We start from the raw sequence: 56,747 nt of genomic DNA on the forward strand, positions 1-56,747 counted from the left end.
GCCAAGAATTCGTGTACGGTCGACGGCAGACCGTGGGCAAAGGGCGCCGGCGCGTGGGGGTCAACACCGTCAATGAACCACGAGCGCACCCGCAGGGAAACTGAATCGCTGAGCACACGGCCAGTCTAATGAGGGGCACTGACATCGGCGCTGACACGGTGCTTGTGCCGGCCCGATTAGCTCCCCGCGGGGCGGGGCTGAGATTATGAGACACATGAATCGCGCTCACCTGGATAAGAACAAGGCGGACGTCGCATCGATGTTCGACGCTGTTGCCGAACGCTACGACATCACCAACGACGCCATGACCTTCGGCATTTCGCGCTGGTGGCGCGTGGAGATCACCCGATCGGTCGACCCGAAGCCCGGTGAGCTCATCCTCGACCTGGCGGCTGGAACCGGCTCCAGCTCGGTGCCGTACGCCCAGCGCGGAGCCACCGTCATCGCCGGTGACATCAGTGAGGGAATGCTTGCTGTGGGCCGGCGCCGTCATCCCGAAATCCAGTTCCAGTACGCCGATGCGACTGATCTTGACTTCGACGACAACACCTTCGACGTTGTCACCATCACCTACGGCTTCCGGAACGTGCAGGAGCCGCAGAAGGCGCTGAAGGAAATGCTGCGCGTTCTCAAACCCGGCGGCCGGCTGGTCATCGCGGAGTTCTCCACCCCGACGTTCACGCCGTTTGCGCGCTTCTACAAGGAGTACATCATGCGGGCGCTGCCGGCAGTGGCAAAGGCCGTGAGCTCGAACCCGGAAGCCTATGTGTACCTCGCTGAGTCGATCCGCGCGTGGCCGGCCCAGCTGCCGCTTGCCCACATGATCCGCGACGCAGGCTTTGATCAGGTCAAGTACCGCAACCTCACCGGCGGTATCGTCGCCATCCACCACGCTCTCAAGCCCTCCGGTGATGCACTGTGAAAAACGTCGATGCCGATGTTGTCATCGTCGGCGCCGGGCCCGCTGGATCCGCGGCGGCCGCACACTTGGCTCACGCCGGGCTCGATGTGGCGCTGCTGGAGAAGACCGCGTTCCCGCGCGACAAAATCTGCGGTGATGCGCTGACACCCCGCGCGGTCAAAGAACTCGGTCACCTGGGTTTTTCGCTGCCCGATGAGGCGGGCTGGCACCGCAACCGCGGTCTGCGGCTGATCGGCGGGGGCCACCGAATGGAAATCCCGTGGCCGGACGTGACGGGCTTCCCGTCCTACGGTCTGACGCGCGCTCGCATGGACCTCGACGAACAGCTGGCCCGGCATGCCGAAAAGCAGGGTGCTGTCCTGTACCAGCAGATGTCAGCGGAAGAACCCGTTTTCGACAACGGGTGGATTGCCGGCATCCGCGCAGTTCCCGCTGACGCCAAGGGCAGGAAGCTGCGTGCTGACAAGGACGGTGAGGCAGCGGAGGAAGTCTTCTTTCGTGCTCCCATCGTGATTGCGGCAGACGGCGTGAGCGCCCGCACCGCAGTGCAGATGGGCCACCGCAAACGCGACGATCGACCCATGGGCGTGGCAGTGCGCACCTACTACGACTCACCGCGGCATGACGACCCTTTCATCGAATCGTGGCTTGAGCTGCGCAGCCCCGACGGGGAACCCATGCCCGGCTACGGGTGGCTCTTCCCCTTGGGAGACGGAACCGTCAACGTGGGGCTCGGCATCCTCAACACCAGCCCGCAGTTCGGCAAGGTCAACTACCAGAACGTGCTCAAGGACTGGATTGCCGCAATGGGCGGCGAATGGGGCATCGGCGGTGCGGACGGCACCGAGGGAATGCGCCAGCCCATCCGCTCCGCCGCGCTGCCGATGGCGTTCAACCGCACCCCGCACTTTGACCGCGGCGTCATGCTGCTGGGCGATGCCGCGGGCATGGTCAATCCGTTCAACGGCGAGGGCATCGACTATGCCTTCGAACAGGCCCGGATTGCCGCCGAGATCATCACCACCTACCGCGGTTTCCCGCAGGCGGCCTACAGGAACAAGCTCGCCGGGTTCAGCAAAGCCGTTAAGGACGAGTACGGCAGCTACTTCACCCTGGGGCGGGGCTTCGCCCACCTCATCGGCCAGCCGAAGGTCATGGAACTGGGACTCAAATACGGTATGGGTTCGCGCCACCTGATGAATTTTGCGGTCAAACTGTTGGCTAATCTTTACGAAGACGATCCGCGGGCACACCGCGACCTGCACGACCGCGCGGTTCAGGCACTCATCACCGCTGTGCCGGCCACCTCGAATCAATAGCGGAGTGAACGTAGACTGAGGGGTCGTAGACCCACGGCACAGCCGAAACGACTGACAACCTGAGGAAAGAGAAGACGACGATGGCACCTTCTGGCGAAGCCAGCGCGCCCTCCGCACAGCCGGGGACACAGCCCAAACCGGGTGCTTTCGCCGCTGTCGGCGCTGATCTCAGCGCCAACCTCGATCGTCAGCTCGAACAGGTTGAGACGCTCCTGAACGAAACCGTGCGCCAGACCAGCCGTCTGGCTGACGAATCGTCCCGTTATCTTCTGTCCGCCGGCGGCAAGCGCGTACGCCCGTCGCTGGTTCTTCTGGCCGCGCAGTGGGCAGCTCAGCTGACCCCCGGGGCTGACGCTGACAGCTTTGACGTTGTGAAAGCCGGTGCCGTTGTCGAACTGACGCACCTGGCCACGCTCTACCACGATGACGTCATGGACGAAGCTCCCGTTCGCCGCGGAGCCCCGGCAGCGCACCACGTGTGGAACAACTCGGTGGCCATCCTCACAGGCGATGTTCTTCTGGCCCGGGCCTCCAGCCTGTGCTCTGAACTGGGGCCGCGTGCCGTGCTGCTGCAGTCTGAAACCTTTGAGCGTTTGGTTCTCGGCCAGCTCAGTGAGTACACCGGCCCTGAAGACGAGGCCGACCCGATTGCGCACCACATCCGCGTCCTGTCGGACAAAACCGGCTCGCTCATTGCCGCGTGCGGTGAGTTTGCGGTTCTGGCTTCCGGCGGTTCGCCCGAACTTGTGGAGCCTTTGCGCGAGTACGGCGAAAACGTCGGCGTTGCCTTCCAGCTGGCTGACGACATCATCGATCTGGCCTCAGACGAAGCCGATTCCGGCAAGACTCCCGGCACTGACCTGCGCGAGGGCGTGCCCACAATGCCGACGCTGCTGCTGCGCCGCGAAGCCGCGGCGGGGGATTCCGAAGCGCAGCGGATTGTCGAGCTGCTGGATGCCGACCTGTCCTCGGACGAAGCTCTTGAGGCTGCGCGCACGGCACTTGTTGCCCACCCCGTGATGGAGGCTGCTCGCGCTGAGGCTCGCCGTTGGTCGGCCAAGGCCGTTGACGCTCTGCGCGACCTTCCTGACGGGCCCATCAAGTCGGCTTTCGAACTGTTCGCCGCCGGTGTGGTCAACCGGGTGGGCTGACCCACTCCCGTTCAGCGCTCGTGGCATAGCCGACTTCAGCCGGCAGTCGGTTCGCCCACGTTTGCAGCGGTGTGCAGCACCGCCCGCTTTGCCCGGCGTGCGCGATTGCCGGCGTGAATCGAATCCGCACCGATGAGTGCGACCGTCACCCAGATGATGATGAAGCCCCACCACTGTCCGCGCGACATGTGTTCACCGAAGATCAGCAGTGCGGTGAGGAACTGCAAGGTCGGGGTGATGTACTGCATCATGCCAACCCAGCTGAGCGGAATCCGGCGTGTGGCCGCAGAGAACAGCAGCAGGGGAATGGCGGTGATCGGTCCCATGAGTACAAGCAGGACGGTGTGCCAGGCGCCTTCCGTCGTGAAAGTGCCGAGCCCTTGTGATTCCACGACAGCGAGCATGGCGATGCTGGGGAGCGTGAGGATGAAGGACTCGATTGTCAGGCCCTCGAGTGCGCCGACGCGGGAACCGACCTTGGACTTCACAAGACCGTAGAGGCCGAAGCTGACGGCTACTGCCAGGCCCAGCCAGGGCACGATGCCCTCGGAGATTGTGATCACGAGAACCGAGACGAGCCCCAGTCCCATTGCGGCCCACTGCAGGGGCCGCAGGCGCTCACGCAGGAAGATGATGCCAAGCGCCACTGTGATCAGCGGGTTGATGTAGTAGCCGAGCGCGACTTCTGTCACGCGGCCGGCTTGTACGCCGAGGATGAACACCAGCCAGTTGATGCCTACAAAAAGAGATGCGGCTGCCAGAGTGCCGAAGATCTTCGGTTTGCTCGCAAGCTTCCACGTGCGTCCTAGACCGCGGGCAAAAACCAGCAGCAACGTGCAGAACACCAAGCACCAGATGATCCGGTGGGCCAGGATTTCGAAGGCACCTGCCGGGGCGGCTGCCGCGAATATGAGCGGCATGCTTCCCCAGAACAGGTATCCGCCGATGCCCAGAATGAGCCCATCGCGGCGGCGGCGCGCTTCGTCAAGGGGAAGCTCTGTGCTCGCGGTGGACGCGCTGCTGGCAGGCGTCGTTGCCGCAGTGGCCTGAATCGGTGAAGAAGCTGAGTCGTCGGTCACATTCGCGAGTGTAGACCCGCACGTGGATGGGAAAGCAAGTATTCCTTAATAGAGCACAGCTTCATTTCCTAAATCGCGGTGCGTACAATTGACGGTCGGATATAGGGAAAGGTGATACTTTGAGTCGTCCTCTGCGCTTGGCCATTGTCGGTGCTGGTCCGGCGGGTATCTACGCCGCTGATCTCATGACCAAAGAAGAACGTGACTTCGATGTCAGCATCGATCTTTTCGAGCGCCTGCCGGCGCCCTTCGGTCTTGTTCGCTACGGTGTCGCACCCGACCACCCCCGCATCAAAGGCATCACGAACGCGCTCATCCGCGTAATGGACCGCCACCAGCTGCGCCTGTTCGGCAATGTCGACTATGGCACGGACATCACGCTGGAGGAACTGCAGGAGCACTACGACGCGGTCATCTTCTCCACCGGCTGCTTCATCGACACGAAGCTGCCGATCCCCGGTGTGGACCTTCCACGGTCCTACGGTGCCGCAGAGTTCGTCAACTGGTACGACTCCCACCCGGACGTGTCACAGGAATGGCCGCTGGAAGCTGAAAAGGTCGCCGTCATCGGCAACGGAAACGTCGCTCTGGACGTTGCGCGCATCCTCGCCAAGCAGGCTGATGACCTCCTGTCGACAGAGATTCCCGACCACGTGTACGAAGGTCTGAAGAAGAGTGCTGTCACCGACGTGCACATCTTCGGCCGTCGCGGTCCGGCGCAGGCGAAGTTCACCCCGCTGGAAATCCGCGAACTCGGTCAGGCGGACGACGTCGACATTGTGGTGTACCCGGAGGACTTCGAATTCGACGAAGGCTCCATGGAGGCCATCCGCACATCCAACCAGGTCAAACAGGTCACCAAAACCCTCACCGACTTCACACTGCGCGAAGACACCGGCGCTAAGCGCCGCCTACACCTGCACTTCCTGGAAGCTCCGGTCGAAATCGTCGGCGACGAAGAAGACGGTGTGACAGCCCTGCGCACGGAGCGTCAGGAACTCGACGGATCCGGCGGTGTCAACGGCACCGGCAAGACCACCGACTGGCCGATGGACGCCGTGTACCGCGCGGTCGGGTACTTCGGCACCAAGCTGCCGGAGCTGCCGTTTGATGAGCGCCGGGGTGTCATCACGAACATCGAAGGCCGCGTCATCGACGGTGAATCAATGGCCACCGCCCAGGCGGAAGACCACATTCCCGGCCTGTACACCACCGGTTGGATCAAGCGCGGTCCGGTCGGCCTGATCGGCCACACGAAGGGTGATGCCCTGGAGACCATCGGCCACATCATCGAAGACTACGAAGCAGGCCGCCTGCCCCAGCCGGCGAAGCCGGAAGAAGACGCGATTGTCGACCTGCTGGCCGACAAGGGCATCGACTACATCGACTGGGAGGGCTACCACCGCATTGAGGCTGCCGAAAAGGCCGCCGGTGAACCTCACGGCCGTGAGCGCATCAAGCTGGCCACACGCCAGGCAATGGTCGACGCGGCCAAGAAGATGGCCTAGTTCAGACCAGATTTCCCGAACACAGAGGGCGAGGCGGAATTCCGCCTCGCCCTCAGTGTTCCGGCTGCCGGTGGCGCGGCTTGCGCTCACCTGGAACCGTCAGCGGTAGTTGACGAACTGCAGGTCGACGTCGAGGTCCTTGCCCTTGAGCAGAGCGATGACAGCCTGAAGATCGTCGCGCTTCTTTGAGGAGACGCGCAGTTCGTCGCCCTGGATCTGCGGCTTGACGCCCTTGGGGCCTTCCTCGCGGATGATCTTGGAGATCTCCTTCGCGGTCTTCTGTTCGATGCCCTCCTTAATGGCCGCTTCGATCCGGTACTCCTTGCCGGACGCAAAGGGATCGCCGGCATCGAGCGACGTCAGCGAAATGCCGCGGCGGACCAGTTTGGACTGGAAGACGTCGAGAACAGCCAAAACGCGCTCTTCCGAATTGGCCTTCATGAGGACCTTTTCGCCAGACCACTCGATTGAGGGGTCCACACCCTTGAAGTCGTAGCGGGAGTGGATTTCCTTCGCCGCCTGGTTGAGAGCGTTGTCCGCTTCCTGCTTGTCGACCTTGCTGACAATGTCAAAGCTTGAATCAGCCATCAGTGCCTCCTAGTTCGTCAACGAATCGACCACAGTCTAAGCGTTAGTCGCTGTCGAACACGGGCTTCTTGGCGCGCGGCGCCAGCGTTGTGGTGATCGTGATCGACACGATCGCCCCGGCAGTCATGATGCCGATGAGCACGAACATCTGGAACAGCCCCGCCTCGTACGGAGGAGACCCGCCGAAGAGCGCACCGACAAAAGCACCCGGCAGCGTGACCAGCCCCGTCGTGCGGGTCTTGTCGACGTTCGGAACAAGAGCCGAGTACACGGCCTCACGCCCCAGCTGAGCAGTCGCCTGCCGGGGAGTGGCGCCGAGAGCCAGCCACGCCTCTACCTCCGGCCAGCGGTCATGGAGAAGAGAGCGCAGACGCTGGACCGTGAGAGTTGAGAACGTCATGCAGTTGCCGATGACGATTCCGCCGAGTGCCAGCAGATACGACGGGGAGAACTCGAGGCCGCGCAGACCGAACACCGTCAGCAGAGTGACAGCGGTGCCTGTGAACATCCCGATTCCGATGACTGCGGCAGTGCGCCTAAGACCGACCGACTCACCAAGGGCGCGAGCGCGCTTAAACGCGGCCCTCCAGGCGACCGCGAACATGACGAAGAGGAAGACGACAACCCAGCCGATGGATGTGAGCGCACCGGTGAGCACGAACGCGAGCACGGCCAGCTGCACGGTTCCGCGGAGAACGGCGTAGGCAGATGACCACGGGGCGCGGATGCGGGCAGCCAGCAGCAGCCCGGTGAGCAGGGCAAGAAGAACGACTGCCGCGGGCAGAGCGGTCAGAAGATCAGGAACGACGGACACACCGCGAAGTGTAGTCGGAAGACGCACAGGCAGTGCTCGGTCTGCGATGAGGCGAGCGGTGGTGTTGGGCCGAGACAGGATTTCGCTTTTCACCTTCGAGCGTCTATAGTGTTACGAGTGCTCAGCCGAAAGCAGAGCATAATCCCGGCAGATTGCCCGAGCGGCCAAAGGGATCTGACTGTAAATCAGACGGCATTGCCTTCGAAGGTTCGAATCCTTCATCTGCCACAGCCAAAAGGCTCCGACCACGCGGTCGGGGCCTTTTCTGCATCTGTGAACACAACATCCGCGAATGAAGTGGTCCAAATCATGGTCGCATGCACATGGATCCAGGCGGAGGAATATTATTCGGTTGAGACCGCCACACGGTCCGGCCCATTCGGGGCCCGATGCGAGGGGAGATACCGCGTGCCATTGGAGACGATTGACGACCTGCAGGAAAAGGTCATTGCCCGCAACCCGGCAGAACCCGAGTTCCACCAGGCTGTCCGCGAAGTCCTCAGCTCGCTGCGCGCACTGGGCAACCGCCACCCGGAATACGCCGATGCGCGAATCGTTGCGCAGATGTGCGAACCGGAGCGCCAGCTGATCTTCCGCGTCCCATGGGTTGATGACAAGGGGCAGGTGCAGGTCAACCGCGGTTTCCGCGTTGAGTTCAACTCAGCACTCGGGCCCTACAAGGGCGGCTTGCGCTTCCACCCGTCGGTCAACCTCGGCATCATCAAGTTTTTGGGGTTTGAGCAGATCTTCAAGAACTCCCTGACCGGCCTGCCTATTGGCGGCGGCAAGGGTGGAGCTGACTTCGATCCGCACGGGAAGTCCGATGACGAAGTCATGCGCTTCTGTCAGTCGTTCATGACTGAGCTGTACCGCTATCTGGGTGAATACACCGACGTCCCGGCTGGTGACATTGGGGTTGGATCCCGTGAGATCGGCTATCTGTTCGGCCAGTACAAGCGGATCACCAACCGCTACGAATCCGGTGTGCTCACCGGCAAGGGACTGTCCTGGGGCGGTTCGCTGGTCCGCACCGAGGCCACCGGCTACGGCTGTGCGATTTTCGCCGGCGAAATGCTTGCCAGCATCGGCGGGTCTTTTGACGGTGCGCGGGTCGGTGTTTCCGGGTCTGGAAACGTGGCGATCTACGCAATCGAGAAGGTTCACCAGTTGGGCGGTCTGGCTGTTACCGCCAGCGACTCCGGTGGCTATGTCTACGACCCCGACGGCATCGACCTTGACCTGCTCAAGCAGATCAAACTGGAAGAGCGCGGTCGCATCAGCGAATACGCGCAGCGCCGCGGCGGGAACGCGAAGTACGTCAAGAACGGCTGCGTGTGGGAAGTCCCGATGGACATCGCGCTGCCGTGTGCCACGCAGAACGAGCTCGACGGCAAGTCGGCCGCGAAGCTGGTGAAGAACGGTCTGCGCGTTGTTGCGGAAGGCGCGAACATGCCGTGTACGCACGATGCGGTTGCCATCTTTGCCGATGCCGGGGTGCCGTACGGCCCGGGCAAGGCGGCCAACGCCGGTGGTGTTGCGACTTCTGCGCTGGAAATGCAGCAGAACGCTGAACGTGACTCGTGGACGTTTGAGTACACGGAGGCGCGACTGACGCAGATTATGAAGAACATCCACGAAACCTGCTTGGCTACGGCTGACAAGTACAACCACCCCGGCAACTACGCGATGGGGGCGAACATTGCCGGCTTCCGCAAGGTTGCCGATGCGATGCTCGCCTTTGGGGTGGTGTGATGTTCACGCAGTTCCTGCGGGACCGGGGCATTGACAGGGTGCCCGGCCGAGGCGGTAAGCCCTGGGCGATTGCGCACAGGGGCTATTCGGGGGCGGTTCCCGAGAACACGATGGCCGCAATCGATGCTGCGCGTGCTCTTGAAGCCGACTTCATTGAGATCGATGTGCACTTGAGTGCTGACGGCACCCCGCTGGTGCTGCACGACCCCACGCTGAACCGCACCACTGACGCGTCCGGTGCTGTTGCGAACCTGTCGGATGAGCAGATCTCTTTGGCCGATGCTGGATCGTGGCTTGGTCCGGGTTTTGCCGGGCAGCGGATTCCGCATTTGGATGCTGTTCTGTACAGCATGTCTTTCCGAGGCGGCTGGCTGCTGCTGGAATTGAAGGGCGACTGGGAGGCCGGGGGAGTAGCCGCTGTCGTCGACCTGATCACCCAGCACGGGATGGCAGACCGCGTGGTTCTGCAGAGCTTTTCGCAGCACACCCTGCACAACTGTCAGGCGATCGCCGGGCACATTCCGCGGATTCTTCTGCGGGTGGTGCCGAAAGAGGGCGATGTCGAGCTTGTGCAGCGCCTTGAGGGGATCGGCTACGCGCCGTCGTTCCGCGGCTTCAAATCGCGCCGTGAACTGGTTGAGGAGATCCGCGAACTTGACCTGTGCGTCAATGTGCACACGGTTGACGCTCCCGAAGGCTGGGATGCGCTTCTGTCGGCTGGTGTCAGCGGGATCATCACGAACCAGTTGGGACGCCTGCAGGGCTATCTGACCGCGAAGTTTGACGTGTGAGCCGCCGGGTCAGCGCCTGTGACGAAGGTCTCGGTCTAATCCCTCTGCGCGGATTTTGCATTCGCGATTCTGATGTGTAAAGTTAGTTCCCGTTGCCCCAATAGCTCAGTCGGCAGAGCGTTTCCATGGTAAGGAAAAGGTCAAGGGTTCGATTCCCTTTTGGGGCTCTGGTGTAGTCACCGCGCTGCACTGTGGCGGGGTAGCTCAGGTGGTTAGAGCGCACGACTCATAATCGTGAGGTCGCGGGATCGAGCCCCGCTCCCGCTACTTGTCTAAGGCTTCCAGCAGATTTCTGTTGGAAGCCTTTTTCTATGCCCGAACGCGGGATGACGCGTGTGCCGCACACGGGCCGGTGTGCTTTCTGTGCCACCAAGACCGCCTAGACTTGATCCCTGAACGAGGAGGAAACTATGGCAGTCAACACCGAGCTGCAGGGTGCCGAATACCGCCTTCCGCAGCCGTACGTGGTTTCACGCGAAGCCATCGCCGAATTCGCCCGCGCCACAGGCGCCGAACACCCGGCCCACACAGACATAGACGCGGCTCGGGCCGCCGGATACGCCGACCTTGTCGCCCCGCCGACCTTCGCGGTCATCCCAGCTCAGCGCTCAGAACAGCGCTACATCTCCGATGAAAACTCCGGCATCGACTTTTCGCGCGTAGTCCACGGCGGAGAGCAGTTCACCTACAGCCGGCCGATCGTCGCCGGCGACGAACTCGAATGCGTCACCCACGTCGACGGCCTGCGCGAAGCCGGCGGTCACGCCATGATCACCACCCGAACCGAGCTCACCGCAGCGGGCGACCACGTCGCCACCGTGACCTCGACCATTGTTGTACGAGGAGGCGACGATGACTGACACCTCGAAAGCTCCGGTCCTGACAGAACTCGAAGTCGGCCAGGAAGTGCTCAGCCGCACCATCCCGATTTCACGAGCAGACCTGGTCCGCTACGCGGGAGCCTCCGGCGACTACAACACCATCCACTGGAACGAACGCTTCGCAAAAGAAGTCGGCCTGCCCAACGTGATCGCACACGGCATGCTCACCATGGCGCTGGCTGTCGGACCCATCACCCAGTGGGCCGGCAGCCCGTGTGCCGTCATCGACTACCGCACGCGCTTCACCAAGCCCGTCGTAGTGCCTGACGCCGAAAACGGATCCCCGGAACAGCCCACAGTTGAACTCGCAGTCACAGCGACAGTAGGCGCAGTAGACGAAGACAACGGCACAGTCCGGCTCGACGTCAACGTCACAGCAGAAGACACCTCGGTCCTCGGTCGCACCCAGGTCAAGGTGCGCCTGGCATGAGCACACCCATCAACCTTGCCGAGTACACCACCCTGAGGATCGGCGGCCCCGCTGCCAATGCAGAAATCCTCACCACCGAAAACGAACTCGTAGCATTCGCAGACGACTACCGCCTGCAAGACGGGCCCGCACTGCTGGTCGGCGGTGGTTCCAACCTCGTGGTCTCCGATGACGGCTTTGCAGGTCCCGTGGGCATCATCCGCACGGAAGGCGTCCAACTGGAACGCGGCCGCGGCACCGCGCGCGCAACGGCCCACGCCGGTGAAGACTGGGACAGCTTCGTCGCCTGGACCATTGAACAGGGCCTCACCGGCCTGGAACCGCTGTCCGGGATACCCGGGTCCGTGGGCGCGACACCCGTGCAGAACGTAGGAGCCTACGGCGCCGAGGTGTCTTCCACGATCGAATCGGTATACCTTTTCGACCGCGAGTTCGGCCGCACCCTGATTGTGCGCAAAGCAGAGCTCGAATTCGGCTACCGCACGTCGGTCCTCAAGCGCACAGCGCACCACCACGGACAGCCGCGCTACGTGGTGCTCTCCGTGACCTTCAACCTGCCGAAAGCCAGCGGAACCGGGGGAGTGCCCATCAAGTACGCCCAGCTGGCCAACACTCTCGGCGTAGAAGTCGGCGACACCGCAAGCCCCACCGCGGTGCGCGAAGCCGTGCTTGAACTGCGCAGCTCAAAGGGCATGGTGCTCGACGCCGAAGACCACGACACGTGGTCGGCTGGATCGTTCTTCACCAATCCGATCCTCGACGTCGAACAGGTGGCACTGCCGGAAGGAGCCCCACGCTATCCGGTCGTGGACCCCAGCACGGGCAAAGACGACCCCTCGGTGGTCAAAACCTCGGCGGCGTGGCTCATTGAGCAGGCGGGTTTTGCCAAAGGCTTCCGACTCGACGGCTCCAAGGCTGCACTGTCGAGCAAGCACACCCTGGCGCTGACCAACACGGGAGGTGCCCAGGCACAGGAAATCATCGAACTGGCGCGGCACATCCGCGATGGCGTGCAGGGCCGATTCGGGATCACACTGGTACCCGAACCGAACCTCGTGGGCCTGGAACTGTAGGCGAAAGCCGGTTCAGTTCGACGCGAGCACACCGAACGGCTAATATGTTGTGTCGGTGACGCCCCGTTTCCATCAGCTGCAGCAATGCGGCTATGATGAACCGGTGCTCGCTTAGGGGTGTGGCGCAATTGGTAGCGCAACGGTCTCCAAAACCGTAGGTTGCAGGTTCGAGTCCTGTCACCCCTGCTCTTACCCGGCGCGGCCGGGAAAGCCCGAAGGTCGGGAACGCAGACGGAAGAATGAGGACGAGTGGCTGAATCTCAGGCAAACTCCGAAACAGCGCAGAAGAAGCAGGGCTTCTTCGGCGCCATCATTCAGTTCATTCGCGAAGTCTTCGACCAGCTGAAAAAGGTTGTCACTCCCAGCCGCAAGGAGCTGCTCAACTACACGCTCGTCGTTCTGGGCTTCGTGGCTCTCATGATGGTGCTTGTGACCATCCTCGACTTCGTGTTCGGCAAACTTGCCGGATTCATCTTCGCGGGCTCGCCGCTGTGGCCGCTCTGGTAACACCCAAGTACAGCTGAACCACTGAACACGACCCGCGCCGCCGACCGCGAAAACAAAGGAGAATCGGTGTCTGAAAACACTCCGGAAAACGTCGAAGCCGAACAGGCAGAGAACTTCGACCCCGCAACGGGCGAAATTGCCGACGGCGTGGACGCTGCAGACCAGCAGTCTGCACCGGAAGTCGACCCGTTCGAAGAGTTCAAATCCGACCTTCGCATGAAGGACGGCGACTGGTACGTCATCCACTCCTACGCGGGCTACGAAAACCGCGTCAAGGTCAACCTGGAAAACCGTGCGGTATCGCTCAACGCAGAAGACGAAATCTTCGAAATCCAGGTGCCGATGGAAGAAGTCGTCGAAATCAAGAACGGTCAGCGCAAGACCGTTCGCCGCGTGCGTGTGCCCGGCTACGTGCTCGTTCGCATGGAACTCACTGACGAATCGTGGGGCGTTGTCCGCCACACCCCCGGCGTCACCGGCTTCGTGGGCAACGCGTACGACCCGATCCCACTGAGCATCGACGAGGTCGCCGGCATGCTCGCCCCGATCTTCGAAGAACAGCAGGCAGAGGCTGCCAAGGCCGCCGGCGAACAGGCCGCAGCAGACGGCACGCCCATCGAAACCGAATTCGAAATCGGCGAATCCGTCATGGTCAAGGAAGGCTCCTTCGAAGGCCAGCCTGCAACCATTCAGGAAATCCGCCCCGAACAGCAGAAGCTCACGGTTCTTCTGTCGATCTTCGAACGCGACGTTCCCGTGGAGCTCGGCTTCAACCAGGTCTCCAAGCTCTGATCTTGTTTTTACGCTGAAAGCGGGTGCACGGCTTAACGCCGGGCGCCCGCTTTTGCTTCTGTTGGAAATGGCTGCCCAGCTGAGGCCTATGTGGTGCAGGGCACCCGCATTTAACAAAATCGGGCGGGCGTGGAATAATGTTGTGGTTTGGACTCCGTCCGCCCTCATCGGAGCGGACAACCGCGTCCAAAGCCCACGGCCCTTCTGACCGTGGGAACAACTACCAGATTAAGGACCAACATGGCACCCAAGAAAAAGGCTGTCGGTCTGATCAAGCTGCAGATCCAGGCGGGCGCTGCTAACCCGGCACCCCCGGTCGGTCCTGCCCTTGGTCAGCACGGCGTGAACATCATGGAATTCTGCAAGGCCTACAACGCGGCCACAGAATCCATGCGCGGCAACATCGTTCCGGTTGAAATCACCGTTTACGAAGACCGCTCGTTCGACTTCATCACCAAGACCCCGCCGGCTGCTCAGCTGATCAAGAAGGCAGCTGGACTGAAGTCGGGTTCGGCAACCCCGCACACCGTCAAGGTCGGTCACCTGACCGCTGACCAGGTGCGCGAAATCGCCGAAACCAAGATGCCTGACCTCAACGCGAACGACATCGACGCCGCATCCAAGATCGTGGCCGGCACCGCTCGTTCCATGGGCATCACCACCGACATCAAGGCCTGATCAGGCATACCCAAACGTGGTAGGGCCGGCGCGGCCCGCACCACAACTGCAAGGAGATAGCAGATGGCAAAGCGCTCAAAGGCCTACAGGGCCGCAGCCGAAAAGATCGCGGCTGACACTAACTACACCCCGGACCAGGCAGTAGCCCTGGCCAAGGAAACCGCCGTTTCGAAGTTCGACTCGACCGTCGAAGTTGCATTCCGTCTGGGCGTCGACCCCCGCAAGGCCGACCAGATGGTGCGCGGCACCGTGAACCTCCCGCACGGCACCGGTAAGACCGCTACGGTCCTGGTGTTCGCAGCCGGAGACCGTGCTGAAGCTGCCCGTGAAGCAGGTGCTGACTACGTCGGCTCCGATGACCTGCTGGAAAAGGTGGCCGGAGGCTTCACTGACTTCGACGCTGCTGTTGCAACCCCGGACATGATGGGCAAGGTCGGCCGTCTGGGTAAGGTTCTGGGTCCCCGCGGACTCATGCCGAACCCCAAGACCGGCACCGTCACCATGGACGTCGCAAAGGCTGTCCAGGACATCAAGGGCGGCAAGATTGAGTTCCGTGTTGACAAGCACGCGAACCTGCACTTCATCATCGGCAAGGCTTCGTTCTCGGAAGACCAGCTGCGCGACAACTTCGCAGCCGCTGTCGAAGAGATCGCACGTCTGAAGCCATCGTCCTCCAAGGGTCGCTACGTCACCAAGGCGACGCTCACCACGACCAACGGTCCGGCCATCCCGCTGGACGTTGCCTCCCTGCGCTGATCCAGCGCCCAGGTGAGTAAGAGCGGAGCTCGTCTTCCCAGCGGGAAGGCGAGCTCCGCCTCGTAAGGGGCAGGATTTGCGTCTAAGCACCGTCCTGCTCTACTATTGAATCTGCCCAAGACCGTCGGTCTCGGAAAATGTTGCGCAAGCAGCAGGATCCGGCGAAGACTCACAAGAGTGACCCACGCAGGTGAGAACAAAGCTGAAAGCACACAACCTGTGCTGTCAGTCGAACGCCAAGCGTTCCGCACCTGTATGCGGAGCGCTTTTTGTTTTGGGCAAACCAACAGATGTATTGAAAGGAATACCATGGCGAGGCTTGACAAGGCAGCCGCGGTAAAGGAGATCAAAAACCGTTTTGACAACTCCTCCGCTGCAGTGCTGACCGAGTACCGTGGTCTCACAGTGGGCGACATGCAGGAACTGCGTCGTTCGCTGGGTGAGAACACCACCTACGCCGTGGTAAAGAACACGCTGACGGCCATCGCGGCTAAGGAAGCTGGAATTGACGCGTTCGACGGTCTGCTCAACGGCCCGACCGCCATCGCGTTCATCGAAGGCGAACCTGTTGACGCTGCGAAGGCCCTGCGGGACTTTGCCAAGGCGAATCCCAAGCTGGTCATCAAGGGCGGTTACTTCGACGGTGCTGCTCTTACAGCTGAGGATGTTTCGAAGCTGGCGGAACTCGAATCCCGCGAGGTGCTGCTTGCCAAGGCAGCCGGCGCTATGAAGGGCAGCCTCTACAAGGCCGCCTACACGTTCACCGCACCTGCCATCAAGGCAGTTCGCACCGTGGACGCTCTGCGCGCCAAGCAGGAATCGGAAGCCGCCTGAGCTTCATAACCACAACCCGGTTTTCCTACAGCCCAAAAGCTGTAGACCCATTAATGGAAGGACTTTGCCACAATGGCTAAGCTCACCCCCGAAGAGCTCATCGAAGCTTTCAAGGAACTGACCCTCATCGAACTCAACGACTTCGTCAAGAAGTTCGAAGAAGAATTCGAAGTTGAAGCAGCTGCTCCGGTTGCTGCTGCAGCTGCTCCGGCTGCTGGCGGCGGCGACGCCGGTGCTGCCGCTGAAGAGAAGAGCGAATTCGACGTTGTCCTCGAATCCGCCGGCGACAAGAAGGTTCCGGTTATTAAGGAAGTCCGCGCTCTGACTTCGCTGGGCCTCAAGGAAGCCAAGGACCTCGTTGACTCGGCTCCGAAGCCGATCCTCGAAGGCGCTTCGAAGGAAGACGCTGAAAAGGCTAAGGAACAGCTCGAAGCTGCAGGCGCAACCGTCTCGCTGAAGTGATCATCGGTCACTGACTGTTCTACAGCGAACCCCCGGGATTTTTCCCGGGGGTTTTGCTGTTTCTGGACTCCCTCTTACGAGGCGCCGCTCACCTGATCCGCTTTGCCTCGCCGATGCTGGGCAGGTACGTGAACGGCTGGGCTTGACGGAGGCTCACCTCTGCATCACCAGCGTCAGGGTCAGCCAGCTGTGCTGCGACAGCCGCAACGTCGTCGGCCTGTGCTTGGACGAAGGCTCTGTCGACAGGTTCGCCGTGGCCGGGGCAGTAGACGCTGATCCCGTCGATGGCGAGGATGTCCCGAAGGGTCTGTGCCCACGCGCTGGGCTGAGCGTCATCGCCGAACTGTGGGGGAGCACCTTCTTCAATGAGGTCGCCGACGATGAGCACATCTGACAACTGCAGGACGATGTCGCTTTCTGTGTGCCCGGAGTATTCGCGCACTGTGACCACTGTGCCGCCGAGGTCGATTGTGTCGCCGTGGGCAACGACTTGCGTGGGCTCGACGATGAGTTCGGTGGGATCGGTCGGGAGGTCCGGTTCGTCTGTCGCCGGCACTTCTGCCAGCTGAAGCCATGCGCTTGCGGCTTGATCGTGGGCGAAGCGCTCACTGGCCAAGAACTCGTCTACACCTTCGGCCTTCATGTGCGCATTGCCGAAGAAATGATCCCAGTGGTCGTGCGTGTTGAGCACGGCAATCGGCAGGCCTGTGACGGTGCGTGCGGCTTCGAGGATGCGCGCTGCCTGCCACGGCCCCGATCCGGTGTCGACCAGCAGCGCCCGGCTGGTGCCGACGATCAGGTAGCTGTTCAGTGTCGCCGGATCGGTCGTGATGGCGTAGATGCCGGCCTGTTCTTCAGAACTGTCTGCCACTGACCCTTCTTGTGTGTCGCTGAAGTCTACTGACCGGGGCCCCGGGGATCGCCTGTGTGCCCGAAGCCCGGCCCCGGTGGGGGAGCAGTGTCTGGTTTGCCGCGACCAGAAGGCCGAGGTGGCTGCTGCTGAGGCGGCTGTCCGGGCTGACGAGGTGGCTGCTGCTGGGGCGGCTGTCCGGGCTGACGAGCCGGCTGCCAGGGCGGCATCGGTCCTCGCGGGGGTGCTGTCGAGGGCTGCTGTCCCTGCGGGTGGGGCGTTTGCTGCGGCATGGGTGGCCCGGAGTGGCCCTGCTGCCACTGTGGCTGAACCTGTCCCTGCGGTTGAGGCTGCTGTGCCGGCCTGTGAGTCCGCTGTGGGGCAGAACCGGGATGTGCCTGGCCTCCCGGGTGGGGCTGGGGTGGCGCGCCCGGCTGAGGGGGTCCAGCAAATGCGGCCGGTGCGGGTTTTTCCTTTTTCGGCCGCAGCAGCATCCACACGACAACGCCGATGAGCATGAGCGCCAGAAGCACGAGAGCCAGCCAGACCAGATTGCGCAGGCCCCAGAACACCGCTGCGCCGCAGGCAGCAAGTCCCCACCACAGAGCCCATTGGCGGGATGTGAGCGCGCCGAGTACCAACAGTGCAACGTGGTCGGCCAGGAACAGCACAGTCAGCCAACCGGGGCCGGTCGTCGCCGCGGCTATTCCCGCCACCGTCAAGACCAGCCACGCAAGGAGGATCCGCAGGTCGAAGAGGTTGAAGAACTCATCTGTCGCAGGGAACTGGGCCTGTTGTTGCCTGCCGCGGCGGGCCAGATACAGAGCCCATGTGAGGGCGACGATGACGGGTACGTGCCACAGGACAACAAAGCGCGTGTCGATAAAACCGTCGATCACCAGCATGAGCGCGATAGCGCCAAGATAGGAGGCGCCTTCCTGGCATCCCAGCCGGTGCCTCGGATTCTTGAAGAAACGCGCGGCGCCAAACACCATGAGCGCAAGAATCGCGATCGTCGCTCCCGTTGCGGCGCGCTTGGGATCGTGCAGCCACGTTTCCTTGAATGTGACCAAAGGCAGTGTGAACAGTGCCATTACAAGCGCAAGCGCGGCGGTGATGAGAGAAGCCAACACTTTGCGGTGCAACAGGGCCAGAATCCAGTGACCGGCATAGGCAACGGCCCACGTGCCCCAGGCTGCAAGCAGCACGGTGAGTGAAAAGCTGGTTGTCAGTTCGCTGGATGCGAAGAGCAGACTGACAAACAGCGTCGCTCCCGCGGGCAGCTGCAGCCATTGAATGGACAGGCTCAGACTCATCCAGGCGATCGCAAGTGCGGTCAGGGCGAAGGCGATGGAAACCACTGCAAGCGGAAGACCCAAGAACCGGGTGATGAGAACGGCCCAGAGCGCGCCGGTGAAGATCAGCACCGGAACCGTGAGCAGATAGCGCCGGTTGGGCACCGCGGGGCACGTGCGGCGGAGGTAGGCGACGGCTGCCTGTGCTCCCGCGGCGGCGCAGGCAGCTGCAATGCCCGCCGTGATCATGACGACGGAGGCGCTGAACACCCGGCCGTCTTCGTTGAAGAAGGTGTGCCGAAGGAGTCCGGAGGCGGCAGAGGCCGCCCACACGATCGACAGGGCGTATGCCATCCACGACCGTCGGGTCCGGCCTCGCAGCCACAGGCGGTGCGACACGAGCCACAGGACAGCTGATCCGATGCCGGCCACCGGGATGAACAGCGCCGCGCTGTAGTTGGCTCCGGCAGAGAGGCTGATGATGAAGCTCAGCGCACCGGTCCCACCGAAGGCTGCGCACAGTGCTGTAAATGAAATGACAGCAGAGCGGAAGAAGAACGCCGCCCCAATGAAGATCGCAGTCGCCACCACGGAAGCCGCGAACAGCGCCCAGATCATCGGAGTCGAACTGTCCGACCACACAAGAAGCGTGAAGGGCAGGCCCCCTGCAATGCTGATGACGGTGGCAGAGATCATGGACACTGAGCGAAGCTGACGGCGCTGCCTGCCCGCTTTTGTGCGCGCAGCAAAAGTCAGCGCACCGTGGCCGACCACCATGACGGTGTTCAGCGTGAGTATTACTGCGCTGAAAGTCCAATCGGGCCCAAGCCTCGAAAAGCCCGTGCCCAGCAGGGGAGCGGCTGCAAGCGACACTGCGGATGTTGCCTGCAGGAAGGCAGAGTCTGCCCGCCAGGCCGCCCACGCGCAGATAATCCCTGCCAGCACCAAGAAGACTGCGATCAGCAGCAGCGGCAGCTGTACAGCATCGACTGCCGCGCCGAAATCATCAGGACGACCAGTGTCCTCATAGAACCTGATGATGGAGAAGGTCCTCCGCATGGCCGCCAGCGTCGACACCGTGAGGATCGTCGCGGAAATGTACAGCGAGATGAGCACGGTGAGCTTCCGGCCCTGCCGCACAAACATCGCAAAGGCGGCGGTTATGACGAGGATCTGCACGACTGAAGCGGCGATTCCTGCGGTCGAGACTGCCACCTCGCACACGGGCATGTATCGGCCGCCTTCGCCGAACGCTGGACTGCCGGAGGTACGGCACAGTGATCCCGTCAGTGTCGTGATGCCGATCGTGCTGGTCAGCAGTGCGGCACCGAGTGCGTAAGTCCAGCTGCGGCAGATGCCCAACACGATGTAGAACACCGTCAGCACCAGCCAGAAAACACCCTTCGCCCACGGTGAATCGTCAGGCAGAGTGATGAGCGCGCAGATTCCCGATGCCGGTGCGATGATCTGTCCCAACAGGACAAAGGGTCGCGCCCAGCGGACCTTCTGACCCCGCTCAGCCGAGAGGAAAGAGCGGAAGCCGGCGGCACCTCGTGAGTGAGCAGTCCTGCGGCCCGTATACGGGCCCTCGAGAACGCGGCCGATGATGATGAACGCCATCGACACGATCACCAGGCCGACGCCGTAGTAGGCAAACGACGGTCCGCCGAAGTTGATCACCGACAGCACGGTCGAGCCGATGAACAGCAGACCAAACCACATGACGAGCTCAGACCGCAGCAGCGCTGCCGCAAGTGCGCAGCTGATCAGCCCAAGCACTGAAGCCACAAGCCACGCGGTTTTTGCCCCCGTGATGTCGAGGCCGCCCAGTGCGGCACCTGAAATCGGAAGCAGGACGAGGCCGACCGCCGTCAGGGCAATGCCGACGGGTTTCAGACGCGAAGACAGCAGAGCAATGCCGAGGCCGGCGCCGTAGGTGATGACGGCAACGCCGATGACCGTGATGGCCCGCAGCAGCGCACGCTGGGCGATGCCCACGAAGATGAACGCCGCGATCACGAGGAACGCAGCCGCAACCCCCAGCAGCAGGTTCGCGTAGAGGGCAACGTCATTGTTCGGCTGTGCCTGAGGTGCAGCAGCCGGGTAGGGCGGCCTGGCTGCTGGGTGCTGTGGCTGTGCTGTTGGGGTTGGGTCGTGCGGACGTGCAGGCCGGTGCTGTGGTTGGGGTGGGGCGCTCGGCTGACGAGGTGGAACTGGGGGCTGGGTCGGAACTCCGGGCCGGGTTGGCGGCAGGGGAGCGGCGGCTCGGGCTTGGGCGCCGGCCGGCATTCTCCGACTGTGCAGATAGGGCAGGACCAACTGAACAGCGCTGTATATGAGCGCGGCGAGCGCCGCCAAGAGCAGCAATGGCATCGAACCGAGCGATGCGGGTATAAGCGGCAGGTTGTGCATCCGGGCCTCCCAATAGATAGGCCCAGGTTAACGTGAAGCCCCTCACGTCTGCCGAACGAAACTGCCGCCGATTCCAATATTTTGGACGGTGACTATAGGTCACAAGTGCTGGTGGGCGAGGCGGGAGCAGGGTGGGAGGACGTGCTGCCCAGCAGTGCAGTTGGGAACGAAAAAGCGCCCTGCTCGTCACGGTTTTCGTCGGACAGTGCAGAGCGCAAAAAGTGCGGAGAAGATCGACCCTACCACAGGGGGTCTTGCTACAGCAGGTTCAATCAGCTATTCTGATTGTTTGTGTTGCAGTGGGTTTGCTGTGCCTTCATATAGCGGTGGGCATCAAACTAGCACACCTTGACCGGATCCGCCGTGACGTCAGCGTAAGCGAGTGTCGCAAAGCGACCCGGCCGGACCTCGGGTGATTCAACGCTGCAGCGCACGAGTGATGACCACAACGTGGAAGGAACCCATTGGCCGCCGCCAACGAAAACATCAGGACCGCTAACCCGCCTCAGCGCATTTCCTTCGCGAAGATCCACGAACCTCTCGAAGTTCCCAACCTCCTGGGACTGCAGACCGACAGCTTCGACTGGCTGATCGGCTCGGAAGCCTGGCAGGAGCGAGTTGCGGAAGCAATCGAGAACGGCGACACCTCCGTTCCGGAAACCTCGGGGCTCGAAGACATCTTCGAAGAGATCTCCCCGATTGAAGACTTCTCCGGATCCATGTCGCTGTCGTTCCGCGACCACCGCTTTGAGCCGCCCAAGTACTCAATCGACGAGTGCAAGGAGCGCGACATCACCTATTCGGCGCCGCTGTTCGTGACCGCCGAATTCATGAACACCTCCACCATGGAGATCAAGAGCCAGACGGTGTTCATGGGCGACTTCCCGCTCATGACCCCCAAGGGCACCTTCATCATCAACGGGACCGAGCGCGTCGTCGTTTCGCAGCTCGTCCGCTCGCCCGGCGCCTACTTCGAATCGACCCCGGACAAGACCTCCGACAAGGACATCTTCACCGCGAAGATCATCCCGTCGCGCGGTGCATGGCTGGAGTTTGAAGTCGACAAGCGCGACCAGGTCGGCGTTCGCCTCGACCGCAAGCGCAAGCAGTCGGTCACGGTGCTGCTCAAGGCACTTGGCTGGACCTCCTCGGAAATCCTCGAACGCTACGGCGAATTCGAGTCGATCCGCGAAACCCTTGCCAAGGACACCGTCGAAACGCGCGAAGAAGCGCTCATCGACATCTACCGCAAGCTGCGTCCGTCCGAACCGGCCACTGTTGAAGCTGCAGAAAACCTTCTGCAGAACCTCTACTTCAACCCCAAGCGCTACGACCTCGCCAAGGTCGGCCGCTACAAGGTCAACCGCAAGCTCGGGGTCGAAGAAGACGTCACGCAGGGTGTGCTCACCACCGACGACATCGCCGCTGCCATCCACTACATCGTTGCGCTGCACGCCGGCCACGAAACCCTCAAGGGCGTCCGCGACGGCGAAAGCGTCGACATCCCGGTCGCCCTGGACGACATCGACCACTTCGGCAACCGTCGCATCCGCACGGTCGGCGAACTGATCGAAGGTCAGGTCCGCACCGGTCTTTCGCGCATGGAGCGCGTGGTCCGCGAGCGCATGACCACCCAGGACGTCGAAGCGATCACCCCGCAGACGCTCATCAACATCCGTCCCGTCGTGGCAGCCATCAAGGAGTTCTTCGGAACTTCGCAGCTGTCGCAGTTCATGGACCAGAACAACCCGCTGGCCGGCCTTACCCACAAGCGCCGCCTGTCGGCTCTGGGTCCCGGCGGTCTGTCGCGTGACCGTGCGGGCATGGAAGTCCGCGACGTCCACCCGTCGCACTACGGACGCATGTGCCCCATCGAAACGCCGGAAGGCCCCAACATCGGTCTGATCGGTTCGCTCGCCTCCTATGCGCGCATCAACCCGTTCGGCTTCATCGAAACCCCGTACCGCATCGTTGAGAACGGCGTCGTCACCGACAAGACGCGCTACCTCACGGCTGACGATGAACTCCCGTACAACATCGCACAGGCAAACGCACCGCTGACCGACGACCAGCGCTTCGCAGAAGACTTCGTCCTGTCTCGCCCCAAGGGCGGTTCCGGCGAAGCCGAACTGCTGCCCAAGGAAGACATCGACTTCATGGACGTGTCTGCACGTCAGATGGTGTCGGTCGGCACGGCCCTTATCCCGTTCCTCGAACACGACGACGCCAACCGCGCCCTCATGGGTGCGAACATGCAGCGTCAGGCCGTTCCGCTGGTCCGCGCAGAAGCACCGCTGGTCGGCACCGGCATGGAATACCGCTCGGCCATCGACGCCGGCGATGTCATCACCGCCGACAAGGCCGGTGTGGTCACCGAAGTCTCCGCTGACTACGTCACCGTCATGAACGACGACGACACCCAGACCACCTACCGAGCCGAGAAGTTCCGCCGCTCCAACCACGGCACCTCGTACAACCAGAAGATCATCGTGTCCGAAGGCGACCGAGTCGAAGTCGGTGCGGTGCTGGCTGACGGTCCGTCCACCCAGAACGGTGAAATGGCCCTCGGCAAGAACCTCCTCGTGGCTTTCATGTCGTGGGAAGGCTACAACTTCGAAGACGCCATCATCCTGTCCCAGCGCATGGTGCAGGACGACGTCCTGTCCTCGATCCACATCGAGGAATACGAAGTCGACGCTCGAGACACCAAGCTCGGTGCCGAAGAGATCACCCGCGACATCCCGAACATCGCGCAGGAAGCCCTGGCTGACCTCGACGACCGCGGCATCATCCGCATCGGCGCCGAAGTCACCGACGGCGACATCCTGGTCGGCAAGGTGACCCCCAAGGGTGAAACCGAACTGACCCCCGAAGAGCGCCTGCTGCGCGCTATCTTCGGCGAAAAGTCGCGCGAAGTCCGCGACACCTCGCTCAAGGTGCCCCACGGCGAAACCGGAACCGTGATCGCCGTCAAGGTCTTCGACCGCGAAGAAGACGACGAACTCACCCCCGGTGTCAACCAGCTGGTGCGCGTCTACGTGGCCCAGCGCCGCAAGATCACCGTCGGCGACAAGATGGCCGGACGCCACGGAAACAAGGGCGTCATCTCGACCATCCTGCCGGTTGAAGACATGCCGTTCATGGAAGACGGAACCCCCGTCGACATCATCCTCAACCCGCACGGTGTTCCGCGCCGAATGAACATCGGCCAGGTCTTCGAAACCCACCTTGGCTGGGCAGCCAAGCAGGGCTGGAAGATCGAAGGCAACCCCGAATGGGCACAGGACCTCAAGGACGCCGGCTTCGACCTCGAAGCCGAACCCGGCACCAACGTCGCAACCCCGGTGTTCGACGGTGCGCACGAACCCGAACTGCGCGGCCTGCTCGACAACACCCGCCTCAACCGCGACGGTGAGCGCCTGATCGACGGCTCCGGAAAGGCCCGCCTGTTCGACGGCCGCTCCGGCGAACCGTTCCCGTACCCGGTCTCGGTGGGCTACATGTACATGCTCAAGCTCCACCACCTGGTCGACGATAAAATCCACGCTCGTTCCACCGGCCCGTACTCGATGATCACCCAGCAGCCGCTGGGCGGTAAGGCACAGTTCGGCGGCCAGCGCTTCGGCGAAATGGAAGTGTGGGCGCTCGAAGCCTACGGTGCGGCCTACACGCTGCAGGAACTCCTGACCACCAAGTCGGACGACGTTCCCGGCCGCGTCAAGGTCTACGAAGCAATCGTCAAGGGCGAGAACCTTCCCGACCCGGGCATCCCCGAGTCGTTCAAGGTCCTCATCAAGGAAATGCAGTCGCTGTGCCTTGACATCGAAGTTCTGTCGGCAGACGGCCACGCCGTCGAAATGCGCGAAGACGACGAAATGTACCGAGCAGCTGAAGAGCTCGGCATCAACCTTTCGCGTGACGAAGCCCAGACAGTCGACGAAGTCTGACAGCCAGCCAGCCCGAATTTTTACTGACCTTCTGAAGGTCACCAAGGAAGAGGATTTACGTGCCTGACGTTAATTTCTTTGATGAACTGCGCATCGGCCTGGCTACGGCTGATGAGGTTCGCCAGTGGTCGCACGGCGAAGTCAAGAAGCCCGAGACCATCAACTACCGCACGCTCAAGCCGGAGAAGGACGGCCTGTTCTGTGAGCGCATCTTCGGTCCCACCCGCGACTGGGAATGCGCCTGCGGCAAGTACAAGCGCGTGCGCTTCAAGGGCATCATCTGTGAGCGCTGCGGTGTTGAAGTCACCCGCGCCAAGGTGCGCCGTGAGCGCATGGGCCACATCGAGCTCGCCGCTCCCGTCACCCACATCTGGTACTTCAAGGGCGTGCCCAGCCGCCTGGGCTACCTGCTCGACCTGGCTCCGAAGGACCTCGAAAAGGTCATCTACTTCGCGGCCTACATGATCACGTCGGTCGACGAAGATTCGCGCCACCGCGACATGCCCACCCTGCAGAACCAGGTGGACGTCGAAAAGAAGCAGATCGAAGACCGCATGAACGCGGACCTCGACCGTCGATCCAAGAAGCTGGAAGACGACCTCAAGGAACTCGAAGCCGACGGTGCAACCGCAGCGGCCAAGAGCAAGGTCGAAAAGCAGGCAAACAAGGAACTCGGCAACATCCGCCGCAACTCCGAACGCCAGTTGGACCGTCTGGAACAGGTGTGGGACCGCTTCAAGAACCTCAAGGTCGCAGACCTCGAAGGTGACGAAAGCCTGTACCGCGACATGGTCGCCCGCTTCGGCATCTACTTCGAGGGCTCCATGGGTGCCGCTGCCATCCAGCAGCGCCTCAAGGACTTCGACCTCGAATCCGAAGCCGAAATGCTGCGCGAACTCATTCGCACCGGCAAGGGCCAGCGCAAGACCCGCGCGCTCAAGCGCCTCAAGGTCGTCAACGCATTCATGACCACGGACAACAAGCCCGAAGGCATGGTGCTCGACGCGATCCCGGTCATCCCGCCGGAACTGCGCCCCATGGTGCAGCTCGACGGTGGCCGCTTCGCAACCAGCGACCTCAACGACCTCTACCGTCGTGTCATCAACCGCAACAACCGCCTCAAGCGCCTGCTTGACCTCGGTGCACCCGAAATCATCGTCAACAACGAAAAGCGGATGCTCCAGGAAGCAGTCGACTCGCTGTTCGACAACGGCCGTCGCGGTCGCCCCGTCACCGGACCGGGCAACCGTCCGCTCAAGTCGCTGTCCGACATGCTCAAGGGCAAGCAGGGTCGCTTCCGTCAGAACCTGCTCGGTAAGCGCGTCGACTACTCCGGCCGTTCGGTCATCGTGGTCGGCCCGACCCTGAAGTTGCACGAATGCGGTCTGCCCAAGACCATGGCACTCGAACTGTTCAAGCCGTTCGTGATGAAGCGCCTGGTTGACCTCAACCACGCCCAGAACATCAAGTCGGCTAAGCGCATGGTCGAACGTCAGCACCCGCAGGTGTGGGACGTGCTCGAAGAAGTCATTCAGGAGCACCCGGTTCTGCTCAACCGTGCACCCACCCTGCACCGTCTGGGCATTCAGGCCTTCGAACCGCAGCTGGTTGAAGGCAAGGCAATTCAGATCCACCCGCTGGTCTGCACCGCCTTCAACGCTGACTTCGACGGTGACCAGATGGCAGTCCACCTGCCGCTGTCCGCAGAGGCACAGGCTGAAGCACGCCTGCTGATGCTGTCGGCGAACAACATCCTCAAGCCTTCGGACGGCAAGCCCGTGACCATGCCCACGCAGGACATGATCATCGGCATCTTCCACCTGACCTCCGAACGCGAAGACGTGCCCGGCATCGGCCGCGACTTCGGTTCGGTTTCGGAGGCCATCATGGCCTACGACCGTGGCGAACTCGACCTCGGCGCCAAGGTGAAGATCCGCCTGAGCAACATCGTTCCGCATCGGAAGATGGAACTGCCGGAAGGCTGGGAACAGGGCGACACCCTCGTCCTCGAGACCACCCTGGGCCGTGCCCTGTTCAACCGGACCCTGCCGGAGGACTACCCGTACGTCAACGAGACCATCGGCAAGAAGCAGCTGTCGAAGATCGTCAACCGCCTCGCAGACAACTACCCGCGCGTGGAAGTCGCACAGGCACTCGACAACTTCAAGGAAACCGGCTTCTACCAGGCAACCCGCTCCGGTCTGACCGTTGCAATGAGCGACATCGTGTCTCCGGAATCCAAGGAACAGTCGCTCAACGAAGCCGAAGAGCTCGTCGACAAGGTCGAAGAACAGTACGCCTTCGGTGCGCTCACCGACGAGGAGCGCCGTACCGAACTCGTCAAGATCTGGTCGGACACCACCGACAAGATCGCCGAGGCAATGCAGAAGAACTTCACTTCGGAGAACTCGATTCTGCGCCTTGTCGAGTCCGGTGCTTCCGGTAACTGGACGCAGGTCCGTCAGCTGGCCGCAATGCGCGGTCTTGTGACGAACCCGAAGGGTGAAATCATCCCGCGTCCGATTAAGTCGAACTACCGCGAAGGCCTGTCGGTCCTCGAGTACTTCATCGCGTCGCACGGTGCTCGTAAGGGTCTGGCAGACACCGCTCTGCGTACCGCAGACTCCGGTTACCTCACGCGCCGTCTGGTTGATGTTTCGCAGGATGTCATCATCCGCACCGAATCCACCGATTCGAAGCGCGGCATCACGCTGCCCGTCGCTCAGGAAGACGCAAAGGGCAACCTCGTTGTGCACGAATGGGCCGAAACCTCGGTTCTGGGTCGCCTCACGGCAGTCGACGTCACCGACGCCGACGGCAACGTCGTGGTGCCCGCAAAGACCGACATTTCGGTCGATGTGCTCGACCAGCTGGTTGCCGCCGGCGTTCGCGAAGTCAAGGTGCTGTCGGTTCTCACCGCAGACTCCGACGCGCAGATCTCGGCTGAGCACTACGGTCGCTCGATGGCAACCGGCAAGCTCGTCGACATCGGCGAAGCAGTCGGCACCGTCGCAGCACAGTCGATTGGTGAACCCGGTACGCAGCTGACCATGCGTACGTTCCACACCGGTGGTGTTGCCGCCGGCGGTGGCGGTGACATTACGCAGGGTCTGCCGCGTGTCACCGAGCTCTTCGAAGCACGCACGCCCAAGGGCTACGCGCCGATTTCGGAAGCAGCCGGCAAGGTCAAGATCGACGACAGCCGCAAGACGCGCTACGTCATCGTGATCCCGTCTGACGGTTCTGACGAAATCGAGCACGCAGTCGGTCGTCGCGCACAGCTTCTGGTTGAAGACGGCCAGAACATCGAAGCCGGCACCCAGCTGGTTGAAGGTGCCATCGACCCCAAGCAGGTGCTGCGCATCCGCGGTCGTCGCGACGCCGAGAAGTTCCTTGTTGACGAAGTCCAGAAGGTCTACCGTTCGCAGGGTGTCGGCATTCACGACAAGCACATCGAAGTCATTGTGCGTCAGATGCTGCGCCGTGTGACGGTCATCGAGTCCGGCGACACCAACCTGCTGCCGGGTGAACTCGTTGACCGCGGCCGCTACCAGGACGAAAACAAGCGCGTCGTTGCAGAAGGCGGCCAGCCGGCTTCCGCACGTGACGAGCTCATGGGCATCACGAAGGCATCGCTGGCCACCGAATCGTGGCTGTCGGCTGCATCGTTCCAGGAGACCACGCGCGTGCTGACCGAAGCAGCTATGGAAGGCAAGTCCGACCCGCTGCTCGGCCTGAAGGAGAACGTCATCCTCGGTAAGCTCATCCCGGCCGGTACCGGTATGCACCGCTACCGCAACTTGATTGTCGAACCGACCGACGAAGCCAAGCAGGAAATGTTCTCGAACACCTACGGCGACTTCTACCCGGCATTCGCCGGCGAAGGCTCGACCATTCCGCTCGAGGACTACGACTTCGGCGGCTTCGGCGACATCTGATTCGCTTAAGCGCGAAGCGCTGGTGCGTCTGATTCGGCCGCGGGTTCAAGTGCTTGCAAGGTTGAAACAGCCGCACGAATAGGCGGGGGAGAGCCCGGTGGTTCTCACCCGTGGCAGGCGGCCCGGAGGGATTTTCCCTCCGGGCTGTTTGCGTTGTGTGAGGACCGGTGCTGGGTTGGGCTGGGCACAATGGCAGGCAATTCACGAGGTGCCGCCCGGTCGAGCTCACGAGGTGGCGGATCAGCTGGTACTGGACCTCCACCTCGTGAGTTACTCAGTTCCCGGGTGTCCCACCCACTGCAGCGTCCGAAAATCTGCTGCCCACGCTTTAGCAACAAAAACTCCCGTTAGCAGTTGTTGCTAAGCCGCAGATCCCGGCTAAGGGGTGTTTTTGTGCGGCTAAGGCGCAGATTCCGGTTAACGGGTGTTTTTGTGGCTAAGTGGTGTCTTGTTTCCGCCGGCCCCTGTGACTTAAACCATGATTGTCCACAAGTCCACAGAGTTATCCACAGATATGGATAGTGGGGTTGTGGAGCGATGCGTTTACGGAAGACAGTTGCATATGTTCAACGTGTTTTCGCTCCAAGAAGCAAAGGCTTTCGGCGCTGAAAAGTGGGAGGTCGAAGGTGCCGTCGGCTGCTGCCTCGAGCGGCTGTATCGGGCCTGCTATTTCGTCAATCGAACCTGCGCCAAACACACTCAGTTCAACCGTTTCGCGGAACCGGAGATTCTGCAGCTGATGGGGGAGGCCTCCTCAGCAGGGAAGGGCCGCGCATGGTTTGGCCTGCAGGAGAAGAAGCACCTCGGCAAGGCTGAGTTCATCGGCAGGCGGCTGAGCGACGGCGATGTTCTCAGCCACACAACGGCCACCTTGATTCATGGTCTGCCCGTGCTGTCCATTCCGCATAAGGTGCAGATCATCAACCCGTCACGATCACGGTCCGGTGAAAGATTCACCAGGCGCCAAAGGCAGATCCGCCTAGCCGAGGAAACAGCACTGTGGCATGGAATTCCAGTCACAAATCCAGTGCGCACCGTGGTGGATATTGCGACTGACATTTCGCTTGAGCAGGCAGTTGCCGCGTTTGATGCTCTTCTGCGCTCGGAACCGGAGAAGGCCCAGGCCCACAAGTATGCAGCTCGCGAAATCATCGCTGCGAATGCGAAGTTCTCTGCTTCGATGCGGGTGGTCAAGCTCATGGAGTATTCGACCGGGCTCGCTGAATCCTTCGGTGAAAGCGTCTGCATGGTGATTATCCGCAACCTCGGCGTCAAAGGGCTGGTCCAGCAGGCCGACATAGTCGACGAAAACGGCGAGTTCGCAGCTCGGGTCGACGGCCTGATTCCAGACAAGCGCATCATCATCGAGTTCGACGGGTCCGTAAAGTATCGCGACACTGCCACCGGTGGAATCAATGAACGCGGCGATCAGTTCCTGCTCGAAAAGCAGCGCGAACACAGGCTTCACGTGCTCGGCTACACGGTGGTGCGGATCATGTGGAACGACCTGCAGAACCCGCTTCAGCTGAGGGCGCGCCTGGCTGCAGTGGGCGCACTCGGCTGAAGGAGCGCACGCCCGGCAACAAGCACACTGAAGTGCATGCCCCGGGGGAGGACCCCACATCCTCCTGAGGTCCAACGCAATCCTGGTCCTCCACCTCGGGAGTCCCACCCGTAACTGTGGCCCGCGCTTTAGCAACAAAAACTCCCGTTAGCAGTGGTTGCTGAGCCGCAGATTCCGGCTTAAGGGAGTTTCCTCGCGGCTAAAGCGCAGATTCCGGCTAACGGGTGTTTTTATGGGCAAACCGCCGAGGTGAAAGGGCAAACCGCCTAAGTGGTAAGGGCTGAACCGCCGAGGCGGAGCTCCAGTACCGCCGAGCCCCCAACTGAGCCCCACCTCGCCAGACCGCCCCTACCCCAGCAGCGCTTCGAGTTCGTCCCAGCGTTCCTTCGGCACGGCCTTCAGAGATTCAACGGCGTCGGCCATGGGTACGCGGATGATGTCGGTGCCGGAGAGGCTGGTCATGTAGCCCCAGCTGGCGTCGTGGATGAGGTCGACTGCGGCCAGGCCCAGCCGTGTGGCGAGTACGCGGTCGTAGGCGGTGGGAACGCCGCCGCGCTGCAGGTGGCCGAGGATTGTCGCGCGGGTTTCGATGCCCGTCATGCGTTCGACCTCAGCTGCAACGTAGTCGCCGATTCCGCCGAACCTCGGCCTACCATCAGCAGCGATCGCCGCCACGCCTTCTTCTGCGTCAACGCCGACCGGCACGAACCCTTCTGCGACGACGACAATCGGTGCGCGGCCGCGATCGCGGGCGCTTTCAACCCATTCGACGACCCGTTCCATCGTCACGGGGAATTCGGGCAACAGGATGGCCTGTGCGCCGGCGGCCATACCGGCGTGCAGCGCAATCCAGCCGACGTGCCGGCCCATAACCTCAACGACCATGCACCGGTGGTGCGATTCTGCTGTGGTGCGCAGGGCATCGATGGACCGCGTGGCAATAGCCGCCGCTGTGTCGAAGCCGAACGTGTAGTCAGTGCTGCCGAGGTCGTTGTCAATGGTTTTGGGAACACCAACCACGGGCAGTCCCTCATCGTCAGCGAGCCGCGCGGCACCAGCGAGGGTGCCCTCGCCGCCGATGGCAATCACCCCGTCGATCCCGTTGTCCTTCATGACCTGGCGCATCGCATCCGGCCCACCCCCGGAGTACGGGTGGGTGCGAGACGTGCCGAGAATAGTTCCGCCTCGGCCGCTGATGCCGCGCACATCGTGCGTGGTCAGGGGGTGCAGGTCGCCCTCCAGCAGGCCACGCCATCCGTCCCGGATGCCCACGAATTCGTCACCGAAGAGCCGTACGCCCTTGCGGACGGCGCCTCGGATGACTGCGTTGAGTCCGGGGCAGTCGCCGCCGGAGGTCAGAATTCCGATCTTCACTGTGGTCCTTTCGTCCGTGTGTGCGGAGGGGCTGGTGGGCGGTGGGCTGGTGCGGGGGTCTGCTGCTGGGTTTGGCCTACCAGGGTTGTTCTTACGAGGCGCCGCTCACCTTGGTCTGCTTCTCAAGAAGGTTTACCTGCCGTCGGGCCGGCTGCGCGGGTCCAACTGAACGTCGTTTCCGCCCATGAGGTTGAAGCCTTTGATGATCAGCGTTCCGTTTGAACCGTCGCCTAGAGCGTTGGGCTTGATGTCGTTGCCGCCGAGAATATTCACTGAGTGGTCGATGATGCGCACGCCTGCGGGCACGTAGATGTCTGCACCGCCCATTGTGTTCACGCTGATGATGGTGATTTCTGCGCCCGGCCTGCAGACTTCAGACAGATAGAGGTCGCTGCCGCCCATGAGCGCGAAGCACGTCACCTCCGGGGTGTTCGCGGCGATCGTCTTGGTGGATCCGCCGAGAACCGCGATGTCTGTAACCGACGGCCCGTCTCCGGGCCGCGCGGGAACAGTGCTCTTCTTCGGCTGCACAGCTGACGAGGTGCCGCCCGGCTTGGGGACGTCTGTTTCCTCGCGGATGCGGGACTCGACTTCGCGGCCTTCGGGAAGGTCGTCGATGATCGGCGGCAGTTCGTGAAGGTAGACGCTGGCCAATACGGTGCTTTGGCGTTCATCAAGCTCTTCGGGTGACAGCCGGCCCGCGGCGTGCGCAGCAGAGAGAACGCGGAGGACATCGTCGCGGTCGTGGTCTGACGCGCGGATCAGCTTCCGGTCTGGGCTGTTGTCGTCGGCGGGCCGGTGATCAGTCATTCTTCAACCATAATGCGCGAGCCGGATGCGCGACATGGAATAAATGCGGAGAATGAGCGAATCCTAGGCAAATTCGGTGCAAAACACCTCTCCAGACGCGTTACAGTTGGAACGCCTGAAACCGCCAGGTCAAGCACCGAACGACCGTGTTTTGACCGAGTGGCTCGCCGAGGGTTACTCTAGGTGTATCTGCGATTTTTCGGCAGACGGTGCTGTTGTCTGTTGACGGTGGAGTTTTCATCATCACACGGTTATCACCGGCACCGGCGGTTGTTCGCCATAAACCGACAATCAGCGCAGCTGCGCTGATGACGGCGGCGAAGAACTGCATCTGCAGTCGGGCACGCAGCTTCACCCGGCCGCAGAAGGATATGCTCCTGAACCCTCAGGAGATTAGGAACAACGAGAAGCATCGGAGAACCTGATAAGTGCCTACAATTCAGCAGCTCGTCCGTAAGGGACGACACGACAAGCCGGCGAAGAACGCTACGCCTGCTCTTAAGGGCAGCCCGCAGCGTCGCGGCGTGTGCACCCGTGTGTACACGACCACGCCGAAGAAGCCCAACTCGGCACTGCGCAAGGTCGCACGTGTCAAGCTCTCTTCGCAGATCGAAGTGACCGCCTACATCCCGGGTGAAGGCCACAACCTCCAGGAGCACTCGATTGTGCTCGTTCGCGGAGGCCGTGTGAAGGACCTCCCCGGTGTCCGCTACAAGATTGTTCGCGGTGCACTCGACACTCAGCCCGTTAAGGGCCGTCAGCAGGCTCGCAGCCGCTACGGAGCGAAGAAGGAGAAGAAGTAATGCCGCGTAAGGGTCCCGCACCTAAGCGCCCGGTCGCCATCGACCCGGTCTACAACTCACCGCTGGTCACCCAGCTCATCAACAAGGTTCTTCTCGACGGCAAGCGCTCCACCGCTGAGCGCATCGTCTACGGAGCACTCGAAAGCGCTTCGGAGAAGGCCAACGTCGAGGCTCTGACCCTTCTGAAGAAGGCGCTCGACAACATTCGTCCGTCGCTGGAGGTCCGCTCCCGCCGCGTCGGCGGTGCCACCTACCAGGTGCCGGTTGACGTCCGCCCCGCCCGTTCCACCACGCTGGCTCTGCGCTGGCTGGTTCAGTTCGCTCGTCAGCGTCGTGAAAAGACGATGACCGAGCGTCTGATGAACGAAATCCTCGACGCATCCAATGGCCTTGGTGCTGCTGTGAAGCGCCGCGAGGACATGCACAAGATGGCTGAGTCCAACAAGGCCTTCGCTCACTACCGCTGGTAATAATCAAACGGTGCCCGTTTCGGCGGGTACTGCTTGTCCAGGTACTTCTTACGAGAGAGGGACACCGTGGCACTTGAAGTGCTGACTGACCTTAACAAGGTCCGCAACATCGGCATCATGGCTCACATTGATGCTGGTAAGACAACAACCACCGAACGAATCCTGTTCTACACCGGCGTCAACTACAAGCTGGGCGAAACCCACGACGGCGCTTCGACGATGGACTGGATGGAGCAGGAACAGGAGCGCGGCATCACGATTACGTCGGCCGCCACGACCTGCTACTGGGAAGACAACCAGATCAACATCATCGACACCCCCGGGCACGTCGACTTCACCGTGGAAGTGGAGCGTTCGCTCCGCGTTCTTGACGGCGCAGTTGCTGTGTTCGACGGTAAGGAAGGTGTTGAGCCGCAGTCCGAAACCGTTTGGCGTCAGGCTGACAAGTACGACGTTCCGCGCGTCTGCTTCGTTAACAAGATGGACAAGCTCGGTGCTGACTTCTACTACACCGTCGGCACCATCAAGGACCGCCTCGGCGCTAAGCCGCTGGTCATCCAGCTGCCCATCGGCGCTGAAAGCGACTTCGAGGGCGTTGTCGACCTCCTCGAAATGAAGGCCTACGTCTGGCCGGACGAAACCAAGATGGGCCAGGACATGCAGGAAATTGAAATCCCTGCTGACCTGCAGGAGCGTGCGGAAGAATACCGCGCAGCTCTCGTCGAAGACGTTGCCGAAGCCAACGAAGAGCTCATGGAGAAGTACCTCGAAGAGGGCGAACTCTCCATCGACGAAATCAAAGCCGGCATCCGCCAGCTCACCATTGCCTCGGAGGCCTTCCCCGTCATGTGCGGTTCGGCTTTCAAGAACAAGGGTGTGCAGAAGGTCCTCGACGCGGTCATCGACTACCTGCCCTCGCCGCTCGACGTTCCGCCGGTCACCGGCCTCGTCTACGGCAAGGAAAACGAAGAGGTCGTGCGCAAGCCCTCGAAGGACGAACCGTTCTCGGCTCTGGCCTTCAAGGTTGCCACCCACCCGTTCTTCGGCTCGCTCACCTACATTCGCGTGTACTCCGGTCACGTGAAGTCCGGTGACACGCTGCTGAACACCACCACCGGCAAGCGCGAACGCGTCGGCAAGCTCTTCCAGATGCACTCCAACAAGGAAAACCCTGTTGAAGAGGCATTCGCAGGTCACATCTACGCTTTCATCGGTCTGAAGGACACCACCACCGGTGACACCCTGTCCGACCCGGCCAACCCGGTTGTTCTTGAGTCGATGGCATTCCCCGAGCCCGTTATCTTCGTTTCGATCGAACCTAAGACGAAGGGCGACCAGGAGAAGCTGTCCTCGGCTATTCAGAAGCTCGTGAAGGAAGACCCGACGTTCACGGTCAACCTGAACGAAGAAACCGGCCAGACCGAAATCGGCGGTATGGGTGAACTTCACCTCGACGTCTTCGTCGACCGCATGAAGCGTGAATTCAAGGTCGAAGCCAACATCGGCAAGCCTCAGGTTGCGTACCGCGAAACCATTCGCAAGACAGTCGAAAAGTACGACTACACGCACAAGAAGCAGACCGGTGGTTCGGGTCAGTTCGCCAAGGTTCAGATCACCATCGAACCGATGGAGGTCGAAGGCGACAAGATCTACGAATTCGACAACGCGATCACCGGTGGCCGTGTGCCCCGCGAATACATCCCGTCGGTTGACGCGGGCATCCAGGATGCCATGCAGGTCGGTGTTCTCGCCGGCTACCCGATGGTCGGCATCAAGGCCACGCTGGTCGACGGTGCTTACCACGACGTCGACTCGTCGGAAATGGCGTTCAAGCTCGCAGGTTCGATGGCATTCAAGGAGGCCGCTCCCAAGGCGCGCCCCGTGCTGCTCGAGCCGCTCATGGATGTCGAAGTCCGTACTCCTGAGGAGTACATGGGCGACGTCATCGGTGACTTGAACTCGCGTCGCGGACAGGTCCAGTCGATGGAAGACGCTACCGGCATTAAGGTTGTCCGTGCACTCGTCCCGCTGTCGGAAATGTTCGGCTACATCGGCGACCTGCGTTCCAAGACGCAGGGACGTGCCGTCTACGGCATGCAGTTCCACTCGTACGCCGAAGTTCCGCAGAACGTTTCGGACGAAATCATCCAAAAGACCCGCGGCGGAGAATAATCTCCCCGTTGCTCGGTGGGGAAGCTGAACGCTGCCCCGCCGGGCGCAACAAGTAAAAAGGCGCGGCGCTCACAAGCTTGCGCCGCACCAATCACTAGGAGGAACCCAGTGGCAAAGGCTAGCTTCGAAAGGACTAAGCCGCACGTCAACATCGGTACCATTGGTCACGTTGACCACGGTAAGACGACTCTGACCGCGGCAATCACGAAGGTCCTTGCAGACCAGTACCCCGACCTCAACGAAGCACGTGCTTTCGACCAGGTCGACAACGCTCCCGAAGAGCGTGAACGTGGTATTACCATCAACGTTTCGCACGTTGAGTACGAGACCGAAAAGCGTCACTACGCACACGTCGACGCTCCCGGTCACGCTGACTACGTGAAGAACATGATCACCGGTGCCGCCCAGATGGACGGCGCAATCCTGGTCGTCGCTGCAACCGACGGCCCGATGCCCCAGACCCGTGAGCACGTTCTGCTCGCTCGCCAGGTTGGCGTTCCCTACATCGTCGTGGCTCTGAACAAGTCCGACATGATCGACGACGAAGACCTCTTCGACCTCGTCGAAATGGAAGTTCGCGAACTCCTGTCTGACCAGGAATTCCCCGGCGACGACGCTCCGGTTGTCCGCGTTTCGGCGCTCAAGGCACTCGAAGGCGACCCGGAATGGGTCAAGTCGGTTCAGGACCTCATGGCAGCTGTCGACGAAAACGTTCCGGAACCGGAGCGCGACATCGACAAGGACTTCCTCATGCCTGTGGAAGACGTCTTCACCATTACCGGTCGCGGTACCGTCGTCACCGGTCGTGTTGAGCGCGGCATCCTGCTGCCCAACGAAGAAATCGAGATCGTCGGCATCAAGCCGCAGTCCTCGAAGACCACCGTCACCGCAATCGAAATGTTCCGCAAGACCCTGCCGGACGCTCGTGCAGGTGAAAACGTTGGTCTGCTGCTCCGCGGTACCAAGCGCGAAGACGTTGAGCGCGGTCAGGTCATCGTGAAGCCCGGCAGCATCACCCCGCACACCAAGTTCGACGCACAGGTCTACATCCTGTCGAAGGAAGAAGGCGGCCGCCACAACCCCTTCTACTCGAACTACCGTCCGCAGTTCTACTTCCGCACCACGGACGTCACCGGCGTCATCACGCTGCCTGAGGGCACCGAGATGGTCATGCCCGGCGACGACACCGAAATGTCGGTCGAGCTCATTCAGCCGGTCGCCATGGAAGAAGGCCTCCGCTTCGCAATCCGCGAAGGTGGACGCACCGTCGGCGCAGGCCGCGTCACCAAGATCCACGCCTGATCTTCTGACAGCCTGACTAAGAGCCCCGTGGTTTCGACCACGGGGCTCTTTGCTGTCAACAGGGGAGGGGCGGCACGCCGTGATGCACGACATCGCTTATGAATTTGAGCTTGTGTGCTAGGTGTGCCAAGATAGATAAGTTGCGTTTTCGGGCGCAGACCCCTGCTCGGCATCAGTCGGATGCCCGGAAACATCGGAAGTGAATCCAGTTCGGGTTCGGATCACCGAGGCAACTCTGCAAGCGAGTCGCACTGCCCAGGCAGCTTTTTTAAAAAGAAGTTCGCGACACGCCCGACCGCGGGGGTCGGAAGAACAGCTGGTGCAAACCGCCAGATCCGCAAGGACAGGTGGTTGATGGCCAGGAAGAACAAAGGATGGAGTTACGACGCCATGGCCGGACAGAAGATCCGCATCAGGCTCAAGTCGTACGACCACGCTGTGATCGACAGTGCTGCACGCAAGATCGTGGAGACCGTCACACGCGCTGGCGCTACGGTTGTGGGCCCCGTGCCGTTGCCGACTGAAAAGAACGTGTACTGCGTTATTCGGTCGCCTCACAAGTACAAGGACAGCCGCGAGCACTTCGAAATGCGCACCCACAAGCGGCTTATCGACATCGTCGACCCGACGCCCAAGGCTGTTGACTCGCTCATGCGTCTTGACCTGGCCGACGACGTCAACATCGAGATCAAGCTCTAAGGGAGGGACTTTCAATGGCTAACACCCGTTCCAAGGCCCTTCCCACTACCCGCACCTTCAAGGGCCTGCTCGGCAAGAAGCTCGGCATGACCCAGGTGTGGGACGAAGAGGGCAACCTCGTTCCCGTCACCGCCGTCGCAGTTGACACCAACGTTGTCACCCAGATCCGCGACGTCGAAACCGACGGCTACGCAGCAATCCAGATCGGCTCCGGCGAAATCGACCCGCGCAAGGTCAACAAGCCGACCGCCGGTCACTTCGACAAGGCTGGCGTTACGCCCCGCCGCTACCTGGTTGAGCTCCGCACGGCCGACGCCGGCGAATACTCGCTCGGCCAGGAATTCGGCGTCGACGTGTTCGAAGCCGGCACCAAGGTTGACGTGACTGCCAACACCAAGGGCAAGGGCCACGCAGGCGTTATGAAGCGCCACGGCTTTGCTGGTGTCGGCGCCTCGCACGGTCAGCACCGCAACCACCGCAAGCCCGGTTCGATCGGCGGCGCAGCCACCCCCGGCCGCGTCTTCAAGGGTCAGCGCATGGCCGGCCGTATGGGCAACGTCAAGCAGACCACCCAGAACCTCACGATCCACGCAGTCGACACTGAAAACAATGTCCTGCTGGTCAAGGGTGCTGTTCCGGGAGCCAAGGGTGCTGTCGTCCTCGTTCGCTCTGCAGTGAAGGGAGCATGACTCCGATGGCTGAAACCAAGTCAATCGACGTTCTCGACGCAGCCGGCAAGAAGGCCGGAACCGCTGAACTGCCCGCCGCGATCTTCGATGTGCCGACCAACGTCGCGCTCATTCACCAGGTCGTGACCGCGCAGCTCGCAGCTGCCCGCCAGGGAACGCACAAAACCAAGACCCGCGCTGAAGTCCGCGGTGGTGGCCGCAAGCCGTGGCGCCAGAAGGGCACCGGCAACGCACGCCAGGGCTCGATCCGCGCTCCGCAGTTCGCCGGCGGTGGCATCGTCCACGGTCCGGTTCCGCGCGACTACTCGCAGCGCACCCCCAAGAAGATGAAGGCAGCAGCTCTGCGCGGCGCACTCTCGGACCGCGCGCGCTTCGGCCAGGTTCACGCAGTGACCGCCCTCGTCGACGGCGACAAGCCTTCGACCAAGGCAGCTCGCGCAGCAATCGAAAAGCTCTCGAGCAACAAGCACCAGCTTGTCGTCGTCACGAATGACGACCAGGTCACCGAGCTTTCGGTTCGCAACCTGCCCAACGTGCACACCCTGCACTGGGGACAGCTGAACACCTACGACGTGCTGATGGCCGACGACATCATCTTCACCGAGGCAGCTCTCAACGCTTACCTCGGCAAGAACGAGGAGGCAGCCAAGTGAGCAGCGTAACCATCAAGGACCCGCGCGACATCATCATCGCGCCGGTCGTTTCGGAAAAGACCTACGGGCTCATGGACGAAGGCAAGTACACCTTCCTCGTTGATCCCCGGTCGAACAAAACCGAAATCAAGTACGCCATCGAAAGCATCTTCGGCGTCAAGGTCGACAAGGTGAACACCTTCAACCGCGAGGGCAAGCGCACGCGCACCCGCACCGGTTACGGCAAGCGCAAGAACACCAAGCGCGCCGTTGTCGCCCTTCGCGAAGGATCGATCGACATTTTCGGCGGATCGCTCTAAGCGATCCAGTTCAGAAGGAATTGAAGACTCATGGGAATCCGTAAGTACAAGCCCACGACCCCGGGCCGCCGTGGCTCGTCGGTCGCGGACTTCGTCGAAGTGACCCGGTCTACGCCGGAGAAGTCGCTTCTGCGTCCGCTGCCGAAGAAGGGCGGCCGAAACAGCCAGGGCCGGATCACCACCCGTCACCAGGGCGGTGGCCACAAGCGCCAGTACCGCGTGATCGACTTCCGTCGTCACGACAAGGACGGCGTCCCGGCAAAGGTCGCACACATCGAATACGACCCGAACCGCACCGCACGCATCGCACTGCTGCACTACGTTGACGGCGAGAAGCGCTACATCCTCGCTCCGAACAAGCTCAAGCAGGGCGACCGCGTCGAAGCTGGAGCACAGGCTGACATCAAGCCGGGCAATGCTCTGCCGCTGCAGAACATCCCCGTCGGCACCGTGATCCACGCAATCGAACTTCGCCCCGGCGGCGGAGCCAAGATCGGCCGCAGCGCCGGCACCTCGGCTCAGCTCGTGGCCAAGTTCGGTCGCTACGCACAGCTGCGCATGCCTTCGGGCGAAATCCGCAACGTTGATGCTCGCTGCCGCGCAACCGTCGGTGAAGTCGGCAACGCCGAACAGGCCAACATCAGCTGGGGCAAGGCCGGCCGTATGCGCTGGAAGGGCATCCGCCCGACTGTCCGCGGTGTTGCAATGAACCCGATCGACCACCCGCACGGTGGTGGTGAAGGCCGCACCTCCGGTGGTCGTCACCCGGTCAGCCCCTGGGGCCAGCCGGAAGGACGCACCCGCCGTCCGAACCGCGAAAGCGACAAGTACATCGTGCGCCGCCGTCGCACCGGCAAGAAGCGCTGATAGGGAGCCTAGAAAATGCCTCGTAGCTTGAAGAAGGGCCCCTTCGTAGACGAGCACCTTTTCCAGAAGGTCGCCGCTCAGAACGAAAAGGGCACCAACAACGTAATCAAGACGTGGTCGCGTCGCTCGATGATCATCCCGGACTTCCTGGGACACACCATCGCGGTTCACGACGGACGCAAGCACGTCCCAGTGTTCATCACTGAATCAATGGTCGGGCACAAGCTCGGCGAATTCGCACCGACGCGGACGTTCCGCGGCCACGACAAGGACGACCGCAAGGGCCGCCGCGGCTGAGCCGCGCCCCTACGGGTCCTATAAGGAGAGAAGGAAACGATGGAAGCCAAGGCGAAGGCACGCTTTCTGCGTGTGACGCCCATGAAGGCTCGGCGTGTCGTTGACCTCGTTCGTGGTCAGCAGGCAACCGAAGCACTCGCGATGCTCAAGTTTGTTCCCCAGGCTGCATCTGAGCCTGTCTACAAACTCGTCGCATCGGGCATCAGCAACGCCCGTCAGGAAGCTGACAAGCTCGGCGTTGCATTCAATGAAGACGACCTCGTGATCTCGGAGATCTACGTTGACGAAGGACCGACCATGAAGCGGTTCCGTCCTCGCGCCCAGGGTCGTGCACACCGCATCGACAAGCGCACCAGCCACATCACCGTGGTCCTCACGGACGGCTCGGACGCTGATGGGAAGGAGAACGCCTGATGGGTCAGAAGATCAACCCCACCGGGTTCCGGATGGGCATCACCACCGATCACCGTTCGAAGTGGTTCTCGGACTCGACCGTTAAGGGTCAGCGCTACAAGGACTACGTCGGCGAAGACATCCGCATTCGCAAGATGCTCGAAACCGATCTCGAACGCGCAGGTCTCGCAAAGATCAACATCGAGCGCACCCGCGACCGTGTCCGCGTGGACATCCACACGGCACGCCCGGGCATCGTCATCGGCCGCCGCGGTGCGGAAGCCGACCGTCTGCGCTCGAAGCTCGAAAAGCTCACCGGCAAGCAGATCCAGCTGAACATCCTCGAAGTCAAGAACCCCGAGGTCAACGCTCAGCTGGTCGCCCAGGGTGTTGCCGAGCAGCTCGCAAGCCGCGTGGCGTTCCGCCGCGCAATGCGCAAGGCAATCCAGTCCGCACAGCGCGCTGGTGCCAAGGGCATTCGTGTGCAGTGCTCGGGCCGCCTCGGCGGTGCTGAAATGAGCCGTTCGGAGTTCTACCGCGAAGGCCGTGTGCCGCTGCACACCCTGCGCGCGAACATCGACTACGGCTTCTACGAAGCTCACACCACCTTCGGCCGCATCGGCGTGAAGGTCTGGGTTTACCGCGGCGACATGACCGACAAGGAACTTGCCGCTCAGGAAGCTGCACAGACCAACCAGCGCGGTGGACGCGGTGGTCGTGGTCGCGGACGCGGTGGACGCGGACGCGGCGGCCAGGGTGCAGCTCAGCAGAAGAACGACAATGCTGCAGCTTCGAAAGAAGCAGCAGCCGGAACGGAGGGCTGACACGTGCTGATCCCTCGTCGTGTTAAGTACCGTAAGCCGCACCACCCCAACCTCGACGGCTACGCCAAGGGCGGAACCGAACTTGCATTCGGTGAATGGGGCATTCAGGCACTCGACGCTGCATACGTGACCAACCGTCAGATCGAAGCAGCTCGTATTGCCATGACGCGCCACATCAAGCGCGGCGGTAAGGTCTGGATCAACATCTTCCCGGACCGCCCCATTACCAAGAAGCCTGCTGAAACCCGTATGGGTTCCGGTAAGGGTTCGCCCGAATGGTGGGTTGCTCCCGTCAAGCCCGGACGCATCATGTTCGAACTCGGCGGTGTTTCGGAAGAGGTGGCCCGCGAAGCTCTGCGCCTCGCAATCCACAAGCTTCCGATGAAGGCCCGCATTGTTTCTCGTGAAGGTGGTGAATGACGTGGCAGTAGGATCCAAGGATCTGACCATGGACGTTCTCGACGGCTACAACAACGAACGTCTGGGCGAAGAGCTCAAGAAGGCAAAGGCTGAACTGTTCAACCTGCGCTTCCAGGCCGCAACCGGCCAGCTCGAAAACCCCGGCCGTGTGAAGGCCGTCCGGAAGGACATTGCACGCATCTACACCGTGCTTCGCGAACGCGAGCTTCTGCTCCGCACCAACCCGGCTGACGCTAAGGAAGAGGGCAAGTGATGTCTGAAGTGACAGAAACCACCCAGCGCGGCAGCCGTAAGACCGCGCGCGGCTACGTTGTGTCTGACAAAATGGACAAGACCATCGTGGTTGAGGTCGAGCGCCGCAAACAGCACCGTCTGTACGGCAAGATCATGCGCACGACCACCAAGTTCAAGGCCCACGACGAAGACAACACCGCAGGTGTTGGCGACCTCGTGCGTGTTGCTGAGACCCGTCCGTACTCGGCAACGAAGCGCTGGCGACTCGTAGAGATCATCGAGCGCGCCAAGTAATTCGCGGCCACCAGCTGCGGTCCACCCCGGTCCCGCCCCCACTCCTGGGGGCGGCTACCGGGGAACCGCACACGGGCACTGTAAACACAACCGTTCCGCAAGGCTCATAACGAGAACCAGCGTGACGACAGGAGAAGACATTGATCCAGCAGGAGTCGCGACTCAAAGTCGCTGACAACACCGGAGCCAAGGAAATCCTGGCCATCCGGATCCTCGGGGGTTCAGGACGTCGCTACGCGTCCGTCGGTGACACGATCGTCGCCACGGTCAAGGACGCAATCCCCGGCGGCAACGTTAAGAAGGGCGACATCGTCAAGGCTGTCGTTGTGCGCACCCGCAAGGCACAGCGCCGCAACGACGGTTCATACATTTCGTTCGACGAAAACGCAGCCGTCATCCTCAAGACCGACGGTGAACCGCGCGGTACCCGCATCTTCGGCCCCGTGGGCCGTGAACTGCGCGAAAAGAAGTTCATGAAGATCATCTCGCTCGCACCGGAGGTGTTGTAAGAATGACGGCACCTAAGCTGCACATCAAGAAGGGCGACACCGTTCAGGTGATCGCCGGTGCTAAGCAGGAGCGCGGCGGCGACCGCGGCAAGCAGGGCAAGGTCCTGGCCGTGTACCCCGAACGCCAGCGTGTTCTGGTCGAAGGCGTCAACCGCATCACCAAGCACAAGCGCGCCACTCAGACCGCAGCCGGCGCCACCGCCGGCGGCATCGAGATCCACGAAGCTCCGATTCACGTTTCGAACGTCATGCTCGTTGACCCCAAGGACAACAAGCCGACCCGCGTGGGCTTCCGCGAGGAAAAGGTTGAACGCGACGGCCGTACCAAGACCGTCCGCGTCCGCTACTCGCGTCGTACCGGAGAGGACATCTGATGACTGAAGCAACAGCAACCAGCCGTCCTGCACCTCGACTGCGCGAGTTCTACCGCAACGAAATCGTCGCGAAGATGCAGGAGGAGTTCAACTACGCGAACCCCATGCAGGTTCCTACGATCGAAAAGGTCGTCGTGAACATGGGTGTTGGTGACGCCGCGCGTGACTCGAAGCTCATCGAAGGCGCGATCAACGACCTGACCCTCATCACGGGTCAGAAGCCGGTTGTCACCCGCGCACGCAAGTCGATCGCACAGTTCAAGCTGCGTGAAGGTCAGCCCATCGGCGCTCACGTGACTCTGCGCCGTGCACGCATGTGGGAATTCCTTGACCGCACCATTTCGCTGGCTCTGCCGCGTATCCGCGACTTCCGCGGACTCTCGGACCGCCAGTTCGACGGCAACGGAAACTACACCTTCGGCCTGACCGAACAGTCGATGTTCCACGAAATCAACCAGGACAGCATCGACCGTGTTCGCGGTATGGACATCACGATCGTCACGACCGCCAAGACCGACGAAGAGGGCCGGGCGCTTATCAAGCACCTGGGCTTCCCCTTTAAGACAAACTGAACCACTACGTTGAAGGTCCGTGCCGGGACCCTAGGGGACCGGCACAGAAACCGCAGCGAGGAAGGGCTAAAGCCCAATGACTATGACTGACCCAGTCGCAGACATGCTTACGCGTCTGCGCAACGCCAACTCGGCGTACCACGAGGATGTCAGCATGCCGCACAGCAAGCTGAAGGCAAACATCGCCGACATCCTCAAGGCCGAGGGCTACATCGCCGACTACCGCGTCGAAGACGCTCGTGTTGGCAAGATCCTGGAAATGGACCTGAAGTTCGGCCCGAACCGTGAACGTTCGATCGCCGGCCTCAAGCGCATCTCCAAGCCCGGTCTTCGCGTCTACGCCAAGAGCACGAACCTGCCGAAGGTTCTCGGCGGTCTCGGCATCGCGATTCTGTCCACGTCGTCCGGTCTCATGACTGACCGCACGGCAGCTAAGAAGGGTGTGGGCGGGGAAGTCCTCGCCTACGTCTGGTAAGGGAAAGGAGAGAGCACAATGTCACGTATCGGCAAGCGCCCCATCTCCGTCCCCAGCGGTGTTGAGGTCAAGATCGACGGCCAGACCGTCAACGTGAAGGGCCCCAAGGGCGAACTGAGCCACACCGTTGCAGAACCGATCACGGTTGCACTGGAAGACGGCGTCATCACCCTTGAGCGTCCGAACGAAGAGCGCGAATCCCGCGCCCTGCACGGTCTGTCGCGCACGATGGTCGACAACATGATCATCGGTGTGACCCAGGGCTACGAGAAGAAGCTCGAGATCGTCGGCACCGGTTACCGCGTTCAGGCGAAGGGCAGCGACATCGAAATGTCGCTGGGCTACTCGCACTCGATCCCGGTTGCCGCTCCGAAGGGAATCACCTTCACGGTTGAGGGCAACAACAAACTCACCGTCAGCGGAATCGACAAGCAGCTTGTCGGCGAAGTCGCTGCGAACATCCGCAAGCTTCGCAAGCCCGAACCCTACAAGGGCAAGGGTGTCCGCTACGCAGGCGAACAGGTTCGCCGCAAGGTTGGAAAGGCTGGTAAGTAACCATGGCCTTCGGATTGAAGAAGAGCCGCGGCAAGTCCAAGACTGCTGCACGCAACCGTCGCCACGCTCGTCTGCGCAAGCACATCAACGGCACGCCCGAACGTCCCCGTCTTTCGGTGACCCGTTCGTCGCGTCACGTGTTCGTCCAGGTTATCGACGACGAAGCCGGCAAGACCGTTGCTTCGGCTTCCACCATGGAAACCGAGCTGCGTTCGTTCGACGGCGACAAGACCGCAAAGGCCCGCAAGGTCGGCGAACTGATCGCCGAACGCGCGAAGGCTGTCGGTGTTGAGGCTGTCGTCTTTGACCGCGGCGGCAACGCCTACCACGGCCGTGTGGCCGCAATCGCAGAGGGCGCACGTGAAGGAGGTCTGGCGCTGTGAGCAACGAAGAGAAGACAAACCAGACTGAGCAGCAGAACCCCGATCGCGGTCGCGGTCGTGGTCGCGGCCAGGGCGGTCGCCGCGGTGGACGCGGTGAGCGCGAAGACAAGAACCAGTTCATTGAGCACGTTGTCACCATCAACCGCGTGTCCAAGGTTGTGAAGGGCGGACGCCGTTTCTCCTTCACCGCCCTGGTCGTTGTGGGCGATGGCGATGGCATGGTCGGCATGGGCTACGGCAAGGCCAAGGAAGTTCCCGCGGCTATTGCCAAGGGTGTTGAGGAAGCGAAGAAGAACTTCTTCCGCGTTCCCCGCATCGAGAAGACCATTCCGCACCCGGTGCAGGGTGAAGACGCCGCTGGCGTTGTCCTGCTGCGTCCGGCTTCGGCCGGTACCGGTGTTATCGCCGGTGGTCCGGTCCGCGCCGTCCTCGACTGCGCTGGCATCCACGACATTCTTTCGAAGTCGTTGGGTTCGGCTAACGCCATCAACATCGTGCACGCCACCATCGCAGCGCTGAAGGGCCTGGAGCGTCCGGAGGAAGTCGCGGCTCGCCGTGGTCTTCCGGTTGACGAAGTTGCTCCGCACGCTCTTCTGCGCGCAGCAGAAAGCGGGGCTAGCGCCTGATGGCTAAGAAGCTGAAGATTACGCAGATCAAGTCGACAATCGGTGGCAAGCCACAGCACCGTGAAACCATTCGCACCCTGGGTCTCAAGCGTCTTCACCACTCGGTGATTCGCGAAGACCGTCCTGAGGTTCGCGGCATGGTCAACGCTGTGCGCCACCTGGTTAAGTGCGAAGAGGTGGACTGACATGGCTGAAGAACGCGCACTCAAGCTTCACCACCTGCGCCCCGCTAAGGGCGAAAAGACCGCCAAGCAGCGCTACGGTCGCGGTGAAGCAGGTAAGGGCGGTAAGACCGCAGGCCGCGGAACCAAGGGCACGCAGGCCCGTTACCAGGTTCCCCACGGCTTTGAGGGTGGCCAGACGCCGCTGCACATGCGTCTGCCGAAGCTCCGCGGTTTCAAGAACCCGAACAAGGTGACCTACGCGGTCGTCAACCTGGACAAGCTGCAGACTCTGTTCCCGGAAGGCGGCGACATCACTGTTGCCGATCTGGTTGAGAAGGGCGCTGTTCGCGCCAAGCAGCCCGTCAAGGTTCTTGGTGAGGGCGAACTTACCGTGAAGATCAACATTACGGCTCAGAAGTTCTCCGGTTCTGCGATCGAAAAGATCAAGGCTGCCGGCGGTACCGCTACTGAAGCCTGATTGACGACAGCTGAGGCTGTCTGATTTCGCTGACGAGGCGGAGGTCAACTTGACCTCCGCCTCGTCTGTTTTGTGTGGGGCAGGGGGCGAGGTGCCGGTCGCCTGGTATCTCAGACTCGGGTTTGCTTGGCTTGGTGGACCCGAGTAAAGTACCTGCGGTATCTGTCTGCGGAATCGTCGTGCCTGAAATTTCCGGCTCGGAGGTTCCTTATCTCAGGAGGACGTTTGTTCGGCGCTATCGGTAGAGCCTTCCGGACCCCGGATCTGAGGAACAAACTCCTCTTCACTTTGGGCATCATCGTGCTCTTCCGCTTGGGCAGCTTTATTCCTGCGCCGGGCATTGACTACGCGAACGTTCAGCAGTGTGTGTCGAATCCGCAGCTGAATTCGGGCGCGTTCGGCATGATCAACCTGTTCTCCGGTGGTGCTCTGCTGAAGCTGTCGATCTTCGCGCTGGGCATCATGCCCTACATCACGGCGTCGATTATCACGCAGCTTCTGCGCGTTGTGATTCCGCGTTTTGAGGCTCTGCACAAGGAAGGCGCTTCCGGTCAGGCCAAGCTGACGCAGTACACCCGCTACATGACTATCGGTCTGGCGGTCCTGAACGCTACGACTCTTGTCACAACCGTCCGCACTGGCGCTCTGTTCGGCAACGTCGAAGGCTGTGAAAACATCATCGTACGTGACGAATGGTGGGCACAGCTCATCATTGTCCTGACCCTGACTGCCGGTACCGCGCTCATCATGTGGCTCGGTGAGCAGATCACGGAGCGCGGGGTCGGCAACGGCATGTCGCTGCTGATCTTCACTTCTGTTGCGGCGGGCTTCCCGACTGCTTTCGGTTCGATTCTGAAGTCAAAGGGCCCGGATATCTTTGCGATTGTCTGCCTGGTTGGTCTGCTGGTTGTTGCCCTGGTTGTCTTCGTCGAGCAGTCGCAGCGCCGCATTCCGGTGCAGTACGCCAAGCGCATGGTGGGCCGTCGTATGTTCGGCGGAACTTCGACCTACATTCCGATCAAGGTCAACCAGGCCGGTGTTATCCCGGTCATCTTCGCAAGCTCGATCCTGTACCTGCCGCAGCTCATTTCCCAGTTCGGCAATCCCGAATCCGGTTGGGTGCAGTGGATCAACACGTACTTGGCGCGCGGTGACCACCCGATCTACATGGCGGTCTACGCTGGTCTGACCATCTTCTTCGCTTTCTTCTACGTTGCGATCACGTTCAACCCGGAAGAGGTTGCCGACAACATGAAGAAATACGGCGGATTCATTCCGGGTATTCGTGCCGGCAAGCCCACCGAGGACTACCTGCGCTTCGTTCTGAACCGCATCACGGCTCCCGGTTCGCTGTACCTCGCGTTTGTGGCCATGATCCCGCTGATCGCCCTGGTGCTTGTCGATGCGAACCAGGACTTCCCGTTCGGCGGTACTTCGATCCTCATTGTGGTGGGTGTCGGTCTCGAAACGGTCAAGCAGATCGATTCGCAGATGCAGCAGCGCCACTACGAAGGTCTCCTGCGCTGATAAGCGGGAAAGCTCACTTACACCTTTGACCAGAGCGCAGACCCGAATCCTGACCAGACCGGTTGGGGTTCGGGTCTGTGCGCTTAGGTAGCATTCGATTAGGAACAAATCGGAAGGACGCACATGACAAAGCGCATCATCCTCATCGGCCCTCCCGGTGCCGGCAAGGGCACGCAGGCCGCCAAGCTCAGCTCCACGCTGTCGATCCCCGCTATTTCGACCGGAGATATCTTCCGTGCGAACGTGAAGGGCGAAACCGAACTGGGCAAGAAGGCTAAGCGCTACATGGACGCTGGCGAATACGTACCGGACGAGGTCACCAACTCGATGGTTGCCGACCGTCTGCAGCAGGACGATGCCAAGGAGGGCTTCCTCCTCGACGGCTACCCCCGCACTGAGGCTCAGGTGAATGAGCTCGACAAGATGCTGGAAGCAGCTGGCCACAGCCTGGATGCTGTTGTCGAACTGACTGCTGACACCGATGAGATTGTCGGCCGCCTGCTAGCTCGCGCCCAGACTGAGGGCCGTTCGGACGACACTGAAGATGTCATCCGCCACCGTATGGATGTGTACGAAGAGCAGACTCAGCCGTTGACTGACATCTACCGTCGCCGCGGTCTGCTGCGTCAGGTGGACGGCCTCGGGGAAATCGATGCCATCACCGAGCGGATTATGAAAGTACTTGAAGGCTGATGTTCGGTCCTAAGATCGAATTGAAGACGGACGACCAGATCCGCACAATGCGTCGTGCGGGTCTGGTCACCCGTGCTGCTTTGGAAGCAGCTGCGGCCGCCTGCGTGCCCGGCGCTACGACGGAAGACGTCGATGCCGCTGGAGCCCGGGTTATTGAGGAGCACGGCGCAACGTCGAACTTCTTGGGCTACATGGGCTATCCAGCCACGCTGTGCGTTTCGGTCAATGACGTCATCGTTCACGGAATCCCGTCTGACGACATCGTCCTCAAAGAGGGAGACATGGTGTCGATTGATGGAGGTGCGATCGTTGACGGCTGGCACGGCGATTCCGCTATCACTGTTTTTGTGGGCGGACGCGAAGCTGCGCGCAAGCAGGACCTTCGGGTGTCTGATGCGACGGAAGAGTCCATGTGGGCGGGTATCGCGGCTTTTTCGCGTGCCAAGCACATCGACGAAATCGGTGCGGCCATTGAGGGCTGGGTGTTGGAAAACGCACCTGAACTCGAAGGCGGGCTGATCGAAGACTTCACGGGTCACGGCATCGGTTCGCAGATGCACATGGAACCGGAAGTGCTCAACTACGCGGTGAAGAAGCGCGGTCCGAAGATCAAGCCGGGTATGGCCATCTGCATTGAGCCGATGCTCACCACCGGCGGCGCTGACAGCCGCACGCTTGATGACGAATGGACTGTCGTCACCGCTGATGGTTCCCGAGCATCCCATTGGGAGCACACGGTTGCCCGCCACGCCAAGGGCATTTGGGTGCTCACCGCCCCGGACGGCGGCAGGGAGCGTCTGGCGCGCTACGGCGTCGAGCCGGTTCCGCTGGACTGAGCAAAGCTGACTCACGAGGTGGGTGTTCAGATTTCTGAACACCCACCTCGTGATTTTTGCTGACTTTTTGCTCCATGAACCTTGACTCTCACCTGTGTCCATATAATTTTGTGTTCTGTGACACATTTGAAATCTTTGAGAGCGCGCCGCGCGAACTCCGTTTTCGCCGCGGCAGCAGCAACAGCCCTGACCCTCGGAATCAGTGTTCCGGCAGCGGCAAGCACTTCCAGTGAACCTGCGTCAGAGTCGACGCAGGAATCGCAGAATGCTGAGCCGGGCAGCACTCCAACTGAAGAGCCGGCGGAAGAGACTGGCACCGCCTCGGACACAGAGCCAGGTGATCATCCCAGCGGTGAGTCGGACGACACCTCGGCCGATGGCGGAAACCCGAGCGACACCTCGGCTGACGGCGCCGCTCGTGCCCAGTCTGAGGCAGGCGACGAAGCCGAAGAAAAGCCGGCAGACGAGTACTACCCGGAACTGGCAAAGAAACTGTTCAAAAAGGGGGAGGGGCACTACCAGGTGCCAGCCCCGGCCGCGGGCGGAAAGCCGGCGGGCAAAGTGCCGGCAGGACTTGAGGCCTACTACAGCCAGAAGATCGACTGGTCAGCAGACAGCTGTGCAGCGATGGGCCTGCCGGACTACTCCGAGGAGATCGGTCGGCCAGCCGAATGCGGATACATGATCGCGCCGATCGATGCGAAGAACCCAGAAAAGGGCAATATCGCCATTGCGGTGCAGCGCGTCAAAGCCGGCAAGCTTGAAGAAGCCGAAGGCGGCGGGGTCAAGTTCACTCCGAACAGCAAGCCCAAAGGCTCCGTTCTGTACAACCCCGGCGGTCCCGGTGGTTCCGGCATGATGTTTGCCACCTGGCAGGCATGGGACCAGCCTGAACTGGCTGAGGACTTCGACATGATCGGCTTCGACCCGCGCGGTGTCGGTGCCTCCATGCCGTTCTCCGAATGCGCAACTGATCAACAGCAGGACGCATCCCGTGACCTCAACCCGTGGAAAGACGGCCGGGACAAGGCCGAAGAAGTCTTCAACACCGACACCAAGAAGTACGCTGATGCGTGCTTCGAGAACACGGGCAAGCTGTTCGGCCTTGATGCTGAGGGTCGGAAGGACCTGATCAAGCACCTGGGCACGTGGGATGCGGTCGGCGACATGGACATCCTGCGCTCTGTTGTCGGCGATGAGAAGCTCAACTACGTCGGCTGGTCGTACGGAACATCGCTGGGCTACCGCTACGCGCAGAAGTACGGCGACAGCGTGGGCAAGCTCGTCCTCGACGGTGTTGTCGACCCGGGTGACGCCGAAGCAGTCAAAGCGCTGAAAGCCATCAACGCCCGCTCGGACCGCTTCGCAGACCTTGGGGACACTGTGGCCCAGGAAAACAGCACTGGCGCAGGTGACAAGGCAGGTGCGGGTACCGGCAAAACAGCCAAGGCCAGCGAAAAGATCGACCTTGATGGACTGACGGAGGACCAGAAGGACACCGTCAACCAGGGTGCTGGCTTCCAGGACACCTTCGAACAGTTCGCTAAGGACTGTGCCGCGAAGGACCGCGAGGGCAAGACCTACGGTGAACTGTGGCCGGATGCGTTCGGCGAAACCCCGCTTGCCGACCAGAAGTTCACGTGTGCGCTCGGTGAAAGCGACGACCCGAAGGTTCTCAGCGACAACAACGCGAAGCTGCTCCAGACGCTTGAAACGGCTGACGGGGGCAAGGGTCTGCCCACCGGCAACCCGGACGATCAGCGTCGCATCACGTTCTCGGTTGGGCGCCTCGGTGAATTCCAGGCCCTCTACAGCACTTCGCTGTGGCCGCGTCTGAACTACGCGCTGAATGAGCTCAAAGCGGGTAAGTCAGCAGGTCAGCTTCTGATTCTCGCTGACATGTACGACGGCCGCGACGAATCGGGCCACTACGACCCGTCCGGTGCGGCTTTTACGAACATTCGCTGCACCGACTCCAACAGTGCACATGAGCCGAAGGACGACGCCAAGCTCGCTCAGGTCCGCAAGTTCGCAGAAGCCTACGACGCGGCAGCGCCGTTCCAGCGCGCGAGCGTTTCGCCGGCCGGCTATGACACGTGTGACTTCTGGAAGTTCAAGGGCACGCTGCCCAAAGCGAAGCAGCTGACGAAGGTTCCGAACATCCTCGTGGTGTCCACCTCGCACGACCCTGCAACGCCCTACGCAGCGGGTGTCAAGATGGCCCAGCTCATTGACGGTTCGCTGCTGAGCGTGGCCGGCAATGACCACACCTCCTACCAGGCCGCTGGCGGCTGCGTGTCTGACACCGTGAACACGTTCCTCAGCAAGGGACGGGTTCCCCGTGACGGCGATTTCGGCGAGAAGCTGGACAAGCCGGACACCGCGAAGGACCACAACGGCAAGACGGTGAACCTGCCGAACAAGTGCAAGATGCAGACGTTCCGCACCGACGGCTTCACCCTGTCCACCTCGAAAGCGCATGTTGGCAGCGAGGTCGGCTTCAAGGTGACGCACCTCGATTCGGAAGCCGACTACGTCCTGAAGATCGGCGACAAGACCTACGCGTTCACCACTGACAACGGCGGCAACTTCGCTGGCGTGTTCTCGGTGCCCGAGGGCCTGAAGGCCGGTTCGACTGTCGAAGTTGCGATTGTCGATGCTCAGGGCAAGAAGGTGGGAAGCGCAGGGCTCGAGATCCTGTCGAAGGACAAGCCGCGGAAGGACGGCCCGGAAGCGGGCGGTACGACCGAAGGCAAAGACAAGCCCGGTGACAAGGGCGGTGACAAGCCCGGTGACAAGCCTGGTGACAAGGGCGGTAAGACCCCGACCGACAATGCAGAGGGCGAAAGCAAGCCTCTGCCGCGCACGGGTGCTGATGTTGCGGGAATCCTCGCCGCTGCGGCTCTCTTGCTGGCCGCGGGTTCGGCTATGGCTGTCAACGGCCGCCGCAAAGGTCGTCACTGAGCAGATGTGATCGGCTGACGCTGGTCTGAAAGCGCTCGCGGGCCCCGATTGTTCGGGACTCGCGAGCGCTTTTTGTTGGCTGACGAGGTGGAGCTCACCATCTTCTGTCAGCGCGGTTTGGGTTTGTGGGTCACCTGGGCTGTCGCAGCTTCGGGCCGATGAAGACCGTCATGGTTGCTTCAGTCAGCTGGTGTGCGCTCAGTTGAAGGGCGTCGGCGTCGATGTCGGTGCGTACGGTCAGCACGGGGTTGCGCAGAAGCAGCTTGGGGGAGTAGGCGCTGGTTTTGCTGCGCTTGCCCGCAGTGTGGCCGACGACCGCGTACACGTGATTCGGTGTGATCCGCACGGGTATGCCGTCCCGGGTGTCACTCAGGTCGAAGCTGCTGCGCTTAGGCAGGGTTGCGGCGACGACGGGGCGTCCGCTCTCAAGCCCACGGACGGCGGCGCGAAGTGCGAACTCGGCCAGGCCGGGAAGTGCGGGTATCGCAATACCCGGCGAACCGAAGAGAAACTGAAATCCCCTGAACGGCAGGTGACCTTCAAGGCGTGAGCCGAGAACTGTCTGCGCTACAGCCTCGACAAGTGTTGCGCTGTTGACTTTCCCGGCACGCGAACCGCTGCGGTCGCGCGCGTGTGCGGGAATGTTTGTGGTGATGGGAGCTGTTCCCGCGTCGACAACAGCGCGAGTTGCAGTCCTGTGCACGACCGTGCGGTCGCAGAATCCGGGAGCTGCCACCTCGGCCGCAATGAGCGGCGCAATAAGCCAACAGGTGCCCAGCGGACCTTGCCGAATATCTGCGCACTGCGTCACATCAGTTGGAAAGTCAAGCATATTCGCTGTAGGATAGACAATTGGCTTGTGGGCTGTCGGCATTTCGGCTCCCATAACGCGCTCACTCTAGCGCAGAATCCCGCTGATCACAGTGTGGATGACGGGCGGCGGTGAGTGCAGGAAACCGAATTTTCGCATCCACAGGCTGTACGGATAAGACACTCAATCCGCGGGATTCCGCGGGGAGCAGGGGTAAGCGAACGATATGGCCAAAAAAGAAGGGGTCATTGAGATCGAGGGTACGGTCGTCGAGGCTCTGCCCAACGCGATGTTCCGCGTTGAGCTGACCAACGGCCACCTTGTGCTTGCGCACATCTCCGGAAAGATGCGCCAGCACTACATCCGCATCCTTCCCGAAGACCGTGTTGTAGTGGAGCTGTCTCCCTACGACCTTTCTCGCGGACGGATTGTCTACCGCTACAAGTAAGGATCTTTTGACACTCACCGCGACCACCCCTTGGGCTGGCCCCGAGGGGCTTTGTGGTGACAAGAAGGAATAGCGATGAAAGTTAAGCCAAGCGTCAAAAAGATCTGCGACAGCTGCAAGGTCATCCGCCGCAACTCGGTGGTCATGGTGATCTGCTCGAACCCGCGTCACAAGCAGCGCCAGGGCTGATCAGCTAACGCAGATCGATGGGTTCGCTTCCCGTAAAGGGCAGGCGAGTCCACACCCAAGCAGGCATCGCCCCCTCGCTGGCAGGAACTTCTGCACGGCGAGGACGACACCCCCGGTTCGAGGGCCGGGGACCGGGTCTGAAAAGACATCCGGACATGCCTGAGCAAGAACCTTCGAATATCTACATGGAGTAAACACATGGCACGTTTAGCCGGAGTTGACCTCCCGCGCGAAAAGCGCGTGGAAGTCGCCCTGACATACATTTTTGGTGTGGGCCGCACTCGTGCGAGCCAGACCCTCACGGAAACCGGCATCAGCCCGGACATCCGCGTTAAGGACCTGACCGACGATCAGCTCGTGCAGCTGCGCGACTACATCGAAGGCACCTTCAAGGTTGAAGGCGATCTGCGCCGCGAGGTTGCAGCCGACATCCGCCGCAAGGTTGAAATCGGCAGCTACCAGGGTGTTCGTCACCGCCGCGGCCTGCCCGTCCGCGGTCAGCGCACCAAGACCAACGCGCGTACGCGCAAGGGTCCGAAGCGCACCGTTGCAGGCAAGAAGAAGTAAGCGTTCGAGTAGGAGATTTAGATGCCACCCAAGTCACGAGCTGCTGCTCGCAAGCCCCGTCGTCGCGATAGGAAGAACCTGGTCAACGGCCAGGCTCACATCAAGTCGACGTTCAACAACACCATCGTTTCCATCACGGACCCCACCGGCGCCGTGGTCTCCTGGGCTTCTTCTGGTGAGGTCGGATTCAAGGGTTCGCGCAAGTCGACCCCGTACGCCGCTCAGATGGCTGCTGAATCCGCTGCGCGCCGCGCACAGGAACACGGTCTGAAGAAGGTTGACGTTTTCGTCAAGGGCCCCGGTTCCGGTCGCGAAACCGCTATCCGCTCGCTCCAGGCCACCGGCCTTGAGCTGGGCACCATTCAGGACGTCACCCCGCACCCGCACAACGGCTGCCGTCCGCCCAAGCGCCGCCGCGGCTGAGTCGGCACAGCGTAACGAGTCCAGAACTCTTTAAGCGCGAACGTCATATAGCGGATGTTCGCTGAAAGGAAGCCCACGTGCTCATTGCACAGCGTCCCACGCTCACTGAAGAGGTTGTCTCCGATCTGCGCTCCCGGTTCGTCATCGAGCCCCTGGAGCCCGGCTTCGGCTACACCCTCGGCAACTCGCTGCGTCGTACCCTTCTGTCCTCCATCCCCGGTGCCGCCGTCACCAGCATCCGCATTGACGGTGTGCTGCACGAGTTCACCACGGTTCCCGGAGTCAAGGAAGACGTCACCGAGTTCATCCTCAACCTGAAGTCGCTTGTCGTCTCCTCGGAATTCGACGAACCCGTCGTCGCCTACCTGCGCAAGCAGGGCCCCGGCGATGTCACGGCCGCTGACATCAGCGCACCGGCTGGTGTTGAGATCCACAACCCGGACCTCTTCATCGCCACGCTGAACGAAGAAGGCTCGCTCGACATGGAGCTGACGATCGAACGCGGTCGCGGCTACGTGTCGGCTGCTCAGAACAAGAACGCTGATGCTGAGATCGGCCGCATTCCGGTCGACTCCATCTACTCGCCCGTTCTGCGCGTGACCTACAAGGTCGAAGCCACTCGTGTTGAACAGCGCACCGACTTCGACCGCCTGGTCGTCGACGTCGAGACCAAGCCTTCGATCTCTCCGCGCGACGCACTGGCTTCGGCCGGTACGACGCTTGTTGAGCTCTTCGGCCTGGCCCGTGAACTCAACGTGGAATCGGAAGGCATTGAGATCGGTCCTTCGCCGGTTGACGCAGCCATGGCTGCTGACCTGGCACTGGCCATTGAGAGCCTCGACCTCACGGTTCGTTCCTACAACTGCCTGAAGCGCGAAGGCATCCACACCGTCGGCGAGCTCGTCAGCCGCAGCGAAGCCGACCTGATGGACATCCGCAACTTCGGCTCGAAGTCGATCGAAGAAGTCAAGCAGAAGCTCGACGAGCTCGGCCTGAGCCTTAAGGACAGCGCCGCCTCGCTTTCCGAGCCCGCTGACGACCTTTCGTTCGTCGAGGACGAACAGTTCTAAGAATTTCCAAGGAGAAAACCCATGCCTACGCCTACCAAGGGCAACCGCCTCGGCGGTTCCCCGGCGCACGAGCGGGCAATGCTGAACAACCTTGCAGCCCAGCTCTTTGAAAACAAGTCGGTGAAGACCACCGAAACCAA

At 61.6% G+C, this 56,747-nt stretch carries 61 protein-coding genes and 4 tRNA genes (2 of these 65 running past the window's edge); 56 read left to right on the forward strand and 9 right to left on the reverse strand.

Annotated elements, in window-relative coordinates:
- On the reverse strand, positions 1-116 hold the beginning of the coding sequence (locus tag Bravens_RS07955; protein ID WP_062022118.1) for an isochorismate synthase. 1,228 nt of this gene lie to the left of the window's left edge; only the first 116 of its 1,344 coding nucleotides appear in the window; the start codon lies at positions 114-116; the stop codon falls past the left edge of the window.
- Positions 117-214: 98 nt separating this feature from the next.
- Here Bravens_RS07955 and Bravens_RS07960 point away from each other — a divergent pair, with 98 nt between their 5' ends.
- The 3 genes from Bravens_RS07960 to Bravens_RS07970 all read left to right on the forward strand — a co-directional run bounded on the left by Bravens_RS07960 (position 215) and on the right by Bravens_RS07970 (position 3,392).
- Complete coding sequence (locus Bravens_RS07960) at positions 215-922, forward strand: demethylmenaquinone methyltransferase (RefSeq protein WP_062022121.1); 708 nt, start codon at positions 215-217, stop codon at positions 920-922.
- Entirely contained in the window at positions 919-2,241 is a 1,323-nt protein-coding gene (locus tag Bravens_RS07965) for a geranylgeranyl reductase family protein (RefSeq protein ID WP_062022124.1), read from the forward strand. Before Bravens_RS07960 ends, Bravens_RS07965 begins: the two co-directional genes overlap by 4 nt.
- A gap of 80 nt (positions 2,242-2,321) precedes the next feature.
- Positions 2,322-3,392, forward strand: a complete 1,071-nt coding sequence (locus tag Bravens_RS07970; protein WP_062022126.1) for a polyprenyl synthetase family protein — start codon at positions 2,322-2,324, stop codon at positions 3,390-3,392.
- Between the two features lie 35 nt (positions 3,393-3,427).
- On the opposite strand, the gene rarD is transcribed toward Bravens_RS07970, so the two are convergent.
- Positions 3,428-4,471, reverse strand: a complete 1,044-nt coding sequence (rarD, locus tag Bravens_RS07975; RefSeq protein ID WP_082791086.1) for an EamA family transporter RarD — start codon at positions 4,469-4,471, stop codon at positions 3,428-3,430.
- A 119-nt stretch (positions 4,472-4,590) separates the two neighbouring features.
- On the opposite strand from rarD, the gene Bravens_RS07980 reads away from it, so the two are divergent.
- A complete protein-coding gene (locus Bravens_RS07980) occupies positions 4,591-5,979 on the forward strand; it encodes an FAD-dependent oxidoreductase (protein WP_425304153.1) in 1,389 nt (462 codons plus the stop codon).
- A gap of 99 nt (positions 5,980-6,078) precedes the next feature.
- On the opposite strand, the gene Bravens_RS07985 is transcribed toward Bravens_RS07980, so the two are convergent.
- Positions 6,079-6,567: a YajQ family cyclic di-GMP-binding protein gene (locus Bravens_RS07985; protein WP_062022131.1), complete on the reverse strand. Its 489-nt coding sequence runs from the start codon at positions 6,565-6,567 to the stop codon at positions 6,079-6,081.
- A 43-nt stretch (positions 6,568-6,610) separates the two neighbouring features.
- Positions 6,611-7,381, reverse strand: a complete 771-nt coding sequence (locus Bravens_RS07990; RefSeq protein ID WP_244878138.1) for an ABC transporter permease — start codon at positions 7,379-7,381, stop codon at positions 6,611-6,613.
- A 146-nt stretch (positions 7,382-7,527) separates the two neighbouring features.
- Here Bravens_RS07990 and Bravens_RS07995 point away from each other — a divergent pair.
- The 15 genes from Bravens_RS07995 (at position 7,528) to rplL (ending at position 16,337) form a co-directional block, all read left to right on the forward strand.
- Positions 7,528-7,609 (forward strand) — tRNA-Tyr (locus Bravens_RS07995).
- A 186-nt stretch (positions 7,610-7,795) separates the two neighbouring features.
- Complete coding sequence (gdhA, locus tag Bravens_RS08000; protein WP_082784612.1) at positions 7,796-9,133, forward strand: NADP-specific glutamate dehydrogenase; 1,338 nt, start codon at positions 7,796-7,798, stop codon at positions 9,131-9,133.
- On the forward strand, positions 9,133-9,924 hold the full coding sequence (locus Bravens_RS08005) for a glycerophosphodiester phosphodiesterase (protein WP_082784611.1): 792 nt from the start codon (positions 9,133-9,135) through the stop codon (positions 9,922-9,924). Before gdhA ends, Bravens_RS08005 begins: the two co-directional genes overlap by 1 nt.
- Before the next feature lie 94 nt (positions 9,925-10,018).
- Positions 10,019-10,091: transfer RNA gene (locus Bravens_RS08010), tRNA-Thr, on the forward strand.
- A gap of 26 nt (positions 10,092-10,117) precedes the next feature.
- Positions 10,118-10,191, forward strand: a tRNA-Met gene (locus Bravens_RS08015).
- Positions 10,192-10,334: 143 nt separating this feature from the next.
- Positions 10,335-10,784 carry an FAS1-like dehydratase domain-containing protein gene (locus Bravens_RS08020; protein WP_062022134.1) on the forward strand — a complete coding sequence of 150 codons (450 nt, stop codon included), beginning with the start codon at positions 10,335-10,337 and terminating at the stop codon, positions 10,782-10,784.
- Complete coding sequence (locus Bravens_RS08025) at positions 10,777-11,235, forward strand: MaoC family dehydratase (RefSeq protein WP_062022137.1); 459 nt, start codon at positions 10,777-10,779, stop codon at positions 11,233-11,235. The genes Bravens_RS08020 and Bravens_RS08025 overlap by 8 nt, the downstream gene beginning before the upstream one ends.
- Positions 11,232-12,308, forward strand: coding sequence for a UDP-N-acetylmuramate dehydrogenase (locus Bravens_RS08030; protein ID WP_062022140.1), 1,077 nt, complete (start codon positions 11,232-11,234; stop codon positions 12,306-12,308). Before Bravens_RS08025 ends, Bravens_RS08030 begins: the two co-directional genes overlap by 4 nt.
- Before the next feature lie 113 nt (positions 12,309-12,421).
- A tRNA-Trp gene (locus tag Bravens_RS08035) sits at positions 12,422-12,494 on the forward strand.
- Positions 12,495-12,557: 63 nt separating this feature from the next.
- A complete protein-coding gene (gene secE / locus Bravens_RS08040) occupies positions 12,558-12,815 on the forward strand; it encodes a preprotein translocase subunit SecE (RefSeq protein ID WP_019174618.1) in 258 nt (85 codons plus the stop codon).
- A gap of 66 nt (positions 12,816-12,881) precedes the next feature.
- The gene (gene nusG, locus Bravens_RS08045) at positions 12,882-13,607 is read left to right on the forward strand and encodes a transcription termination/antitermination protein NusG (protein ID WP_062022143.1); all 726 of its coding nucleotides are present in this window, start codon (positions 12,882-12,884) and stop codon (positions 13,605-13,607) included.
- Between the two features lie 240 nt (positions 13,608-13,847).
- Positions 13,848-14,285 (forward strand): 50S ribosomal protein L11, encoded by a 438-nt coding sequence (gene rplK, locus Bravens_RS08050; RefSeq protein ID WP_019174620.1) that lies wholly within the window; start codon positions 13,848-13,850, stop codon positions 14,283-14,285.
- A 63-nt stretch (positions 14,286-14,348) separates the two neighbouring features.
- Entirely contained in the window at positions 14,349-15,041 is a 693-nt protein-coding gene (rplA, locus tag Bravens_RS08055; protein ID WP_019174621.1) for a 50S ribosomal protein L1, read from the forward strand.
- A 309-nt stretch (positions 15,042-15,350) separates the two neighbouring features.
- A complete protein-coding gene (gene rplJ, locus Bravens_RS08060; RefSeq protein ID WP_062022146.1) occupies positions 15,351-15,875 on the forward strand; it encodes a 50S ribosomal protein L10 in 525 nt (174 codons plus the stop codon).
- 72 nt (positions 15,876-15,947) lie between these two features.
- The gene (gene rplL, locus Bravens_RS08065; RefSeq protein WP_019174623.1) at positions 15,948-16,337 is read left to right on the forward strand and encodes a 50S ribosomal protein L7/L12; all 390 of its coding nucleotides are present in this window, start codon (positions 15,948-15,950) and stop codon (positions 16,335-16,337) included.
- Positions 16,338-16,425: 88 nt separating this feature from the next.
- On the opposite strand, the gene Bravens_RS10455 is transcribed toward rplL, so the two are convergent.
- Positions 16,426-17,208 carry an MBL fold metallo-hydrolase gene (locus Bravens_RS10455; RefSeq protein WP_062022148.1) on the reverse strand — a complete coding sequence of 261 codons (783 nt, stop codon included), beginning with the start codon at positions 17,206-17,208 and terminating at the stop codon, positions 16,426-16,428.
- Between the two features lie 26 nt (positions 17,209-17,234).
- On the reverse strand, positions 17,235-20,894 hold the full coding sequence (locus Bravens_RS10620) for a hypothetical protein (protein ID WP_167346400.1): 3,660 nt from the start codon (positions 20,892-20,894) through the stop codon (positions 17,235-17,237).
- Between the two features lie 464 nt (positions 20,895-21,358).
- Between Bravens_RS10620 and rpoB the strand changes: the two genes are divergently transcribed.
- From rpoB to Bravens_RS08090, 3 genes are all read left to right on the forward strand, one after another.
- Entirely contained in the window at positions 21,359-24,841 is a 3,483-nt protein-coding gene (rpoB, locus tag Bravens_RS08080) for a DNA-directed RNA polymerase subunit beta (RefSeq protein ID WP_062022155.1), read from the forward strand.
- A gap of 59 nt (positions 24,842-24,900) precedes the next feature.
- Entirely contained in the window at positions 24,901-28,779 is a 3,879-nt protein-coding gene (locus Bravens_RS08085) for a DNA-directed RNA polymerase subunit beta' (RefSeq protein ID WP_062022158.1), read from the forward strand.
- Between the two features lie 562 nt (positions 28,780-29,341).
- Complete coding sequence (locus tag Bravens_RS08090; protein ID WP_062022161.1) at positions 29,342-30,343, forward strand: PDDEXK family nuclease; 1,002 nt, start codon at positions 29,342-29,344, stop codon at positions 30,341-30,343.
- A 348-nt stretch (positions 30,344-30,691) separates the two neighbouring features.
- On the opposite strand, the gene Bravens_RS08095 is transcribed toward Bravens_RS08090, so the two are convergent.
- Both Bravens_RS08095 and Bravens_RS08100 read right to left on the reverse strand, forming a co-directional pair.
- Positions 30,692-31,717, reverse strand: coding sequence for an ATP-dependent 6-phosphofructokinase (locus Bravens_RS08095; RefSeq protein ID WP_061941408.1), 1,026 nt, complete (start codon positions 31,715-31,717; stop codon positions 30,692-30,694).
- A gap of 132 nt (positions 31,718-31,849) precedes the next feature.
- Entirely contained in the window at positions 31,850-32,527 is a 678-nt protein-coding gene (locus Bravens_RS08100; protein WP_062022164.1) for a DUF1707 SHOCT-like domain-containing protein, read from the reverse strand.
- Positions 32,528-32,955: 428 nt separating this feature from the next.
- Between Bravens_RS08100 and rpsL the strand changes: the two genes are divergently transcribed.
- The 28 genes from rpsL (at position 32,956) to Bravens_RS08240 (ending at position 53,099) form a co-directional block, all read left to right on the forward strand.
- Positions 32,956-33,330 carry a 30S ribosomal protein S12 gene (gene rpsL, locus Bravens_RS08105; protein WP_019174631.1) on the forward strand — a complete coding sequence of 125 codons (375 nt, stop codon included), beginning with the start codon at positions 32,956-32,958 and terminating at the stop codon, positions 33,328-33,330.
- Positions 33,330-33,800: a 30S ribosomal protein S7 gene (gene rpsG / locus Bravens_RS08110; protein WP_019174632.1), complete on the forward strand. Its 471-nt coding sequence runs from the start codon at positions 33,330-33,332 to the stop codon at positions 33,798-33,800. Before rpsL ends, rpsG begins: the two co-directional genes overlap by 1 nt.
- Before the next feature lie 66 nt (positions 33,801-33,866).
- Entirely contained in the window at positions 33,867-35,972 is a 2,106-nt protein-coding gene (fusA, locus tag Bravens_RS08115; RefSeq protein WP_062022166.1) for an elongation factor G, read from the forward strand.
- Positions 35,973-36,080: 108 nt separating this feature from the next.
- A complete protein-coding gene (gene tuf, locus Bravens_RS08120; protein WP_061941402.1) occupies positions 36,081-37,274 on the forward strand; it encodes an elongation factor Tu in 1,194 nt (397 codons plus the stop codon).
- Between the two features lie 390 nt (positions 37,275-37,664).
- A complete protein-coding gene (gene rpsJ / locus Bravens_RS08125) occupies positions 37,665-37,973 on the forward strand; it encodes a 30S ribosomal protein S10 (protein ID WP_019174635.1) in 309 nt (102 codons plus the stop codon).
- A gap of 14 nt (positions 37,974-37,987) precedes the next feature.
- Positions 37,988-38,662 (forward strand): 50S ribosomal protein L3, encoded by a 675-nt coding sequence (gene rplC, locus Bravens_RS08130; RefSeq protein ID WP_019174636.1) that lies wholly within the window; start codon positions 37,988-37,990, stop codon positions 38,660-38,662.
- A 5-nt stretch (positions 38,663-38,667) separates the two neighbouring features.
- Positions 38,668-39,315, forward strand: a complete 648-nt coding sequence (rplD, locus tag Bravens_RS08135) for a 50S ribosomal protein L4 (RefSeq protein ID WP_061941422.1) — start codon at positions 38,668-38,670, stop codon at positions 39,313-39,315.
- A complete protein-coding gene (gene rplW / locus Bravens_RS08140) occupies positions 39,312-39,614 on the forward strand; it encodes a 50S ribosomal protein L23 (RefSeq protein WP_019174638.1) in 303 nt (100 codons plus the stop codon). The genes rplD and rplW overlap by 4 nt, the downstream gene beginning before the upstream one ends.
- Before the next feature lie 30 nt (positions 39,615-39,644).
- A complete protein-coding gene (rplB, locus tag Bravens_RS08145) occupies positions 39,645-40,481 on the forward strand; it encodes a 50S ribosomal protein L2 (protein WP_019174639.1) in 837 nt (278 codons plus the stop codon).
- Between the two features lie 15 nt (positions 40,482-40,496).
- A complete protein-coding gene (rpsS, locus tag Bravens_RS08150) occupies positions 40,497-40,778 on the forward strand; it encodes a 30S ribosomal protein S19 (protein ID WP_026022711.1) in 282 nt (93 codons plus the stop codon).
- A 39-nt stretch (positions 40,779-40,817) separates the two neighbouring features.
- Entirely contained in the window at positions 40,818-41,192 is a 375-nt protein-coding gene (rplV, locus tag Bravens_RS08155; RefSeq protein WP_019174641.1) for a 50S ribosomal protein L22, read from the forward strand.
- Positions 41,192-41,995 (forward strand): 30S ribosomal protein S3, encoded by an 804-nt coding sequence (gene rpsC, locus Bravens_RS08160; RefSeq protein ID WP_019174642.1) that lies wholly within the window; start codon positions 41,192-41,194, stop codon positions 41,993-41,995. The genes rplV and rpsC overlap by 1 nt, the downstream gene beginning before the upstream one ends.
- A 3-nt stretch (positions 41,996-41,998) precedes the next feature.
- Positions 41,999-42,415 (forward strand): 50S ribosomal protein L16, encoded by a 417-nt coding sequence (gene rplP, locus Bravens_RS08165; RefSeq protein WP_019174643.1) that lies wholly within the window; start codon positions 41,999-42,001, stop codon positions 42,413-42,415.
- A 1-nt stretch (position 42,416) separates the two neighbouring features.
- Positions 42,417-42,668, forward strand: a complete 252-nt coding sequence (gene rpmC, locus Bravens_RS08170; RefSeq protein WP_026022712.1) for a 50S ribosomal protein L29 — start codon at positions 42,417-42,419, stop codon at positions 42,666-42,668.
- Positions 42,668-42,943 (forward strand): 30S ribosomal protein S17, encoded by a 276-nt coding sequence (gene rpsQ, locus Bravens_RS08175; protein ID WP_026022713.1) that lies wholly within the window; start codon positions 42,668-42,670, stop codon positions 42,941-42,943. The genes rpmC and rpsQ overlap by 1 nt, the downstream gene beginning before the upstream one ends.
- Before the next feature lie 140 nt (positions 42,944-43,083).
- Complete coding sequence (gene rplN, locus Bravens_RS08180) at positions 43,084-43,452, forward strand: 50S ribosomal protein L14 (protein ID WP_019174646.1); 369 nt, start codon at positions 43,084-43,086, stop codon at positions 43,450-43,452.
- Positions 43,453-43,454: 2 nt separating this feature from the next.
- Complete coding sequence (gene rplX, locus Bravens_RS08185) at positions 43,455-43,826, forward strand: 50S ribosomal protein L24 (RefSeq protein ID WP_019174647.1); 372 nt, start codon at positions 43,455-43,457, stop codon at positions 43,824-43,826.
- Positions 43,826-44,398 (forward strand): 50S ribosomal protein L5, encoded by a 573-nt coding sequence (rplE, locus tag Bravens_RS08190; RefSeq protein ID WP_019174648.1) that lies wholly within the window; start codon positions 43,826-43,828, stop codon positions 44,396-44,398. Before rplX ends, rplE begins: the two co-directional genes overlap by 1 nt.
- 76 nt (positions 44,399-44,474) lie before the next feature.
- A complete protein-coding gene (gene rpsH / locus Bravens_RS08195) occupies positions 44,475-44,873 on the forward strand; it encodes a 30S ribosomal protein S8 (protein WP_062022169.1) in 399 nt (132 codons plus the stop codon).
- Between the two features lie 18 nt (positions 44,874-44,891).
- Positions 44,892-45,428 (forward strand): 50S ribosomal protein L6, encoded by a 537-nt coding sequence (gene rplF, locus Bravens_RS08200; RefSeq protein ID WP_019174650.1) that lies wholly within the window; start codon positions 44,892-44,894, stop codon positions 45,426-45,428.
- A gap of 2 nt (positions 45,429-45,430) precedes the next feature.
- Positions 45,431-45,811, forward strand: coding sequence for a 50S ribosomal protein L18 (gene rplR, locus Bravens_RS08205; protein ID WP_019174651.1), 381 nt, complete (start codon positions 45,431-45,433; stop codon positions 45,809-45,811).
- Positions 45,808-46,437 carry a 30S ribosomal protein S5 gene (gene rpsE, locus Bravens_RS08210; protein ID WP_019174652.1) on the forward strand — a complete coding sequence of 210 codons (630 nt, stop codon included), beginning with the start codon at positions 45,808-45,810 and terminating at the stop codon, positions 46,435-46,437. Before rplR ends, rpsE begins: the two co-directional genes overlap by 4 nt.
- Positions 46,437-46,622 (forward strand): 50S ribosomal protein L30, encoded by a 186-nt coding sequence (gene rpmD / locus Bravens_RS08215; protein ID WP_019174653.1) that lies wholly within the window; start codon positions 46,437-46,439, stop codon positions 46,620-46,622. Before rpsE ends, rpmD begins: the two co-directional genes overlap by 1 nt.
- 1 nt (position 46,623) lies before the next feature.
- The gene (gene rplO, locus Bravens_RS08220) at positions 46,624-47,079 is read left to right on the forward strand and encodes a 50S ribosomal protein L15 (protein WP_061941400.1); all 456 of its coding nucleotides are present in this window, start codon (positions 46,624-46,626) and stop codon (positions 47,077-47,079) included.
- Positions 47,080-47,304: 225 nt separating this feature from the next.
- Positions 47,305-48,606, forward strand: coding sequence for a preprotein translocase subunit SecY (gene secY / locus Bravens_RS08225; RefSeq protein WP_062022171.1), 1,302 nt, complete (start codon positions 47,305-47,307; stop codon positions 48,604-48,606).
- Positions 48,607-48,729: 123 nt separating this feature from the next.
- A complete protein-coding gene (locus Bravens_RS08230) occupies positions 48,730-49,299 on the forward strand; it encodes an adenylate kinase (protein WP_062022173.1) in 570 nt (189 codons plus the stop codon).
- Positions 49,299-50,135 carry a type I methionyl aminopeptidase gene (map, locus tag Bravens_RS08235; RefSeq protein WP_061941394.1) on the forward strand — a complete coding sequence of 279 codons (837 nt, stop codon included), beginning with the start codon at positions 49,299-49,301 and terminating at the stop codon, positions 50,133-50,135. The genes Bravens_RS08230 and map overlap by 1 nt, the downstream gene beginning before the upstream one ends.
- 117 nt (positions 50,136-50,252) lie before the next feature.
- Positions 50,253-53,099 carry an alpha/beta fold hydrolase gene (locus Bravens_RS08240; RefSeq protein WP_062022176.1) on the forward strand — a complete coding sequence of 949 codons (2,847 nt, stop codon included), beginning with the start codon at positions 50,253-50,255 and terminating at the stop codon, positions 53,097-53,099.
- Positions 53,100-53,229: 130 nt separating this feature from the next.
- Here Bravens_RS08240 and Bravens_RS08245 read toward each other — a convergent pair whose 3' ends face one another.
- The gene (locus Bravens_RS08245; RefSeq protein ID WP_157452725.1) at positions 53,230-53,931 is read right to left on the reverse strand and encodes a hypothetical protein; all 702 of its coding nucleotides are present in this window, start codon (positions 53,929-53,931) and stop codon (positions 53,230-53,232) included.
- Positions 53,932-54,136: 205 nt separating this feature from the next.
- Here Bravens_RS08245 and infA point away from each other — a divergent pair, with 205 nt between their 5' ends.
- The 6 genes from infA to rplQ form a co-directional block, all read left to right on the forward strand.
- Entirely contained in the window at positions 54,137-54,358 is a 222-nt protein-coding gene (gene infA, locus Bravens_RS08250; RefSeq protein WP_019174660.1) for a translation initiation factor IF-1, read from the forward strand.
- A 75-nt stretch (positions 54,359-54,433) separates the two neighbouring features.
- Positions 54,434-54,547 carry a 50S ribosomal protein L36 gene (rpmJ, locus tag Bravens_RS08255; RefSeq protein ID WP_019174661.1) on the forward strand — a complete coding sequence of 38 codons (114 nt, stop codon included), beginning with the start codon at positions 54,434-54,436 and terminating at the stop codon, positions 54,545-54,547.
- A 198-nt stretch (positions 54,548-54,745) separates the two neighbouring features.
- Complete coding sequence (gene rpsM / locus Bravens_RS08260) at positions 54,746-55,114, forward strand: 30S ribosomal protein S13 (protein WP_019174662.1); 369 nt, start codon at positions 54,746-54,748, stop codon at positions 55,112-55,114.
- Positions 55,115-55,135: 21 nt separating this feature from the next.
- Positions 55,136-55,537 carry a 30S ribosomal protein S11 gene (gene rpsK / locus Bravens_RS08265; RefSeq protein ID WP_061941388.1) on the forward strand — a complete coding sequence of 134 codons (402 nt, stop codon included), beginning with the start codon at positions 55,136-55,138 and terminating at the stop codon, positions 55,535-55,537.
- A gap of 77 nt (positions 55,538-55,614) precedes the next feature.
- Positions 55,615-56,607 (forward strand): DNA-directed RNA polymerase subunit alpha, encoded by a 993-nt coding sequence (locus tag Bravens_RS08270; RefSeq protein ID WP_019174664.1) that lies wholly within the window; start codon positions 55,615-55,617, stop codon positions 56,605-56,607.
- 21 nt (positions 56,608-56,628) lie between these two features.
- A protein-coding gene (gene rplQ / locus Bravens_RS08275) for a 50S ribosomal protein L17 (RefSeq protein ID WP_062022180.1) crosses the window boundary here: on the forward strand, positions 56,629-56,747 show its 5' end (the start). It continues 430 nt past the right edge of the window; 119 of the gene's 549 nt are visible here — the first part of the coding sequence; it begins with the start codon at positions 56,629-56,631; its stop codon lies beyond the right edge, outside the window.

Source organism: Brevibacterium ravenspurgense (assembly GCF_001584615.1).
Classification (GTDB): domain Bacteria; phylum Actinomycetota; class Actinomycetes; order Actinomycetales; family Brevibacteriaceae; genus Brevibacterium; species Brevibacterium ravenspurgense.

Excerpts from the sequence above, each read along its gene's own strand:
- rplO (WP_061941400.1), top strand. The coding sequence starts at position 46,624 with ATGGCTGAAGAACGCGCACTCAAGCTTCACCACCTGCGCCCCGCTAAG.
- rpsM (WP_019174662.1), top strand. The coding sequence starts at position 54,746 with ATGGCACGTTTAGCCGGAGTTGACCTCCCGCGCGAAAAGCGCGTGGAA.
- rplL (WP_019174623.1), top strand. The coding sequence starts at position 15,948 with ATGGCTAAGCTCACCCCCGAAGAGCTCATCGAAGCTTTCAAGGAACTG.
- Bravens_RS08025 (WP_062022137.1), top strand. The coding sequence starts at position 10,777 with ATGACTGACACCTCGAAAGCTCCGGTCCTGACAGAACTCGAAGTCGGC.
- rpsQ (WP_026022713.1), top strand. The coding sequence starts at position 42,668 with ATGTCTGAAGTGACAGAAACCACCCAGCGCGGCAGCCGTAAGACCGCG.
- map (WP_061941394.1), top strand. The coding sequence starts at position 49,299 with ATGTTCGGTCCTAAGATCGAATTGAAGACGGACGACCAGATCCGCACA.
- rpmJ (WP_019174661.1), top strand. The coding sequence starts at position 54,434 with ATGAAAGTTAAGCCAAGCGTCAAAAAGATCTGCGACAGCTGCAAGGTC.
- rplB (WP_019174639.1), top strand. The coding sequence starts at position 39,645 with ATGGGAATCCGTAAGTACAAGCCCACGACCCCGGGCCGCCGTGGCTCG.
- rpmD (WP_019174653.1), top strand. The coding sequence starts at position 46,437 with ATGGCTAAGAAGCTGAAGATTACGCAGATCAAGTCGACAATCGGTGGC.
- rplF (WP_019174650.1), top strand. The coding sequence starts at position 44,892 with ATGTCACGTATCGGCAAGCGCCCCATCTCCGTCCCCAGCGGTGTTGAG.
- rplK (WP_019174620.1), top strand. The coding sequence starts at position 13,848 with ATGGCACCCAAGAAAAAGGCTGTCGGTCTGATCAAGCTGCAGATCCAG.
- Bravens_RS08090 (WP_062022161.1), top strand. The coding sequence starts at position 29,342 with ATGTTCAACGTGTTTTCGCTCCAAGAAGCAAAGGCTTTCGGCGCTGAA.
- Bravens_RS07985 (WP_062022131.1), bottom strand. The coding sequence starts at position 6,567 with ATGGCTGATTCAAGCTTTGACATTGTCAGCAAGGTCGACAAGCAGGAA.
- rpsH (WP_062022169.1), top strand. The coding sequence starts at position 44,475 with ATGACTATGACTGACCCAGTCGCAGACATGCTTACGCGTCTGCGCAAC.
- rplV (WP_019174641.1), top strand. The coding sequence starts at position 40,818 with ATGGAAGCCAAGGCGAAGGCACGCTTTCTGCGTGTGACGCCCATGAAG.
- rplD (WP_061941422.1), top strand. The coding sequence starts at position 38,668 with ATGGCTGAAACCAAGTCAATCGACGTTCTCGACGCAGCCGGCAAGAAG.
- rpsC (WP_019174642.1), top strand. The coding sequence starts at position 41,192 with ATGGGTCAGAAGATCAACCCCACCGGGTTCCGGATGGGCATCACCACC.
- rplA (WP_019174621.1), top strand. The coding sequence starts at position 14,349 with ATGGCAAAGCGCTCAAAGGCCTACAGGGCCGCAGCCGAAAAGATCGCG.
- Bravens_RS10620 (WP_167346400.1), bottom strand. The coding sequence starts at position 20,894 with ATGCACAACCTGCCGCTTATACCCGCATCGCTCGGTTCGATGCCATTG.
- Bravens_RS08020 (WP_062022134.1), top strand. The coding sequence starts at position 10,335 with ATGGCAGTCAACACCGAGCTGCAGGGTGCCGAATACCGCCTTCCGCAG.
- rpsG (WP_019174632.1), top strand. The coding sequence starts at position 33,330 with ATGCCGCGTAAGGGTCCCGCACCTAAGCGCCCGGTCGCCATCGACCCG.
- rplR (WP_019174651.1), top strand. The coding sequence starts at position 45,431 with ATGGCCTTCGGATTGAAGAAGAGCCGCGGCAAGTCCAAGACTGCTGCA.
- Bravens_RS07970 (WP_062022126.1), top strand. The coding sequence starts at position 2,322 with ATGGCACCTTCTGGCGAAGCCAGCGCGCCCTCCGCACAGCCGGGGACA.
- infA (WP_019174660.1), top strand. The coding sequence starts at position 54,137 with ATGGCCAAAAAAGAAGGGGTCATTGAGATCGAGGGTACGGTCGTCGAG.
- Bravens_RS08230 (WP_062022173.1), top strand. The coding sequence starts at position 48,730 with ATGACAAAGCGCATCATCCTCATCGGCCCTCCCGGTGCCGGCAAGGGC.
- rplX (WP_019174647.1), top strand. The coding sequence starts at position 43,455 with ATGACGGCACCTAAGCTGCACATCAAGAAGGGCGACACCGTTCAGGTG.
- Bravens_RS08100 (WP_062022164.1), bottom strand. The coding sequence starts at position 32,527 with ATGACTGATCACCGGCCCGCCGACGACAACAGCCCAGACCGGAAGCTG.
- rplJ (WP_062022146.1), top strand. The coding sequence starts at position 15,351 with ATGGCGAGGCTTGACAAGGCAGCCGCGGTAAAGGAGATCAAAAACCGT.
- rpsS (WP_026022711.1), top strand. The coding sequence starts at position 40,497 with ATGCCTCGTAGCTTGAAGAAGGGCCCCTTCGTAGACGAGCACCTTTTC.
- rplE (WP_019174648.1), top strand. The coding sequence starts at position 43,826 with ATGACTGAAGCAACAGCAACCAGCCGTCCTGCACCTCGACTGCGCGAG.
- Bravens_RS08245 (WP_157452725.1), bottom strand. The coding sequence starts at position 53,931 with ATGCTTGACTTTCCAACTGATGTGACGCAGTGCGCAGATATTCGGCAA.
- Bravens_RS08005 (WP_082784611.1), top strand. The coding sequence starts at position 9,133 with ATGTTCACGCAGTTCCTGCGGGACCGGGGCATTGACAGGGTGCCCGGC.
- rpsJ (WP_019174635.1), top strand. The coding sequence starts at position 37,665 with ATGGCCGGACAGAAGATCCGCATCAGGCTCAAGTCGTACGACCACGCT.
- rplC (WP_019174636.1), top strand. The coding sequence starts at position 37,988 with ATGGCTAACACCCGTTCCAAGGCCCTTCCCACTACCCGCACCTTCAAG.
- Bravens_RS07960 (WP_062022121.1), top strand. The coding sequence starts at position 215 with ATGAATCGCGCTCACCTGGATAAGAACAAGGCGGACGTCGCATCGATG.
- Bravens_RS08030 (WP_062022140.1), top strand. The coding sequence starts at position 11,232 with ATGAGCACACCCATCAACCTTGCCGAGTACACCACCCTGAGGATCGGC.
- rpsK (WP_061941388.1), top strand. The coding sequence starts at position 55,136 with ATGCCACCCAAGTCACGAGCTGCTGCTCGCAAGCCCCGTCGTCGCGAT.